The following is a 55,575-nucleotide window of genomic DNA, read 5'->3' on the forward strand; positions in this document are numbered from 1 at the left end:
GCGCTATTTCGAAGCTGGCGACCCGGACTGCGTTTATTGGGAGCCGGATCGGCGCCGATGGTGCGCGCCATCCTGGAAGGTCGGAAGACGGTAACTCGCCGTGCGATAACGCCGAGTATGCGCAGTGCCGATCACCAGTTCGAGCTGCGCCAGCAGGAAGATGGTTCGTGGCAGCCGATGCACACCTTCGACGAAAGCTTCATGAACGGGCAAGGTAATGAGTATCCGATAGCCCGCCCCTGCGGCAAGCTTGGCGACCAGCTGTAGGTGCGCGAGACCTGGGCTGCGGACGCACATGTTGATGCGATCGCACCCCGAGATCTTAGCCAGGGCGAGCCCGTCCAGTACCAAGCAGACGGGGCTGTTAGGCAAACAGGTATCTCGATGATCACCCTCCTGAAAGGCCGCCCGTCTATCCACATGCCTCGCTGGGGCAGCCCTATCTGGAGATCACCGACGTGCGCGTCGAGCGGTTGCAGGACATCACCGAGGATCAGGCCAAGGCCGAGGGCGTGCGGCTTTACACTGGTCATGCTGAGTTTGGTGATTGGTAGCACGTCGCGGGGATCGAGACCTACAGCGCTGATCCTCGAAAATCGTTTGAGCTGCTCTGGAAATCCGTCGGCGGCAACTGGGATGCAAACCTGTGGGACTGGGTCATTGAGTTCCGGCGGCGGTAGCGCAAGCTAAGTAAGATCAGCGCTTGGCTCGTTGGGCGAGCCCGACAGCCATGAAGGCGATGCCGGGTATCCAAAAGCCAGGGTTAGATGTCCCCAAGCCGACTGCAAGTAGTGACACACCGACAGCAAACATATGCGCTCCTCCCTGAAAAACTATCCATTTCATATCCGCTCATTTAAGCATAAACCGGCCATCAAAACGGCCAAGTACGAAGTCATGCCTGAAGAAATCAACAAAGCCTGGCCGGACCACTTCAGCTACATCGACACCATTGGCCCGGAAGGCATGAAGGTGCACTGCATCATCTATCAGGTAATCGGCGAGACCGCGCAGTTGGCGCCTGGGCGTTCGGCTCTCAGGGCAACAATCGCCCTCCTGCCGGTCATTGGGGTCAGCACTTCTGAGACATCGGCCGAGGTGAGGCCGAGTCGCAGGAAGAGCTGATTGCGGAGCTTAAACCGCGAGAACCTGCGTGCCTGCCAGGCAACCATCCACCTATGCGTTGGTTTTGATCCTGCCCATGGCAGCAGCAGAACAACTGAACGATGGCATCACCGGCGATAAAGTGCCGGAGGCGCAAATGGCCGCGCTACTCGGCACCCCATCGCTGCGCTGCGCTCCAAACGAGCCCGAAACCAAGTACCCCTCGGAGTTTGCAACAAGCAAAGCAGCCGGATCATCTACAGCATCAGGAGATACTACGAATGCCTCGAAAGCCATCTCAAAGCTGTCGACCATCCTGAACTCGGCGATGTCCGAAGAGCTAATCACGAAGAACCCCGCGGCAATCCTAGAGCTACCCAAGCGCAGCAAAAATGAAATTGACCCGTTTACCCTGGAGGAGGCAAACCTGAGCATAGCCAAGATGCACAAACACGATCACTGGCCCAGCACGATCTATGCGGCGTTTTTTGAGTTTGTGTTTTTTACAGGAATGCGTCTGTCCGAGGGGCTGGCAATGCGCTGGGATGCGGTAGACGAAGAGAAAAGGACGACCCACGTCTGTCTTGGGGTCGCCTTGGGGGAAGTGGTAGAGCGTACAAAAACGGGTGGAGACCGCTTTGTTTTGCTGAATGAGCGCGCCATGCATGCGCTGAAATTCGCGAGGGAATACGCAGAGCGGCGGAAAAAAGGCAACGGGAAGGTGCTGGAAACGCCATTTATTTTCCCGCCGTCACAGAACTCAGAGTACGTGAAACAGACATCCGACTTGCACAAGCAGTGGATTCCGACATTGAAGGCTCTGAATATCCGTCGTCGGCCGCCATACAACTGTCGTCACACCTATGCGACAATATGCATTATGTCTGGCATGAACCCCGCCTTCATCTCCCAGCAGCTCGGCCATAGTGTGCAGATGCTGCTCTCGACTTATGCGCGTTGGATCAACTCAAGCTCGGACTGGAGCGAAATGCAAAAGCTCCAGATTGGTCCCAAATTGGTCCCAGTTCAAATAAGCGCACCCTAAGCTATTGATAGGTAAAGTAATTGATCTCCACAGCTAACATCACCATGCAGTTCGGCGCCAAGCCGCTCTTCGAGAACGTCTCGGTCAAGTTCGGCGCCGGTAACCGTTATGGTTTGATCGGTGCCAACGGTTGCGGCAAGTCGACCTTCATGAAAATCCTCGGCGGCGACCTCGACCCGTCCGGCGGCCAGGTCATGCTGGAGCCGAATGTGCGCCTGGGTAAACTGCGCCAGGACCAGTTCGCCTACGAAGAATTCACCGTGCTCGACACCGTGATCATGGGCCACGAGGAGCTGTGGAAGGTCAAGGCCGAGCGCGACCGTATCTACTCGCTGCCGGAAATGAGCGAAGACGACGGCATGGCCGTGGCCGAGCTGGAAACCGAGTTCGCCGAGATGGACGGCTACACCGCCGAATCGCGTGCCGGTGAACTGCTGTTGGGCCTGGGTATTCCGCTGGAACAACATTTCGGCCCGATGAGCGAAGTGTCGCCCGGCTGGAAACTGCGTGTATTGCTGGCGCAGGCGTTGTTCTCCGACCCGGAAGTGCTGTTGCTCGACGAACCGACCAACCACTTGGACATCAACACCATTCGCTGGCTGGAAAACATTCTGACCCAGCGCTCCAGCCTGATGATCATCATCTCTCACGACCGTCACTTCCTGAACAGCGTGTGCACCCACATGGCTGACCTGGACTACGGCGAGCTGCGCCTGTTCCCGGGCAACTACGACGAGTACATGACCGTGGCGACACAGTCCCGCGAGCAACTGCTGTCGGACAACGCCAAGAAGAAAGCGCAAATCTCCGAGCTGCAATCGTTTGTCAGCCGCTTCTCGGCCAACGCCTCGAAAGCCAAGCAGGCCACTTCGCGTGCCAAGGCAATCGACAAGATTCAACTGGCCGAGGTCAAGCCTTCGAGCCGCGTGAGCCCGTTCATCCGTTTCGAGCAAACCAAAAAGCTGCACCGTCAGGCGGTCATCGTCGACCGTATGGCCAAAGGCTTCGACGGCAAGCCGCTGTTCAAGGACTTCAGCTTCCAGGTTGAAGCTGGCGAGCGCGTGGCGATCATCGGCCCGAACGGTATCGGCAAAACCACCCTGCTGCGCACGCTGGTCAACGAACTGACGCCGGACGCCGGCAGCATCAAGTGGACCGACGCCGCAGAGCTGGGCTACTACGCCCAGGACCACGCCTCCGACTTCGAAGACGACATGAGCCTGTTCGACTGGATGGGCCAGTGGACCCAAGGCGAGCAAGTGATTCGCGGCACGTTGGGGCGGATGCTGTTCTCCAACGACGAGATTCTCAAGTCGGTCAAAGTGATTTCCGGTGGTGAGCAAGGCCGTATGTTGTTCGGCAAGCTGATCCTGCAAAAGCCGAACGTGCTGATCATGGACGAACCGACCAACCACTTGGACATGGAATCCATCGAAGCGCTGAACCTGGCGCTGGAAAACTACCCGGGCACACTGATCTTCGTCAGCCACGACCGTGAGTTCGTATCGTCCCTGGCCACACGCATTATCGAGCTGAGCGCCAACGGCGTGATCGACTTCAGCGGCACCTATGACGACTACTTGCGCAGCCAAGGCGTAGTGTTCTAAATAGCGCCAGCTTTGTGGCGAGCCCGTTAGTATAGCGAGCGGGCTTATGTAGCGAGCGGGCCTGTGTGGGAGCGGGCTTGCTCGCGATGGGCTGCGCAGCGGCCCTAAAACCGCACACCGCGTTTTGCCTGGCAGAACGCGGTGTTTTTTTTGGGGCCGCTGCGCAGCCCAGCGCGAGCAAGCCCGCTCGCCACAGGAAGCCCGCCCACCACGCCCACTACATAGGCCCACTAGCCACATAAGGCCGGCACACCCCAACAAGCCTCCTTTCCAACAACAATCCCGAGTTCCCCACTCGCTAAAGTAGTTAGCCTGCTTCCTTTTCCCCCAAGCCCTTGCCATCATGCGTTCACCGCCCGCCCGCGAATAAGTGACCATGCCCGCCACCGCCCCCAGTTCACTGTCGATCACCCTGCAGATCGTCTCCATCGTTTTTTATACCTTCATCGCTTTCATCTGCATCGGCCTGCCGATTGCGGTAATCCCTGGCTATGTGCATGAACAACTCGGGTTCAGCGCGGTGGTAGCCGGTGTCACCATCGGCTCGCAATACCTGGCCACCCTGCTCAGCCGCCCCATGGCCGGGCGCATGTCGGACAATGTCGGCACCAAACGCGCGATTGTGCTGGGCCTGGCCGGTATTCTCGTCAGTGGCGTGCTCACGCTGCTTGCAACGCTGGTTGAAAGCTTGCCCGCGTTGAGCCTGGGCATTCTGATCGTCGGCAGGCTGCTGCTTGGCGTGGCGCAAGGGCTGATCGGCGTGGGCACCATCAGTTGGTGCATGGGCGCGGTGGGTGCCGAACACACCGCACGCTCAATTTCATGGAATGGCATCGCTTCCTACGGCGCCATCGCGATTGGCGCGCCCTTGGGCGTGGTGATGGTGGCCGAGTTTGGCTACACCAGTCTCGGCATTGCGCTGTCGGTATTGGCGGCGCTGGGATTGTTGCTGATTCGGCATAAACCGTCGGTGCCGGTGGTGCGCGGCGAGCGGCTGCCGTTCTGGGCGGTGTTCGGGCGTATCGCACCGTTTGGCGCGAGCCTGTGCCTGGCGTCGATCGGCTACGGCACACTAACCACCTTTATCACGCTGTACTACCTGGATCGCGGTTGGGCGGGCGCTGCTTACTGCCTCACGGTATTTGGCGTGTGCTTTATTGTGTCGCGCCTGATGTTTATTTCCGCCATCAGCCGCTTTGGTGGGTTCAGCGCGGCGATTGCCTGCATGATCATAGAAACCCTTGGCCTGACGTTACTGTGGCTGGCACCGTCCACCGGCGTCGCGTTGATGGGCGCGGGGCTGGCCGGCTTCGGCTTGTCACTGGTGTACCCGGCACTGGGCGTCGAAGCCATCAAGCAAGTGCCCAATAGCAGCCGTGGCGCCGGGCTAAGTGCTTACGCGGTGTTTTTTGACTTGGCCCTGGCGATTGCCGGGCCGTTGATGGGCGCCGTGGCACTGAACCTCGGCTATGGCTGGATCTTCTTTTGCGCAAGCCTGCTGTCGGTCGCGGCGCTGGGCCTGACGGTGCTGCTCAAACGCCGCGCTTACTGATCAGCGGTCTGCAACCCCGCGCGGGTCGACTTGCCAAGGGTGTGCACGAAGAAACGCCCCGCCTCGGAAATCAGGTCGCGGTGGATGCCTTCGCGGTCGACACCGTCGGCATCCGTGCAAATCGCCGGCATTGCCATCAATTGATCATCGTCACACGGCGCCATGAACACGAAGTGCCCTGCCCCGGCCAGCAGTTTGAAATCCGGCGGCTCCGGCAGTTTGCGCGCCAGCGCAGCGGCGTTCTTGTCGACGGCCACCAGTTTGTCGCCATCGCCGCTGTAAAGCAGCACCGGCACATGCACGTCGGCCAACGTGTGGCGACCAAACATCAAACTCAGTGGCGCCATCAGCATCAACGCGTGGATGCGCGGGTCGGCCTGCGGCTGCAGGTCGTCGCGGTCGACCACCAGCTCGCCTTTGGTGGTGCAGGCATCGTGGTCTTCCGGGCGCTCCTGGCAATAGCGGCGCAGGCGGTCGAAATCCGGCTTGGCGCCCGCCAGGATCAGCGCGGTTTCGCCGCCGGCGGAATAACCGATAACCCCCACCTGGTCGACGTTGACGAACGGCGACAGCATCGGGTCGCCCAAGGTGGCGGTGATCGCTTCGGAAATCTGGATTGGCCGGCCATACAGGTTGCTCACGGTGCCGAGGCGGCTGTGATCCTTGTAGTTATCGCCGGGGTGCAACACCGCAACGACCACAAACCCCTTGCGGGCCAGCGAGGTGGCCAAGTCGTGCAGGGCCAGCGGCGTGCCAGTATTGCCATGTGACAGCAGCAACATCGGGAATCGGCCGATGGCGACCTTGGAGTCTTCGGCGGCGGCAACGTGGTACGCGCCTATTTGCGTGGCTTGCTCAGCGTCGGTCGAGGGATAAAACGCGATGGCTTTCATCGGCTGCGAATCCAGCGGGTCGAGAAACGTCATGCGATGAAAGCCGACACTCCAATGTGGGTGCGGCGCAGAGGCGGCCTGCACTGAAATCAGGCCAGCGAACAGGGAAAGAACCAAAACGGCACAAAGACGCATCATGGGGATGTCCACCTTTGCTGCGCAATCACGTCAACACCCGCGGCATGTCTGTTTGAAAAGTCCATAGTTCAAGGCGCTCAAGCCGGGTGATAAACCCATACGTGCATAACCTGGGCCAAAGTAGTGACAGCGGGTAAACGAAAAAACTCCATACTCCGGTCGTTTTCAGGCGACCAGAATACAGAGTTTAGGCGCCCGGCTTCAGATTGAAACCGGTCAAAGGCGAAATTTACACAAGCCTTACGCGGCGGCGAACAATTGTTCGTTGATAGCTGTGTTGGCGTCGCTCAAGGCTTTGCTGCGTACTTCTTCACCGTAAGCCAGGCCTTGGGCGCGGACGAATTCGATGTCAGTGATGCCGAGGAAGCCGAATACCAGCTTCAAATAGTCTTCGTGGCCAACGTTGCTCGGCTGGCCGGCGTGCAGGCCACCGGCGGTCGAGACGATGATCAGCTTTTTGCCACCGCACAGGCCTTCAGGGCCGGCTTCGGTGTAACGGAACGTCTGGCCAGCCACCGCGATGCGGTCGATCCAGGCCTTGAGCTGAGAAGGCACCGAAAAGTTGTACATCGGTGCGCCAATCACTACGGCGTCGGCAGCGATAAATTCAGCCAGCGACGACGCGCTCAGCTCAGCTTCGTGCTGTTGTACCGCGTCACGCAGTTCGGCAGCAGTGCCCAGTGCGCCGAGGGTCAGGCCGGAAAAGTGGCTGATGCCTTCGCTCGCCAGGTCACGGTAAATCGCTTCCACGCCAGGTTGGGCTGTTTGCCATGCCTTGACCACCGCAGCGCTGAGCTGACGCGAAGCCGAATTGTCGCCGAGGATGCTGGAATCGATATGCAACAGTTTCATGCGGGATCTCCAAGTGAGGATCGCGACAAGGCGATCGAATGAAGTTAATCCTACAGGTGAAGCGAATGATCGATTAGACGGCGTAATTGCGACTGTTCGTCCTATCAGCAGGACGATGCATGACCCGCGCGGGGCACCCCGGCGCACTGACTGCCCGCTGCTAATAATTCCCACCAATTTTGTCGGAAAAACCTGTTCCAAATGGAACTCTCAAAGATTCTATTTTCAAAGTTTGATAACGTATAGCCGACTTTTTGGAGCGAATGAAATTGGCGACCTAAAGCTAAGCAGGCCTTCGCCAACCGCTTCTGACGCCTTAAAGAGGAAAGGATTTTGAGCCCCACCGACACCGCACAAGCGCTTCTGGCCGCTATCGATAACTGTGCCCGCGAACCCATCAGAACGCCAGGCAGCATCCAGCCTCAAGGGTTTCTGTTGGTGATTGAAGAAGCCACGATGAGCATCATCCAGGCCAGCGCCAACGTTGCCGAGTGGGTCGGCATTGAAGTGGCCGAACTGCTCGGCACCGCATTCGACGAGCTGGTGAGCCATGGCTCTGCGTTTGTCGACCAACTCAGTGAACTTGACGAAGACCAGTTGCAAGCGTTCCACGTAGGTGACGCACGGATTCTCAAGGGCGATAAGCAGGGCATGCTGGTCGCGATGATGCTGCACCGAAACGACGGCGTGCTGATTGCAGAATTTGAGCCCGCCAGCGATGTGGCGGTTGGGCACGGCCGTTTGTATCCGCTGATCCGCTCGTTCATCAGCCAAATGCGTGAAGATGAAGGCATTGATGAGCTGTGCCTGCGCGCCGTCGGGTTTATCAAACGCATCACCGGCTACGGGCGTGTCAACGCGTACCGCTTCGATGCAGCGGGCAATGGCGTGGTCAACGCAGAATTGGCGGATGAGGGCTTTGACCGGTATTACGGCCTGTGCTTCCCGGCCTCCGATATTCCGCAGCAAGCGCGTGATCTTTATTGCGCCAACCGCATCAGGATCATCGCGGACGTCGACTACACGCCCTCGCCGATCGTGCCCGCTGAAAACCCGAAAACCGGCCAGCCACTGGACCTGAGTTACGCCACGCTGCGCAGTGTTTCGCCGGTGCACCTGCACTACATGCGCAACATGGGCACCGGTGCGTCCATGTCTGTCTCAATCGTGATGGACGGCAAATTGTGGGGGTTGATTTCCTGCCACAACACCCTGCCACGCGCCGTCAGTTTTCAATCACGCACGGCCTGCGAGTTATTGGGCCGCGTGCTGTCCCTGCAACTGGAGACCAAAGTTGCGCATTTGCGCGCCCACAAGTTGCTCAGCCTGCGCAAGCAAATCGTGCAAATGCTGGCCGCGATGGCCGACCACGACAGCGTGTTGAAGGGCATTCGAGCCGTGCCTGAAGTCTTTTTGGGCTTTGTCGGCGCCTCGGGCGCGGCGGTGGTTTCCGACACCGAATGTGACCTGTATGGCATCACCCCGACTGAAAGTCAGGTGATGGCGCTGACCACTTGGCTGGATGAACGCGGCGGCTCCCCCCTGTTCTCCAGCGACAATGTGGGGCGCGACATTCCTCACCTGCCGGGCATTGCCAAGTCGGTGGGCGGGCTGCTGTCGGTGTCGATCTCGGAGGTCCATTCCAGCTACATCATTTGGTTTAAACCGGAACAAGTCCAGATCGTGAATTGGGCGGGCAAACCACAAAAGCGGGTTGAGGATAACGGTCAACTGTCACCCCGCCAGAGCTTTGCCATGTGGCAGGAGACGGTCGAGGGTTTCTCGACGCCATGGGACGACAGCGAACTTGAAGGCGTCTCCGAGCTGCGCCTGGCCGTGCTTGGCATCGTCTTGCGCAAGGCTGAAGAACTCGCACAGCTGGCGAATGAGTTGAAACGCTCGAACAAAGAGCTGGAAGCGTTCTCGTACAGTGTTTCGCACGACTTGCGCGCGCCGCTGCGCCACATTGCAGGCTATGCGGAGCTGCTTGGCGACATGGAACAGGACAACCTGACGGAGCGCGGGCAGCGCTTTCTCGGCACGATTGGCGAGTCGGCAAAGTTTGCCGGCACGCTGGTCGACAACCTGTTGAGCTTTTCCCAGATGGGCCGTTCGGCCATGCGGCTAAGCGAGGTCAACCTTGCCGCGATGATCGAATCGATTCAACGCGAGATGAAACCGGAATACGAGGACCGCACAATTGACTGGCAGGTGCGCGATTTGCCGGTGATCGTCGCTGACCCGGCTTTTCTGCATTTAGCCCTGCGCAATCTGGTGTCCAACGCCATCAAGTACACGCGCAACGAGCCCGTGGCGGTGATTCAGATCGAAGCCGTCAACGCGCCGGAGCATGTGATGGTGAGCATTAAAGACAACGGGGTCGGGTTCGATATGAAATATGCCGACAAGCTGTTCGGCGTGTTTCAGCGCCTGCACCGCATGGACGAATTTGAAGGAACCGGCATCGGCCTGGCTAACGTAAGGCGCATCGTCGAACGTCATGGCGGTACGGTCAAAGCAGAAGGCTGCCTGAATCAAGGCGCCACGTTTTCTTTTTCATTGCCAAAAAAACACCTCAGCCCGTTGGGCTGAAGAGACTGAGATAAAGCCATGCTTAAACCGATATTACTGGTAGAAGACGACCCCAACGACTTGGAACTGACGCTGGTTGCGTTGGAGCGCAGCCAGCTTGCCAACGACGTAATCGTGGTGCGTGACGGCGCGCAGGCGCTCGACTACCTGTTCAAGCGCGACACATTTGCCGACCGGGCCGACGGCAACCCTGCGGTTCTTCTGCTCGACCTTAAACTGCCGAAAATCGATGGTTTGCAGGTGCTCGAAGCGATTCGCGCCACCGAAGAACTGCGCAGTATCCCCGTGGTGATGCTGACCTCCTCCCGGGAAGAGCCCGACCTCTCGCGCGCCTATCAACTGGGGGTTAACGCCTACGTGGTCAAACCCGTGGAATTCAAGGAGTTTGTCGGGGCCATATCTGACCTGGGTATCTTCTGGGCTGTCTTGAACGAACCCCCACCGGGATCTGTCAGAGCGGTACGCCGCCCAAATTCCTGATAGCGCTACAGTTAAGAACAGCTCATTTCCATGTCCGTGAACACGATCAAAATACTCCTGGTAGAAGACAGCCCTCACGACGCGGAGCTGACCATTCTGGCACTCGAAGCCAGTGGCTTCGTAGTCGATTCCTCGCTGGTGCACAACCATGCGCAGGCGGAGCAATCGCTTCGGTCGGGTGTATTTGATGTCGTGCTGTGTGATTACCTGCTGCCGGGGTCATCCGGTGCAGAAGTGCTGCGCATCGCCCAACAGCTCGCGCCAAAAACGCCGTTCATTTTTTTATCGGGCATGTTTGGCGAGCAGCAAGCTGTAGAAATGATTCGCCTGGGCGCCGTCGATTATGTGCTGAAACAGAACATGAAGATGCTGCCCAAAGCCGTCAGACGTGCCGTGCTTGAGGTTCGCGAGCGCGAGCAACGGCTCAAGGCCGAAGCGGCGCTGCAGGAAGTAGAGGTGCGCGCACGGCTGGCCATTGAAGCGGCAATGATGGGGGTTTGGGAGTTCGACCTGGTCTCGGGCCGCTTGCTCTGGGACGAGCGTTGCAAGGCGTTGTACGAACTGCCGCCGACCTTGTCGGTGGACCTGGACTACTTCTTTAGCCGCTGCCACCCTGATGACCGCGCCAACGTCGAGAAAAACGTTCAGGAAGCAATCACCTTTCAACAGAACTACCAGGTTGAATACCGCATACGCTTGCCCGGCAACCGCGAACGCTGGATTTTCGCCAACGGCAGGTCGGTGTTCGAACACGGCAAATGCGTGCGCTTCACCGGCATCATCCAGGACATCAGTGAACGCAAGCGTGCGACCAAAGAGCTGGTCGAGCGCAACGAAGAACTCGGCCAACGCGTTGAGGAACGAACGCGTGACCGAGACCGCACGTGGGAGTTGTCCCGAGAATTGCTGGCGGTGTTGCGCTTTGACATGACGCCCATCGCGATCAACCCCGCCTGGCGGGCTGCACTCGGTTGGTCTGACACGCAGATCACCGACATGCGCCTGTGGGAGCTGATCCATCCCGAAGACCTTGAAGCCACGGTAAAAGAGACCGAGAACATTGCTCGCGGGCATATCTCCACGCGCTTTGTGAACCGAATGCGCCACCTCTCGGGCAGCTATCGCTGGTTGTCGTGGACGATAGTGCCTGAAAACGGCCTGATGTATGCGGCGGTGCGTGACATCACCGATGAGCGCGCCGTGGTCGAAGAACTCGCCGCTGCCAACCAGCGGCTGCGCGACCAGATCAAAGAGCGAGAGCGCGTTGAAGCGGCGCTACAGCAGCTGCAACGGCTCGAAGTGGTTGGCCAGCTTACCGCTGGTGTTGCGCATGACTTCAACAACCTCTTGACGGTCATTCTGACCAGTACCACGTTTGCTATTCGCGACATTGAAAAAGGCACCTTGGCCAAAACCATCAACCGTTTGAACCACGTAAAAGAAGCCGGCGAGCGCGGCGCCAAGCTCACCGCGCAGTTGCTGTCGTTCTCGCGGCGCCAACGCCTGGTGCCGGTGGTGATCAATTTAAATGACGTGATCCGGGGCATGGGCAGCCTGATCGCCAGGGCGTTGGGTGCAAAAAACTCTATCCGCTATGAGTTGGCGCCGGACCTGCGTAATGCCATGGGCGACCCTACGCAAACAGAAATGATCATTCTCAACCTGGCGATCAATGCGCGAGATGCCATGCCTGCGGGCGGCACCATTACCTTTTCGACCGCGAACCTCACCGTCGACCGCCCGCCGCTACACCCTGAAGACCCTGAACCCGGGGTGTACGCCGTGCTGACCATCAGCGACACCGGCAGCGGCATGCACGCGGATACCTTACGCAAGGCGTTTGAGCCGTTCTTCACCACCAAAGAAGTCGGCAAAGGCTCAGGCCTGGGACTTGCTCAGGTGTTCGGGTTTGCCAAGCAGTCTGGAGGCGGCGTCAATATTGAGTCGGCGATCGGCGTGGGTACCTCGGTCAGGGTCTACTTGCCCAGCGTAGAGGAATCCCAACACGCGCCAGAACCGCTGGTGCCGAGCCCCTCGCCTAAGGTTATTGCCGGCAGTAAAACCGTTTTGCTGGTGGATGATGACTCAGCCGTCAGGGCGGTCACCTCTCAAATGCTTGAGTCACTGGGTTACAACGTAGTCGAAGCCTGCGACGGCGTGCAGGCACTGGAAAAGATTGATTCTGTGATTGATGCGGTGGTCACTGACTTTGCGATGCCTGGCATGACCGGCGGCGAGTTGGCCTCGACCATTCGCCAGACGCGCCCGACGATGCCGATTGTTTTCGTCACCGGCTACGCAGACGTCGATGTGCTGGGGCTGCAAACGGCCACGGTGATTCAAAAGCCGTTTGATGAAAAAATGCTGCAGGACCGACTGGTCATGGCGCTTACCAACACCTGAGTCCGCGCCGGGCTGACCACGCGAGCACAGCCGCCGATTAACGCGCATTAACGGCGCCCAGTGGATGACTGACGTGAGGTGAACAATGCAAGGTAAAGCGTTTAAAGTGATGGGCCTGCTTTTAGTCTTATCCGCTGCACCGATGGCGCATGCCGAGGCCACACGTTTTGTGCATCCGGGAATGCTCAGTACCGAGGATGATTTTTCCCGCGCAAAAAGAATGATTAACGCCAACGTATCGCCTGCCGTCGACAGTTGGAAATTGCTGAGAAACAGTCGCTATACCGTGGCCAACTACACACCCCGCCCCGTCGATAAGGTGGTGCGCGGTAACCCGTCGTGGGGCAAAGACAATTACGCCCTGCTCTACCAGGACGCCGCCGCTGCTTACCAACTGGCTGTGCGTTGGAAAATCTCTGGAAATGTCGAATACGCGACGGCGGCCACTGCGGTGCTTGATGCGTGGTCAGGCACGCTGACCGATGTGATCGGCACCAGCGATAAATACCTGGCGTCCGGCCTGTATGGGTATCAACTGGCCAACGCCGCAGAGATCATGCGAACTTACCCCGGCTGGACAAAATTCCCGGCTTTTAAACAGATGATGCTCAAGGTTTTTTACCCGATGAACCACGACTTCATAACGCTGCATAATGGTTATGGCGAGGCCGGACTGCATTATTGGGCCAATTGGGATTTGGCCAATCTTGCCTCGATGATGGCCATCGGCATCCTGACCGACCGACACGACATTTATCAAGAATCGCTTGACTATGTACGCCACGGAACAGGCAACGGCGCCTTCAACCAAGCCATGTGGGCCGTGTATCCCGGCACAGGAACCGACGTCGGCCTGGCTCAGGTTCAGGAAAGCGGCCGTGACCAAGGCCACTCCACGTTAGACATTGCGTTGATCGGGGTGATTTGCCAAATGGCCTGGAACCAAGGCGATGATCTATTCGGCGCTAACGACAATCGGGTATTAAAAGCCAGTGAATACGTTGCGAAGTACAATCTTTTCCATGATGTTCCGTGGACCCATTACACCACCGCAGACGGTTCGGTACAGACTCAAATCTCGCCGGCAAGTCGCGGCAGTACCCGCCCGATATGGACGTTGATTTACAACCATTATGCGGGTATCAGCCACCTGCAAGCCCCTTACACCAAGCAGATGATGGACAATTTCGGCCCTGAAGCCGGTGCCTACGGAACCACCAGCGGGGGTTTTGATCAGCTCGGTTACGGTTCGCTGCTGTTCAGCAACTACCTGGCGTCCACCCCTCTAAAACATTAACGTTCACGCGCGGCGGGTAATTGATCGTCGAGCATCATTGGGTTCTGTTTGATGAAAACGCCGCGCCGACTCTGCCTTGTTTTGGGCGACCAATTGTCGTTTGACCTCGCCTCCTTGCAAGGCCTGGACGCCGAACGCGACACGGTGCTGCTGGTCGAGGTCATGGAGGAAGCCAGCCACGTTCCTCATCACCCGCAAAAAATCGTCCTGATCTTCAGCGCCATGCGCCACTTCGCCGAGGCTTTGCGCCAACGCGGGGTCAACGTGCACTACGTCGCCCTCGACGATCCACACAATAGCGGCTCGGTGCCGGGCGAACTGCAGCGCTGGCAGGCACTGTTGGGGCCAGTTGAAATACATGCGACGGAATGCGGCGACTGGCGCCTGGAACATTCACTCAAGCATTCTGGCGTGGCGATCAAGTGGCACAGCGACACCCGCTTTCTGTGCACACGCGACGAATTCTCCAACTGGGCGCAAGGCAAAAAGCAGCTGCGCATGGAGTTTTTCTACCGCGAGATGCGCCGCAAGAGCGGGTTATTGCTCAATGGCGACGGCACCCCGGTCGGCGGCGCGTGGAACTTTGATGCGGAAAACCGCAAGGCATTGCCCAAAGGCGTGAGACCGCCCTCACCCGCGCGTTTTAGCCCGGACGCAATCACCCGGGATGTACTCGCGTTAGTCGCCAAATACTTCAGCGGCCACTACGGCGCACTCGACACCTTCGACTACCCGGTCACCCACGCCGACGCTCAGGCGTTGTGGGCGTATTTCCTGGACTGGGGCCTGGCCGCCTTCGGCGACTACCAGGACGCCATGGCCAGCGACGAGCCGTTTCTGTTTCACGCCAGAATCAGCGCTGCGCTGAACATTGGCCTGCTTGACCTGCGCACGCTGTGCAGCGATGTGGAGGCGGCCTATTGGTCGGGCAATGTGGCACTGAATGCCGCCGAAGGCTTCATTCGCCAACTGATCGGCTGGCGCGAGTATGTGCGTGGCGTCTACTGGCTGAAAATGCCCGACTACGCTGACGGCAATGTGTTCGGCAATACGCGCGCGCTTCCCGAGTTTTACTGGACCGGCAAAACCCGGATGAACTGCATGCGCCAGGCGATCAACCAAAGCCTGGAGCACGCCTATGCTCACCATATTCAACGGCTGATGGTCACCGGTAACTTCGCCCTGCTTGCCGGCATCGCGCCGAGTCAAATCTGCGAGTGGTACCTGGCGATTTACATGGACGCTTTCGACTGGGTTGAGCTGCCCAATACCTTGGGCATGGTCATGCACGCGGACGGCGGTTATCTTGGCTCCAAGCCCTACTGCGCGAGCGGCCAGTACATCAAGCGGATGTCGGACTATTGCGGCGGGTGCGCCTACAAAGTGACTGAAAGTACCACCGACAACGCCTGCCCTTTCAACGCGCTTTACTGGCATTTTCTGATGCGTCACCGTGACCTGCTGCGCGGCAACCACCGGATGAGCATGCTGTACAAAAACCTCGACCGCATGGCTGAACCCAAACAGCAGGCGCTGTGGCAACGTGGCCAGGCATTGCTGGCCAAACTGGATGCGGGTGAGTCACTTTGAAAAAGGCCGAACTGCCGGTCAAAACCTGGTGACCTGTGGGTTGCCCTTTGCCTGGCGAAAAAAATGGGCGCGCAGCTGGGACCAGGTACGCTATTGCTCAGAACGCTGCCGACGCAACAAGTCGGCTGCAGTAGACCCGGCATGAATCCGAAAAATAGGCTGATACGTTGAATATTCAGGTTTTGTTATGACCTTGTCAGATGGCACTGCGCGGAATCTGTCTGACCTCTATTATTTCGCCAAAGTCGTCGAAGCCGGTGGTTTCGCGGCGGCTGGCCGGCTACTCGGCATTCCCAAATCGCGGCTGTCGCGGCGCATTGCCGAACTCGAAGAACGCCTGGGCGCACGCCTGTTGCAGCGCACCACCCGGCAACTGACCCTCACCGCCGTCGGCGAGCGCTACCTGCGCCACTGCCAGGCGATGTTGCTTGAAGCCGAAATGGCCGACGAGGCCGTGGCCAGCATGTCCAGCGAACCGCGCGGGCGGCTGCGGGTCAGTTGCCCGGTGGGCATGGGCCAGCACATGCTGCAGGAAATGGTCGCGGGGTTTCTCGCCGCCCACCCGCTGGTGCAGCTGGAAATGATTTTGGTCAACCGCCGTGTCGACCTGGTGGCCGAAGGCATCGACGTGGCCCTGCGCGTGCGCGAGCTGGGCGATGAAGACCCGCTGCTGGTGACCAAGCGCCTGCGTCAGGCGCAGACCCTGCTGGTGGCCAGCCCTGAATTCCTGCAGGGCCGCCAGGTCACTACGCTGGCAGACCTCAAGCAACTGCCGATACTCGGCGCGCTCGAAGCCGACCGCCTGGTGCACCTGCGCCTGATCGACCCGCAAGGCCACAGCGAAGTCTTGATGATGGAAGCACGCTTGGGCATCGACGATTTCATCGTCCGCAAGGCCTGCGCCCTCAAAGGCCTGGGCTTTACGCTACTGCCGATGATGTATTGCGAAGCAGAATTGGCCAGCGGCGAGTTGGTGCAACTGCTGCCGCAATGGTCGTCGCCGGGCGGTTGGTTGCAGGCGGTCTACCCGCACCGGCGTGGCGTGCTGCCGGCGATTCGGGCGTGGATCGACTATCTGGAAGAAGCCTTTAAAGGCTGCGGGGACCGTTTGTTATGAAGATGACCGAGCAACAGGTGGCGGCCTTCTGCCTGAGCCTGCCCGGCGCGCGGGAAGACTACAAATGGGGCGGCGTGCGGGTGTTCTCGATCGCCGGCAACAAGATGTTTGCCCTGCAAAACCTGCGCGGCGAGTCGCTCGCGTTCAAGGTCGACAAAGAGTTGTTTCTGGGCCACGTAGACCGCCCGGGCATCCACCCGGCGCCTTACCTGGCACGGGCGCAGTGGGTGATCATGAACACGCCCTACCCGCTCGGCGCCGAAGAGCTGCGCGGCCTGTTGCAGCGCTCTCACCAACTGGTAGTGAGCAAACTGCCCAAACGCACGCAGATCGGCTTGCGCTTGGAGGCATAGAACTATTGTGGCAAGCGGGCTGTTGTGGCGAGCGGGCTTGCTCGCGCTGGGTTGCGCAGCGGCCCCAAAACCATACGCTGAGGAGTGCCTGAAACAATGCATTGCTCATTACAGGGGCCGCTGCGCAGCCCAACGCGAGCAAGCCCGCTCGCCACAGGGGATTTTTGTCTGCCTTTGAAAGGCGTGTAGATGCGGATGGCTTACAGAACGGACAACAAGGTGCCGCCGAGGAACAACTGGTCAAGCCAGAACACTTGGTGCAGCAACACAATCACCCAGAACAGCACCTGGTAAGACACCTTGCGCGTCTTGTGCCGCAGCACCTGCTGAGCAATCAAAGCCCCCGGCCATCCGCCCGCCAACTCTACCGCGTGCAGGATGTTTTCCGGGGTGCGCCGGCCTTCGGTTTGCGCCTTGCGCTTGTCGTTCCAGTACAGCAAAAACGCCAGCACACTGACCACCGCATAAGCGGCGAGCGGCAAAACCGTCTCGCCGCGCTGCCACACCAACACCGAACCGGTCAGCGGTGCCGCGCACACCAGCGCAAAGATCAGCGCCTTCAGGCGTGGCCGCTGAAGGGTCATGGTTTTACCGCAGTCCAGTCGATCCAGCCGAACTGCCAGGTCGCCAGGATCACCAGACCAAACGCAATCCGGTACCAGGCAAATGCCGCGTAGCTGTGGCTGGCAATAAACTTGAGCAAGGCCTTGACCGCAATCATCGCGAAGATGAACGAGGTGACAAAACCGATAGCGAAAACCGGCAGGTCATCGGGCTGGAACAGGTGACGGTATTTGTAACCCGAATACACCGCCGCGCCAACCATGGTCGGCATCGCGAGAAAGAACGAAAACTCGGTTGCGGTCTTGCGCGACAGGCCAAACAGCAAGCCGCCAATAATGGTGGCGCCGGAACGCGAGGTGCCCGGAATCATCGCCAGGCATTGGGCCAGGCCGACCTTGAGCGCGTCTTTCCAGGTAATGTCGTCCACGCTGTGCGCATGCACCGCATGTTCGCGGCGCTCGGCCCACAACATGATCACGCCACCGATTACCAACGCTGTGGCCACGGTGATCGGGTTGAACAGGTAGTGCTTGATCAGGTCGGCGAAAATCACCCCCAGCACCACGGCCGGCAACACCGCGATGATCAGGTTGACGGTGAAGCGCTGGGCATTGCGCTGGGTTGGCAGGCCAATCACCACGTCGAAAATCTTGCGCCGAAACTCCCAGACGACGGCGAGGATCGCACCCAACTGGATAATGATGTTGAACGCTTCGAAGCGTTCGCCGCCGAAGCCGATCAAGTCGGCGACGATGATCTGGTGGCCGGTACTGGAGATCGGCAGGAACTCTGTCAGCCCCTCCACCACGCCAAGAATCAATGCCTGTATGGCGGTCCAAAAATCCATGCTTTCTCCAAAGGTCATGCCCATCGGCGTGCCTTGTTAGTCTTTTTTAAGGGTTCACTGACGACGAGCGCACTCAAGGCCCGGGGTTGATTCTCAACACCGGACTGCAAAATTTCCGTGAAAAATCAGCGAGTACTCAGGTTTTTCAATTTCAGGCCGAAAGCCTATCAGACACGCGGGAAATGTCGATGCAGCGCCCACAATTATAAAAAGCACGGAGTGACAGGACGATGAACAGTTTGCGCAGCATGTCGATCAGCCGCCGCCTCTGGCTGATCCTGGTAGTTGCCGTGTTGATGCTGCTGACCCTGGGACTGCTGATGCTCAAACAGATCCATGGCGACCTCTACCAGGCCAAACGCCAGCAAACCCAGCACGTGGTGCAAACCGCCAGCGGCGTACTCACCTATTACCAAAACCTTGAGAAAACCGGCGTACTGACCCGCGAAGCGGCGCAGCAACAAGCCCTGAGCACGGTGCGTGGCCTGCGCTACGACCATGACGACTATTTTTGGATCAACGACCTGACGCCCGTGATGATCATGCACGCGGCCAACCCCAAGCTCGACGGCCAGAACCTCTCGGCGATTCGTGACCCTGACGGTTTTGCGGTGTTCAACGAGTTTGTGATCCTGGCCAAGGCCAAGGGCGCCGGTATCGTTAACTATCGCTGGCCCAAACCTGGCGCCGAAGCGCCGGTGGAGAAAACCTCGTATATCCAGCTGTTCGAGCCGTGGGGCTGGATTCTCGGCTCCGGCGTGTACGTGGACGACGTACAGGCCGAGTTCAAAGGCCAAGTGTGGAAAGCCTCGCTGATCGGCCTGGCTATTGCGCTGGTGATGGCCGCCCTGGTCATGTTGATCGCGCGCAGCATCGTCAGCCCGTTGCAGGCGGCGGTGAACGCCATGGCCAACATCGCCAGCGGCGAAAGCGACCTGACCCGCAGCCTCGACACCCACGGGCGCGACGAAGTCAGCCAACTGTCCGTGCACTTCAATAGCTTTACCGCCAAGCTGCATCACGTGGTCAGCCAATTGCAGACCTGCGCCAGCGCGCTTGGCCAGTCATCGACCGAGCTGGGCAACAGCGCCAGCCAGGCGCACGACCGCAGCCAGCAACAGTCGCAACAGATGGAACTGGTGGCGACCGCGGTCAACCAGGTCACCTACGGCGTGCAGGACGTGGCGAAAAACGCCGAACATGCCGCCAGCGAAATGCGCAATGCTCAGGCCCAGGCGCAACAGGGCCAAATCAATATCGACGGCAGCTTGCAGCAGATCGACCAGCTCTCCAGCACCATCAGCCAGGCCGTGGAAGTGATCCGCACACTCTCCAGCGAAAGCACGCAGATTGGTGGCGTGCTGGAAGTGATTCGCTCCATCGCCGACCAGACCAACCTTTTGGCGCTCAACGCCGCTATCGAAGCCGCACGCGCGGGCGAGCAAGGCCGTGGTTTTGCCGTGGTGGCCGATGAAGTGCGCTTGCTGGCCCAGCGTACGCAAAAATCCACCGCCGAAATTCAGGTGATGATCGAGCGCCTGCAAGGCCACTCGGAAGCGGCGGTCAAGGTGATCAGCGACAGCCACAGCGCCTCGCAGCTGACCATCGAACAAGCCGGCCAAGCCGGTGCCAGCCTCACTGCCATCGGCCAGGCGCTGCTCAACCTCAGCGGGCTGAACGCCTCGATCGCCAGCGCCACGCTGCAACAGGCGCACGTGGTGGAGGACATTAACCAGAACGTCACACAGGCCGCCGGGCTGTCCCACAGCACCGCGCTGGCCGCCGAACAGTCCAGCGTCGCGAGTGAGCATTTGCGTCGGTTGAGTGAACAGCTTGATGGGTTGTTGCGGCTGTTCAAGGTTTAGGTCGCACTCGATCAAACTGTGGGAGCGGGCTTGCTCGCGATTACGGTGTGTCAGATCAGTATTTTTCAACTGACACATCGTAATCGCGAGCAAGCCCGCTCCCACATAAACCACTGAGAATCCGAACCCAACGTCTCACAGTTTGAAGATTCCCCACCGCTGGTTACAATCCCCGCCCTCTCCCACTCTCCCAAGGATTCAGCATGTCCGGGCTTGAACTGTTCGCCGCCGCCCTGGGGGTGATCGCTGTCTGGCTCACGGTCAAACAAAACCCGTGGTGCTGGCCCATCGGTCTGGTGATGGTGGTGCTCTACACTTGGGTATTCTGGGAAGCGAAACTCTATTCCTACATGCTGCTGCAAGTGGTCTACGCCGCGCTGCAACTCTACGGCTGGTGGCAATGGACGCGCACCAGCAGCGTCAAACAAGGCCGCGAGGTGACCTGCCTCGGCACCTCGGCGATCATCACCCACCTCGCCGTCGGCGCCGTCTTCGGCCTGCTGCTCGGTGCGGCCATGGCCCACTGGACCGAAGCCGCCCAGCCCTGGCTCGACGCCGCGCTCACTGGCTTCAGCCTGGTGGCGCAACTGTGGATGGCGCAAAAACGCGTGCAATGCTGGCCGTTGTGGATCGCCGTGGACGTGATCTCCACCGGGCTGTTCCTCTATCAGGGCCTGTACCTCACCGCCGCACTCTACGCGCTGTTCACCGTCATCGCCGTGCAAGGCTGGCGTGAATGGCGCGCCGACCCGGCGTTACGCGCATGAAGGTGGTCGTACTCGCCGGCCCCGAATCCAGCGGTAAAAGCTGGCTGGCGGCGCAACTGCACGCGCAGTTCGGCGGGCTGATGGTTGGGGAATACGTACGGTACTTCATCGACCATCACCAGCGTGACACCACCTTGGCGGACATCCCGGCGATCGCTCAGGGTCAACTGGCCCGGGAAGATGCTGCACGCGCCGAACAGCCGCACTTGTTGATCCTCGACACCCACTTGCTGACCAACAAGCTGTGGAGCCAGACGCTGTTCGGTGACTACCCGGCGTGGCTCGACAGCGAATTGTTGGCGCGGCATTACGACCTGCACGTGCTGCTGTCCCCTGAGGATGTGGAATGGACCGCCGACGGCCAGCGTTGCCAGCCGCAACTGGCGGATCGCCGGGCGTTTTTTGAAGCTAGCCTGGACTGGATGCAACAGCATCAGCAGCCCATGCTGGTGATCAGAGGCGATTGGGACGCGCGCCGGCGTGTGGCGTTTGCGGCGGTCGAACGGCTGCTCACGCAGGTGGAGTAGCGGTGAAAAAGCCCGCCTTGAAATCCCCATAGCTGAAAAACCTAATACCGCTAGAATCAGCGCCATTCTCCAGCGCCCCACCACACGAGCCCCCCATGAGCTTTGATTTCGACACGATCCATTCCCGCCTCGGCACCGGCAGCACCAAGTGGAACCGCTACCCGCACGATGTCTTGCCCATGTGGATCGCCGACATGGACATCGCCGCGCCACCCGCCGTATTGCAAGCCTTGCACGACCGCCTCGACCAGCAAATTCTCGGCTACAGCGTTGCCGGGCCGGACGTACGCGACGCGATCGTCGCCGACCTGTGGGCCAAATACGCCTGGCGCGTCGAACCCGATGACCTGCTGTTTTTGCCAGGCGTAGAGCCCGGTTTCAACATGGCCCTGCACGCGTTCGTAAAACCCGGCCAGCCCGTCGTGCTGCAAACCCCCAACTACCGCCCGATTCGCCTGGCCCCCGGCAACTGGAACCTGCCGCGCATCGAGGTACCGTTCGTGCAGGTTAACGGTGAATACCTCACACCGTTGCCCGCCCTGCGCCAGGCGCTCAGCGGCGCCGGTGCACTGCTGTTGAGCAACCCGCACAACCCCATCGGCAAAGTCTTCCCACGCGAAGAGCTGCTGGCCGTGGCCAACGCCTGCCTGGACAACGGCGCGCTGATCATCAGCGACGAAATCCATGCCGAACTCTGCTTCGACGGCCGCCGCCACATCCCCACCGCCAGCCTCAGCCCGGAGATCGCGCAGCGCACCATCACGCTGATGTCGGCGAGCAAGGCGTATAACGTGGCCGGCCTGAAAACCTGCTTTGCCGTGGTGCAAAACGCCGAGGTTCGCGAGCGTTTTACTAATGCACGCTGCGGCATGGTCGACAGCGTCAGCCCGCTGGGCCTGGAAGCCACTCGCGCGGCCTACAGCCAGTGCGGTGACTGGCTCGACGCGCTGCTGCAGTACCTGCAAGCCAACCGCGATTACCTGCTCAACGCGGTGCAAACGCGCTTGCCCGGCGTCGTCATGCACGCCCCTCAAGGCACCTACCTGGCTTGGCTGGATTGCAGCGCGCTTGGGCTGGATGACCCACAGCAGTTTTTCCTCGAACAGGCCAAAGTTGGTTTGAGCGCCGGGATCGAATTCGGCGATGACAGCCAGCAGTGTGTGCGACTGAACTTCGGCTGCCCACGGGCGATGCTGGAAGAAGGTTTGCTGCGCATGGAGCGCAGCTTGCTGGATCGTTGAAACGGGTGGGCACGTCCGCGTGCCAACGAGCTTTTGCCTGCGTCAGGCCTGGGGCCTGCGAGCCTCAACCTTGACGCTGTTCAACTGCACAACTCGCTCGGATGAGCCAGCCGTGCGCGGCGCGCTGACCGTGATCATCACGCCGTCATTGGTGATGAACGTCGGCCGCGCCTTATCATCTTGCGCGTCATTGGCAAGCGCATTATTGATAACCATAATCCGCGTTTGCGCAGGCGTATCACCGGTGAGGGTTACGATCAAATTGCCCGAGGGCAGCAACGTCCAGCCCGACACTTGCTCCGCGCTGTAGTCCAGCCTGACAAGGCTGTCGGCGGGGTCATCGATCTCTACGGTGCTGTTGGCCTGGGCGCCCTTGTTAACCAGGTAGGTGTTGAACCCGCCCTCACCGACGACGGCGGCGCCACCGTTGATGACAATAACGTTCGCGCCCTTTCCGGTAAAAACTCTGTCCATTAGCCCATTAAGCGTCATCAAATTGTTCTGGTCATTGCCTTGCAGAATGCTTTGCCCATTCGCAACCGTCGTCACATCAGAAAATGACTGGATAGACGCGAGCGTTTTTAAACCGGCCATCAGGTCGCGATTTTTGAGTGAGACCGGGGTTCTGATTGAGACGGTATTGGTTTTTAAATCTACGTAATGGCCCAAGTATCTGACACGCCTGTCCTGGCCATTCTCTTTGTAAGTTGACACTAAAGGCCCGGAAAAAATCAGCGTATTACGCCCACGTCCGCCATCCAGTACGCTGCGGTGTGGATTGCCCTCCAGGGCGATTGTTTCCTCCACCTGCCTGGCTTGCTCCAATGACTGGCGTGCATCGGCGCCGAAGACGACCTTATCGTCCGCATCGCCGCCGGTAATCCCTTTTTTGCCGCCGCCCATGACGAAATAGTTGGGCTTTTTCTCAACGCCCACCACCCAGTCCCGACCCTCGCCCAAGTCCCAGAATGTGGCTTTGCTTTCCCCTTGCTCACCCTCCACGGTGTTGACCGGTTTGGTATTCCAAGAGGTGAGTTTGCTTGAAATATGATCATCGCCGCCGGTGGCGACAACCTCCGTCACCAGACCCGGCGCCGGAATAAGGTTCAGCAACCACGTGATCGGCGAATACCACAGTGAGGGCGTCAGCCCAACACTCCCGGGAACCCGGGTGGCCTCAACGTCGGTGGAGCCGTATACAACCCGCTCAAAGTATTGTTTACCCGGGCCTTGCAGAAAGCTCTCGTAGCGCGCCCTGTTGGTCTCTTCATTCGCCTTGGAATACTTTGCCTCAAGGTAAGGCTTCATGACATCGAACCCCGGTTCGATCCCCAGGAATGACCTCAGCCCGACACTGACTTTCTGCTGATCTGTCAGCGACGTGTGGCTTTCAATCGCCTCGACGTTACGCACCGCCTTATAAATCGCTTGCGCACTCATCAAGGTGCCCGCCACGGTCAGTGCCACTCGGCTTGAAGCACCGTTACGCGCCATAAAGGCAGCGCTCAAGGCAATTGAGGTGACCGCACTGGTGACGGCGAAAGCACCATCAACATAGTGGTCCTGAGCCTCTTTGCCCGTGGTACGGCCGGCTTTGGCGAATAAATCTATCGCGGCGTACACGTCAAAAGGCACACTGAAAACCGCCCCGGCACCCGCGCTGGCCTTGCTAATCATCTTGCCGACGCTGCTGGTCTTGAAGCCGACAATGGAGGCCGCTTTACTGCTGATGATCTCTTGCGCCGCGCGGTTCAAGGCATACTCGGCGCCCTCGCCCACGAAGTCCGCAGCGACAGCGCCCAAACCAATGGCCGCTGCCGTAGTGTCCCCTTGCTCCAGGCTCTCGATGCCGCTGCGCAGCCCCTGATAAGTGCTGAAGGCTCGAAACCCCAGCCCTGCGGCGTTAGTCGCGCCAGCCTTGGCAGATGACTCTGCGCTGAAAAAATCGGCGGGCAACGGGTTGCCGCTGCCCTCAAGCGCTTGCAGCGCAGCAGTCTGTTGACCCATTTCAACCAGGCGCTGTTGCAACGCGTCCGGCACCCGCCCACCGTCAGCACGGGAGATCAGGGGTGCAGCGGCTATATTGCGATTGGCCGCGATCTCGGCAACGATATTAGCCATGCGCTCAACAACGTCAGTCGGCGCTGATTTGCGATAAGCCGCAAATCGGGCGTAGTCGATCTGCACTGCGTTGGCCAGCTTGCGACCGTCCGCGTCATCGGCCGACGCGCCCTCAATCGGCTTGCCATCGATGTGCGCGCCCATTTTATACAGCTCGACACGACTGACTTCCACTTCACCGATGCGCACGCCAGGCCCGGCGGCGTCGAGTAGTTGCAAGCGCGTCACTTGCGCCGGGTCGATGGGCGCCACACCGGTAATCGGTGGCGTTACCGGCGCCAGGCTGACGGCAGGTAATGGCAGAACATTTCTTATTGAGGTTTCGACGCGACTGTGGAGTGTTCCATCGTAGAGGCGCGCGGTGAAGGCTTCGGCGACAAAATCACGTAACGTTCTTGAAGCGCGCGAGCTGAGGTGACTACCGTCGCCGCGAAAGGGCTGGTTGTTGTTGGCCATCGTCAGGAACGCTGTGGAATTGGCCTTGTAATAACTCACCATACCCAGCTTGCCAGCGATTAGCGCCGCTTGTTTGTGCGCAGAGTGATTATCAACACTTACTGGACCCTGAAGGCCAATGCGATCGGCGACGGTGGCGTCACTCGCCGCGAGGGGCGCAAAAAAGTCGTCGCCCATGATAAGCGTAGGCGCAGCGCCTAAACGCAGCTGTGTTTGCGCTTGCTCGCCAGGGTTGGCCAGCACCACCTTGATCTTCTCACCCAACGCCGCGAAGGCGGCCGGATCACTCTGGGAAAGCTTTTGCAGCGCTGCGTCGACAGCAACCGAAACGCCTTTAATCATCTCGGGAGTGGCGTTGCCACTGCTTTTTATATCAACGCGCTTACCCTGAATAACCTCGGTCGCAGACTGCTTGGGTAAACCCAGTTTGTCCTCTGCCAACTTGACGCGGTCTTGCTCCATACGCTCAAAGATATAAGGATAATCAACCGGCGCGGCAGCCTCATTGATCGCATTGGTTAGTTGTTGGGAAAGTGCCTTCATGGCTGAAATAACCACGGAGTCCGGATGTTTGACAATAAAGTCTTTGACGTCGCTCAAGACGGCCGTTGCCTGGTGAAACTGCGCCATGCCTTTTTTTTCCTGCAACGCGTCCAGCCCTTGCGCTACCCAGTTGTAGTCAACCAAGGCGTCATTAACAGGCGAAGCGGACTGAAGACGAAACGCCTCCGACGTCGGCAGCCTTGATGCCGTAATGACGTTGACGGTGTCGAGGCCGCCCAACGGAGCGTTATACAGAAACTTGATGTCGTTGGTGTCGCCGGACATGCTCGGAATATGGTGCCGGTTAAACACACTGATAAGATATTTTGGTTCAACTGCGGCGTTCGTTGAAGGCGTCGACGACCCGTTTGAGTCGCCGCCTAACGCCGCAATCGATTCGGCCGTTAGTGGTTGAATCAAATACGCCAGCCTGGGATCAGTGAACACCTTCTTTACACCCTCTGCCAAAAGCTCGGCAGAAGAAAACCAGGTAGGGCCGACATTCGGGTCACTGTAGTAATACGTTCGTTTATTATCCGGCCCAACGATCACACCCGCTGTAAGGCGATGACCTGTACTGCTGATGAGCAATGTTTTAGTGGCAGGCGAATCGTTAAGTTGCGGGATGATGGCAGTGTAGGGCGCGACCTTCACCGTGGCAGGATCATGCGCAAGATCACGGTATTTCAACGCGCCCTGAACCTCGGCAAGTTTGCGGAAAAACGCTTGGGATTCGGGCGCATCCGGGTCGGCGGTGGCCTGAAAGATGTTCCCCAGAAACACATGATGTTTACCCTCGGCTACCGCCAGCGAGAGGGCGTGTGAGAACCCCGCGCATTCACCTCCCGACAACTGGTTGATCATGGAGAGGTAGTAACTTTGCGGATTAGGGGTCGTCGTCACACCGGCCTTGGTCATGACCGAGGTGTACAAGCTCACATTCTTTTGTGCGCCTTCTATCACATGCTGTTCACTGATGCGCTGCAAGGCGCCCATTTGCTCGGGACTGAGCTGATTATCCAGTGCAAGTTTCATCAGCGCCGTACCCTTGAGGGCGGCGCTATAGCCAGGCAGCGTTATGGACGCGGGTTGGTCATAACCACGCACGTAATCGCTGCTGGCGGCGCCGTACTTGGCCTTTATAACGTGCGAATGAAAACGCGCAGGAACTTCCTCATCTGGAATAATCTCTTTTGGCGCATCCCGATCGTAATCTGTTACAAGCGCTGTGTCCCGGCGTGGACTGCTAAGCACTGGAGCCGATGGTTGTTCAGCAATAGAAATTTTAGTTGCACTAACCGGTAGTTCGGTAGAAAAAGACACACTTGCTGCGGAGGGCGAAACACGCATGAGTATTACCGTAGTATTAAGTTCACCAACACCAATTCCTTATATGATTAATCCCTCAAACGAGCCTAACAAGGCAATGAAACAGGCAACCATCAGACTAATCCGCCGACACTGTTGATCATTTTACAAAGTGTTCCAGATCAGTAATTAAGCGACGTACACGCGTTAAACAATTTTCAAACATATTGATTGAAAGTAGGCCAGCGCACTCAATTCAAAACTTTTCGCAACCAGTGTCCGCCACTCGCAGGCGTGCTCAAACCGAATAAACGCAGACAGCCACCCTGTGAGGGTGGCTGCAGGCTAAACGGTGTGTGCATGGAACAACGTGTGCGATCGGGCTTGCTCGCGCTCACCTTTGAAAGTGAGTTACAGCTTGGCAATCGACACTTCGGTCGACTTCACAAAAGCAATCACCTCGCTGCCCACTTTTAATTCCAGGTCACGCACCGAGCGAGTGGTGATCACCGAGGTGACGATGCCGGACGCGGTTTGCACGTCGATTTCGGACACCACTTCACCCAGCAGAATTTCCTTGATCACGCCCTTGAACTGGTTGCGCACATTGATCGCTTTAATAGTCATGCAGGCTTTCCTTTTGGCTGTTGGTCAATCCGCACAAATGCGCAGGCACTCAAAATGCGCTATCTGATCCCGCATTAAAAAGAATATATAACTCTTTATTTATACGAAATGGATATATAAGAACTGTTCACCCACCCACAGCAGATCAACAATCTGCCCGCTCCCGCCACAGCTCTGCCTGCCCGGCCCTTAGCAATTACGCCTGCGCGCAAGCTGGCACAGAGACTGCATATTCCTATAAAGCATGATTGAACATGCCAATTCAATTTTCTGAATATAAGAAAAGCCTTCTCTCAACGCCTTGTCCGGAGCTGTTCCATGAAACCCTTCACCCAACGTTTACTGGGCGCCTGCGCCCTGGCCTTGTGCTTGCAACCACAGGCCTTCGCCGCCGACCCCGCGCAGGTCAATCTGGATTACGCCTACTACTCACCCGTCAGCTTGGTGCTCAAGCATTTCGGCTGGCTGGAACAAGCGTTGCCGCACACCAAAGTCGGCTGGGTACTCAGCCAGGGCAGCAACCGTTCGCTGGAATACCTCAACGCCGGCGGCGTCGATTTCGCCTCCTCTGCCAGTTTGTCCGCCGTGCTGAGCCGGGCGAATGGCAGCCCGATCAAATCGGTGTACGTTTACAGCCGCGCCGAGTGGACAGCCTTGGTGGTGCGTAAAGACTCGCCGATCAACAGTGTCAACGACCTCAAGGGTAAAAAGATCGCGGCCACCAAAGGCACCGATCCGTACCTGTTCACCCTGCGCAGCCTGCAAAAAGCCGGTTTGAAAAAAGACGACGTCGAACTGGTGCATTTACAACACCCGGACGGCCGTACCGCACTGGAAAAAGGTGACGTCGACGCCTGGGCCGGCCTGGACCCGCACATGGCCGCCAGCCAACTGCAGGCCGGTTCGCGCTTGCTGTACCGCAACAAAGACTTCAACAGCTTCGGCGTGGTCAGCGTGACCGAGCAGTACGCCAAAGAGCATCCACAGACCATCACCACAGTGCTTGGGGCTTATGAGAAAGCCCGCGACTGGGCGGTGAAGCACCCGGATGAGTTCGCCAAACTGCTCGCCGATGAGTCCGGCCTGCCGTTGGAAGTGGCCAAGCTGCAACTCTCGCGCACCGACCTGAGCCGCCCGTTGCTGAGCGCCAAGGATGTACTCGCGTCCAAGGCCGCCGCGCCGATCCTGGTGTCTGAAGCGTTGGTACGCCGTGGTGTGAACGTGGACCAGGTGATCGACCAACTGATCGACACCTCGTTCGGCCAGACCCTGCCAACACCGTAAGGGGCGCCTGATGACCAGCAAAAGCCAAGCCTTGCCCGCCGACCTCGCGGCGCCGACGGCCACCCCTCGCAGCGCCTGGCCTCGTCGGCTCAAAGGGTTGGTGTTGCCGGTGCTGATCCTGCTGGTGCTGGAGGTCGTGGTACGGATCGGCTGGCTGCCGTCGTACCAGATGCCGGCGCCCAGCGAAATTGCCGTGACCCTTGGCGACCTCGCCGAAGGCGCACTCTGGAAACACATCAGCGCCAGCCTGTTGCGGGTGCTGGCAGGCTTTGCGATTGGCGCAAGCCTGGCGCTGGTGTTTGCCGCCTGGGTTGGCCTCAGCCGCGAAGCCGAGGCTTACCTGGAGCCGACCTTCGCCGGGCTGCGCTCGATCCCGAGCCTGGCGTGGGTGCCGCTGTTGCTGCTGTGGCTGGGCATTGATGAAACCTCCAAGGTCGTGCTGATCGCGATTGGCGCGTTCTTTCCGGTATACCTCAACGGCGTCGCAGCGATTCGCGACATCGACCGCAAACTGGTGGAAGTCGGGCAAATGTACGGCTTCAGCCGGCGCCGGCTGGTGCGGCGCATTCTGCTGCCCGCCGCCCTGCCCGGCCTGTTTACCGGCTTGCGCAGCGGCTTGAGCCTGGCCTGGATGTTTTTAGTGGCGGCCGAGCTGATCGCGGCCACCAAGGGCTTGGGCTACTTGCTCAGCGACGGGCGGGAAACCTCACGGCCAGACATCGTGCTGGCGGCAATCATCGTGTTGGCGCTGCTGGGTAAAGTCAGCGACGGCGTGCTCGCAGCACTTGAGCAACGCTGCCTGGTCTGGCGCGACACGTTCAATGGCCAAGGCGCGGAGCAATGAGCATGCAGCCTTTATTAGAGATTCGGGTGGAGCGCAAAAGCTTCGCCGACACCCCGGTGTTGACCCACCTGCATTTGGCCTTGCAGCCGCGCGAAGCCGTGAGCCTGCTGGGGCCAAGCGGCTGCGGCAAAAGCACCTTGCTGCGCATTGTTGCCGGCCTTGAAACCGATTTTGAGGGTGAACTGCGCAGCCCCGAGGGCGAGGTCGCGTTCGTGTTCCAGGAGCCACGGCTGATGCCCTGGCTGACGGTTGCGCAGAACATCGGGTTCAGCGATGACGACCACTATGACCAAGCCTGGGTCAGCCAGTTGATCGAGGAGGTCGGCCTCACGGGGTTCGACCAAGCGCTGCCCAAGGCGTTGTCCGGCGGCATGGCGCAACGCGTGGCCATCGCGCGCGGCCTGTATTCACGCCCGCAGGTGTTGCTGCTGGATGAGCCGTTCAGCGCCGTGGACGCGTTCACCCGCATGAAGCTGCAAGACTTGCTGCTGCAACTGGCCGAACACCATGCCATTGCGTTGCTGCTGGTGACGCATGACGTGGACGAAGCGCTGTACCTGAGTGATCGAGTGCTGGTGATGGACAACCGCCCGAGCAGCATTCGCCAGGCACTGGTGGTGGACCTGCCCCACCCCCGCGACCGGCGTGACCCGTTGCTGGCGCAGCTCAAGGCGCTGTCGTTGACCGAGCTGCAACGGGCGCATGTGATTTAGACGTGCAGTTGCCGGGGACTATGTGGACAGGCGTTTCATGTGGCGAGCAGGCTTGCCATAGTCACGGTAAGTGTCAAACCAACGTACGGCTTAACGTTACCCAATACCGCGTGCGTGCGCGCACCTCAAGCCCCAGGGTTTGCGCCAGCAAGGCGAGAATGCGGTCGGTGTCATCCAGGCGAAAGCTGCCCGTGACGCGCAACGTTTCAAGACTTGGGTCCCAGCGCAGCACGCCGGGGCGATAACGTTCCAGCTCGCGCAGAAAATCCCCCAGCGCCTGGTTCTGTGCGGTCAGTACGCCGTCACGCCAGCCCAATTGCAGCACATCAAACGGCGCCCAGGCAGCCAACCCGCGTGGCTGCAACGTTGCTTGTTGACCGCTGCTCAATGTCGTCACGTTTCCACGCACATCACGCACCTGCACCGCGCCCTCAAGCACCGACACCAGGCACCCGGCGGCGAGCTGGCGCACACACACCTCGGCCTGGCTGACGTCTACCTCGCCGTACCGGGTGTGCACGCTCAACGCCGCAGCCCCCGGAACCCTCAGCGCCAGTTCGCCGTCGACCAAGCTGATGCGCCGTTGTGCCAGGTCGACATCGACCGCCGTGGCGGTATTGAGTTGCAGGCTGCTGCCATCCGCCAACGGCAGCCGTTTGCGCTCCCCCGTGGCGGTATGCAGGTCGGCGCGCCAGGCGTCGATGGGCAACTGGCGGCTGAGCAACCAGGCAGCCGGCACCAACGCTACAACCCCCAAACCGCGCTTGAGCAGCGCCCGCCGCCCCGGCTGCGGGCGGTCCAGGCTGGCCATCGCCAATGACTGCGGCACGTCGCTGAAGCGCTGGCGCAGCGATTGCGCTTTCTGCCACGTCTGTTCGTGCTGGGGATGGCTGTCGCGCCATTGCTGCAAGTTCGCGTGGTCACGCTCGGTGGCCGCGCCAGACTCCAGTAACGCCAGCCACTGGGCGGCGGCCCGCGCAACGTCGCGACTCACACCTCCACCAGCAAGCAGTGTTCGTAGGCCTGCGCCATGTAGCGCTTCACCGTGCGCTCCGACACGTCAAGCCGCTCGGCTATCTCGCGGTAACCTAAACCCTCCAGTTGGCTCCAGAGAAATGCGCGGCGCACCAGCACCGGCAAACCGTCGAGCAATTCATCCAGCGCCTGCAGGGTCTCCAGCAGCAACCAGCGCTGTTCGGGCGACGGCACGCACGCCTCGGGCAGCGTCGCCAAGGCATTCAAATACGCCTGCTCAAGGCTGCGCCGCTGATGAAAGTTGACCAGCAGACGCTTGCCGACGGTCACCAAATAAGCGCGCGGTTCCTGCATCTGCGCAATCGGCTGGGCACTCGCGAGCACGCGCAGAAAGGTATCCTGGCTCAAGTCCGCCGCATCCCAGGTATTGCCCAGGCGCCGACGCAGCCAGCTTTCGAGCCAACTGCGGTGGTCACGGTACACACTCGACAACGTCAGTTCGGGGACGTGGGTTGGCACAACAGCATCATTCATGGCAAGCAACCTGCGCGGCGCGAGTGAGTCTCAAATGAGATTCATTCTATTTAATATCGCGCCGCTGCACCATGCCCTTTTCCGCGGGCGCCGGGCAAGTGCTGCTGACTGCCTCCCCTGGCCTGCGACCTTCGCGCCTGTTTCTGCGCGTTGACCAACCTTGTTACACACCATATAGTGTGCCCACAAACAGAACAGACCACTACATAGTGTGCAGTATCGGTATTTACCGACCACATTATGCGCAGTATTTCAATGCCTAGTAGCCTGCAAATTGCGTATTTTTAGACGGCTTCCTACGCCGTCAGAACAGATCAGGAAGGAATATTTCGATGCTGAGTTGGGATGAAGTCGACAACGAGGACACCGGTGCAGCGGTGATCAAAGGCGCTAACGCCGGCCACGCGAGCGAAGCCAACATGGACCGCCTCGACGGTGCCGGCGCTGCCGCCGCCGTCGAAGCGCGCGCCGTCACCGCCAGTGACTCCGCCGCCATCGTGCGCGCCAAGGCTGCACTCGACAAACTCGACGTCGCCGAAGGCCTCGCCGAACTCGAAGGACGCGCCGTCACCGCCAGTGACTCCGCCGCCATCGTGCGCGCCAAGGCTGCACTCGACAAACTCGACGTCGCCGAAGGCCTCGCCGAACTCGAAGGCGCCTCCGCCCGCGTCGCCGTTGACGAAAAACGCATGATCAACTGCCGCGCCGACCTCAACCAACTCGTGCCCTTCAAGTACGACTGGGCCTGGCAAAAGTACCTCGACGGCTGCGCCAACCACTGGATGCCGCAAGAGGTCAACATGACCGCCGACATCGCCGTATGGAAAGACCCCGAAGGCCTGACCGACGACGAACGCCGCATCGTCATGCGCAACCTCGGCTTCTTCTCCACCGCCGACTCGCTGGTCGCCAACAACCTGGTGCTGGCCGTGTACCGCCTGATCACCAACCCGGAGTGCCGCCAGTACATCCTGCGCCAACCGCCGACTCGCTGGTCGCCAACAACCTGGTGCTGGCCGTGTACCGCCTGATCACCAACCCGGAGTGCCGCCAGTACATCCTGCGCCAGGCCTTCGAAGAAGCGATCCACACCCACGCCTACCAGTACTGCATCGAATCGCTGGCCATGGATGAAGGCGAGATCTTCAACATGTACCACGAGATCCCCTCGGTCGCCAAAAAGGCCGCGTGGGGCTTGAAATACACCCGCTCGATCTCTGATCCGAAGTTCGAAACCGGCACCGTCGAGACGGACAAAGAGCTGCTGCGCAACCTCGTCGCCTACTACTGCGTCCTGGAAGGCATCTTCTTCTACTGCGGCTTCACCCAGATTCTGTCGATGGGCCGCCGCAACAAAATGACCGGCGTGGCCGAGCAGTTCCAGTACATCCTGCGCGATGAGTCGATGCACCTGAACTTCGGTATCGACGTGATCAACCAGATCAAAATCGAAAACCCGCACTTGTGGGATGCCGAGATGAAAGAAGAAGCGACCCAGATGATTCTGCAGGGTACGCAGCTGGAGATTGAATACGCGCGCGATACCATGCCGCGTGGCGTGTTGGGGATGAACGCGGCGATGATGGAGGACTACCTCAAGTTTATTGCTAACCGTCGTTTGTCGCAGATTGGCTTGAAAGAAGAGTACCCAGGCACGACGAATCCGTTCCCGTGGATGAGCGAGATCATGGACTTGAAGAAAGAGAAGAATTTCTTTGAGACTCGGGTTATTGAGTATCAGACGGGTGGGGCGTTGAGCTGGGATTGATTCCTAAGCCCCGTAAAAATAAGAAGCCCTGATTCGTTCAGGGCTTTTTTATGCTGAGTGATCTGAACAGGACACTTCTTACGCAAAGATCATCCATCGCGTGATTGAAGTGAATTCTGATAATGAGTAGTTTCGTCCACCGGTGCCTAAGAAACGCCCAACGTAGAAGCCAGCCTCACTCACACAGCTAAAATCCGCCCGACATAAATTCAGGCGGAATGACTGCTGCATTGAGGCAAAGCAAGTTGGAGTTTCTTAAATCCGCTCTCTACGTTGGGCTCCTGCCCTTCCGAAAATCACGTAGAGATCATAGGAAATGCCTAGCCAGTATCTGCTCGACCTGCCGCCCGCCAGAAAAGCAATCACGCCTGAACCTTCTATTGCAGTCGTCTTCACCCGTCACGACCTTCAGCTACACGCCCTGCTTATAGAAAACCAACCGTGGTTCTGCGCGCGGGACCTTGGGCGATTGATGGGCTACTACCTGGATGAACGAACGACCCGTAAGCTCGACAATGATCAACGGCAATGCCTGAGGCTACTGTTTCACGGCCAACCAGAGGAAATGCTGATGATCAGCGAGTCTGGCGTCTACGCACTGTTGGTCTATCACTACGCTCCGGAAAATCGGCTGTTACGCAGCTGGCTCACTCACGAAGTCGTTCCGACGTTGCGTGACCAGCGCCAGCCCCGGACAGTTGAGCGGCCGCTGTTGAGCATGTTGGATTGGCCTGAAATGTCATTGAACCTGCTGCATTGGCAGGATGAAGGGTGGATACGCCTTCGAGACATGCCGTATTTGCTGGTTAATCGAACCTATCGAAGTACATCAAAACGAACTCCATGGTGGCGAAAGCTCGCTCAAGCTTTCCGAATGAAGCAGCGAATTTACTGAGACTGACGACCGCAAAATCCCACCGAGCCGTAGGAAATTTCATAGACGCAATAATGGCTAATCAGTATCGTCCGAGGTTTTTTCACCCTCGGCGGCTGTATGGATATTACAAAAGACAAAACGGACTGGAGCGACGCGGAGCTAGCAGCGGCGGTCGAGGCGTACTTGAAGATGTTTGCGTGGGAAAAGAACGGCCAGCCTTTTAATAAAGCGCTCGAAAACCGTCTTTTGCGCGAAGGACCGGTGGCGGGCCGTGCGAAGGGCTCTATAGAATTTCGCATGCAAAATATCTCTACCGTACTCGTCCGTATGGGCTGGGACCGTATCGAGGGCTATAAACCTGCGAAGAACGTAGGCTCAGGCGTAGAGTTGCGCATTCGACAAGCGCTCGCCGCGCAGGGCGTGTTCGAATCCGAGGACGCCGCCCAAACCGCAGATGAGCGAACGCTTATCCGCCGCGCGTCCAAACTGCAGCAACAACCTTTTCGTACATTACCGGATGGCATTGCCCAGCCGCAGAAAGTGTCGACGGTCAGTACCTCCTTTATTCGCGACCCGAGGGTACGCGCTTGGGTGCTGAAAGAAGCCAAAGGCATTTGCGAAGGCTGCGGCGCTAACGCGCCTTTCGAGGTGGATGGTTTGCCATTCCTTGAAGTACATCACGTCAAGCACCTCGCCCAGAAGGGTTCGGATCGCATCACCAATGCTGTAGCCTTGTGCCCCAATTGCCATCAGCGTTGCCACCGGTCGAGTGATCGGGATGCTTTTACCGAAGGGCTTTATGCAAAAGTCCAAAGATTGGCACGGGAGTAAACTCCTGCGGTCACACCTGATGCACGCTCAAAAAATACTAGATAGGACCGAGGCCACCTGTGAACCCAGACATGCTCGAAACCGGCCCCGCTGACGCCAAAGTACTTTCCGTCTTTGACTTCGACGGCACCCTGACCCACCACGACAGTTTCGTGCCCTTCCTCAAATTCGCCTTTGGCACCGGCGAGTTCTATGGCCGGATGGTCAAGCTGGCGGTGCCGGGGCTGCGTTTTTTGTTGCGGCGCATGAGCCGGGATGAATTGAAGGCGCAGTTGATCCGCACCTTTATGACCGGGGTGGAGAAGGCGTGGGTACAGCAGAAGGCCGAGGAGTATTGCCAGAAGAATTGGGCGCGGTTGATGCGCCCGACGGGCGTGCTGTCGGTGGAGCAGGAGTTGGGCTCCGGGGCGGAGGTGACGTTGTGTTCGGCGTCGCCGGCGTTGGTGTTGCAGCCGTTTGCGAATCGGCTGGGCATCAAGTTGATTGGCACTGAGCTTGAGGTGGTCGACGGCGTGTTGACCGGCAAGCTCACCGGGAATAATTGCCGGTGCGAGAACAAGGTGCTGCGGCTTGAGGCGGTGTATGGCGACCTCGGGGACTATCGGCTTCGGGCCTGGGGCGATACGCGCGGTGACCGCGAGTTATTGGCGGCGGCGCAGGATGCGCACTTTCGGCACTTCCATGCGAAGAAGCGGCGTAAGCAGATTCGCAGGCACTGAGGGTTGGCAAGGTTTAACGGCCTGAGACGATTCGTTCAGATTGATACCTGAACGAATCGTTTAAAACCCAGCTTACTGATTGCCCTTACCCAGCTTTCTGTCTGTGGGTAAGGCGAACGCATGAAGTATTATTCCAGCCAGGGCGAACCAGTTTAATATTGGGTATTGCATCAACAGATCCGGCCTACGCCACACGTACACAAAATCACCATGTTCAATCAGCCGCATATAGCTGATGAAGAAAAAGCCATTCACGATCAGGCAAAAGTACAGTTGTAAATTACTCAAGCGCGGCCCCGAAAACCTGTACATAAAGTAGTAGCCCAGCGCGGCACCTCCTAACACATACAAAAAAGCACCGACGACGATCATTCAGGGATTCGCTTATACATTTGCGCGGCTGTTTTAGCATCGATAGAAGCCTCTATGTGCAACGACGATCCCCTCATTGTTCGATAGGCGCGTACGTTGTCCGAGGGCATGTATCTGAATAATCGCCACGCATCCGGCTTGATCACAAGCCGGCTCAAACTATAAATAGACATGGCAATATCGACACCGCCGTAGAATGTGAAGAAGCGACGTAAGCAGATTCGCAGGCACTGAAGGTTGACAAGGTTGAACGGTCTGAGATGATTCGTTCGGGGAGATACCTGAACGAATCGTTTAAAGCCAGGTTTACGGACTGTCTTCACCCTGCTTTCCGCCAATGGGTAAGGCGAACCCCTGAACTATGATTCCAGCTATGGCGAGCCAGCCTAATATTGGGTATTGCATCAACAGGTCCGGCCTATGCCACCTGTACACAAAAACACCACGTTCAATCAGCTGAACATAGCTGATGATAAAAAAACCATTCACGATCAGGCAAAAACACAACTTGAAGTTATTCAAGCGTGGCCCCGAAAGCCTGTATTTAAAGTAGTAGCCCAGTGCGGCACCCCCTAATACATATAAAAAAGCACCGACGACAATCATTTGGGCATTCGCTTATACATTTTTGCGGCTGTTTCAGCATCGATAGAAGCCTCTATACCCAACGACGATCCCCTCATTGTTCGATAGGCGCGTACGTTGTCCGAGGGCATGTATCTGAATAATCGCTACGCATCCGGCTTGATCACAAGCCGGCTCAAACTATAAATAGACATGGCAATATCGACACCGCCGTAGAATGTGAAGAAGCGACGTAAGCAGATTCGCAGGCACTGAAGGTTGGCAAGGTTGAACGGCCTGAGATGATTCGTTCGGGTCGATACCTGAACGAATCATTTAACGCCCAGCCTACTGATTGCCCTTACCCAGCTTTCTGTCTATGGGTAAGGCGAACGCATGAAGTATTATTCCAGCCAGGGCGAGCCAGACTAATATTGGGTATTGCACCAATAGGTCCGGCCTATGCCACCTGTACAAAAAATCACCACGTTCAATTACCCGAATATAGCTGATGACAAAAAAACCATTCACGATCAGGCAAAAGTACAACGTGTAATTACGCAAGCGCGGCTTCGAAAACCTGTATTTAAAGTAATAGCACAGCGCGGCACCTCCTAACACATACAAAAAAGCACCGACGACAATCATTCGGGCATTCGCTCATGCATTTGCGTGGCTGTGTCAGCGTTCATAAAAGCCTCTATACCTAACGACGACCCGCTCATTGTTCGATAGGCGCGTACTTTGTCCGAGGGCAGGTATCTAAATAATCGCCATGCATCCGGCTTGATCACAAGCCGGCTCAGACTATAAATAGACATGGCAATATCGACACCGCCGTAGAGAATGTCTGCTTCATCCTCGCCATACCCCAACGCCTTAACGGCCAAGTGATAGCCTTGCCGTACGGGGCCTGTGGTATTGCTACGTGCTTGAATTAAATTTCGTCCGTTTTCATACATATTGTTGGCACCGTGCGCCATGATCGGTACACCCACAAACGCGCACAGCGTACCGACGGATGCATAACAAACCCCTGCTCCCGTTGCCAGTTGGAGCCCACCGGCAACCAGCCCTATGCCTTTCCTGGCAATTTGCCAAGACTGTTGCCCAAGGTGTGACTGCTCGTCTTTGATATCCTGCAACCCTTGCTCAACCGTTTTACGCCCTTCCTCTACGTCGTTAACAATGCCACGGGCGTAATAGGCGACTTCCCGATTGAATTGCAGCCTGACAATGCCGTCACTGATATGCCTGGCACTGATCAAACAGGCTTGATTAGTTAAATAGGCGGCGGCTTGGCTTACCGTCCAGGTGTCATGAGACGTCGGGCCTTGAGGTGCGGTGTTGCGCGTCACTGCGCGACATCCCAGGCGGCATAACCGCTCGTGCCTGCCGGGTGATGTGTCCAGAGAATTTCACGGTAACGCAGCGCGACATGCTCCTGAGCGTCCATGTCGTTTTGCAGTAAGGCATAGGGCACGTCAAGGATGAGGTCGGCGACGATGCACCCGCGAATGTCGACCGTGTAGTACTTTTCTTGCTGGCCGAAACTGGAGGTTCGGTAGAAATGAATCAGGCAGTCCAGTTCTTCCCTATTCGCCAGCGCGACGGCCAGCAAGGGGGATGATTTGTCGATATTTTTAGTGATGACTACCGGGCCGTGAGCCGGCCCTCTTAAATTGCCTCTATTGGCCATATTGTGTTGGAACGACAACACCATAATCTCATCACGATGCCCGTCCTGGCATTTGTTGCCGATGGAGGCCGTGGTCGAGCAACCTGCCGAAATCAAACCTTGTACCGCGCCGCTGATGCTCATGTAGCCGTGGTTAGCCATTAGATAAACGCCTTGTTTATTTCAGGGGCTCACCATACGAAAACGGGCGCTGCACAAATATCAGACGGTTCGCTTTATGGCGTACGACGGGTATGTAGGACGTTTAACTTTCGTGCATCAATGAGCGGGGCGGAGCAGGCGTAGGTGCATGCAGTGTTAGCCAAGTCGCGTCCGACAACGGAACTTCACCCGTTAGATTCAGCAAGCCACGCGGGGTAAGCGTCAGACGTTCGCATCACACTTTGCCGCGCGCTTATACCCAGTCCTCTACTCGCAAACCTGACACGCGGTCGAACTCGCGACGATTATTAGTCACCAGAATCAAACCCTGCGAACGGGCATGTCCAGCTATCATCTGGTCATATGGACCTATCGGAGTCCCCGCTCTCGCCAACTCTGCGCGAAGCTGCCCTGTCTGTATCGCGGCATTCTGGTCGTATTTCAAAACCTCCAGGCGCGCAGCGAAGCCTTCGACATCGGCCAGGTTTCTCTCTGAGTTAGATGATTTTTCGGCACCGTAAATCAACTCCATCAGGGTCACTGTACTGATACTCAATTGGCCATGATGCCTTTTGAATATTTCGCGCACTTGTTGTGGTTTGTTTTTGATGGTGAAGATGCAAATGTTGGTATCGAGCATGAACTTGAGCATTAAAAAGACTCTCGCTCTTGCTCAGTGGGTTGCCCGCGGTCCGGCATGAAGTCAGGCGTGACGCCATCGCCATCGAACCAGCTGTCCCATGACTCACCGGCCGGGGTGATGATTCTGGCCCTACCGATTGACACGACATCTACACGCTTTACGTCATCCGGCAGGGCAGCTGCTTTTGGCAAACGAACAGCTTGGCTGCGGTTGCTTTGAAATACAGAACCTTGGTCCATGATGGCCTACCTCTAATGAGCACCTGATTACGCAACGCTACACCAAGGGCTGGATATGTCAACGGGATATACGTCTAATTTCGGCAAGACTGAAGAGCGCTCAAGGTTTCCCTGAAACAGGCCGATTCGCCTGCAGTCGCTAAAATATTGTTGTCGCTTTCAGGTCTACACCCAAGGCCGTCGCGAAGGCTTTTACCAGTGGGCTGCGCGGCGCGTTGTGGCGCAGGATCAAGTTAAACGCGGTACTCAAGTGAACGCGTTCCGGGCACAGTGCGCGCAGGCGGCCTTCGACCAAACCGCGTTCAACTTCGTCCAACTGGGAGGCGTGTAAGCGCAGTCTGATTTTTGGCGATTGGCTGTGTAATTTCCCCAGTGCAGCCACGAGCGGCGAATTAACGTCGGAGACGGTGTTATCAATAACGCCCACACTCAGGTCGCCGATGAGTTCGTTTTGTGCCGAACTAAGCTTGTCGCGAAAACTGTCTACCGAGGTAAATAACTCGATGGACGCTTGATACACCCACTTGCCTTCTTCGGTCAGCGCAAAGCCTTCCCTGCCCCGCGTACACAGGCGCATGCCGATGCGAATTTCGAGGTCGGAGATCTGTTTGCTGATGGCGGCCAGGCCCACATTCAGCTCGTTTTGCGCGGCGCTGAAACCGCCCGCTTCGACCACGGCCATAAATACCCGCACCTCACGGCAGTGGGCGGCACCTTGTGCTTTCTCAGTGGCCGCCGAGTGTCTGGAATAACGCCTATCTAATGTGGGAGGGGGCTTGCTCCCGATGAGGGCGTGTCAATCAGCCCATTTGCCGGCTGAACCACCGCTATCGGGAGCAAGCCCCCTCCCACATTTTTTGATCTCCATACCTGCGGATATTTGCGTAATATCCAGCTACATATCTCACGGACCCGAGCCTTATGAAATTCGACACGGCGTACAGCCTGAGTCTCGACGAAAAGCTGTCGATCTACGACGTACGAGAGTTGAATTTCGACGAAACCAACCCGTTCAATTCCGACAAGGACAGCTTTCTGTGCCCCAACGATGCCTGCCGTGCGGCGTTCGGTACGGGCAATGTGCTGAGCACGTTCAACGCGAAAAACGTTAACTACCTGCGCACGCCCCACTTCAAGAACAAGACCAGCACCCGGCATATCGACGGCTGCCGCTATGCCAGCACGCACAAGGCCGCGAGCGCTGAAAATGACAACGAGCGCGAGGACAATTTCCCCTCGGAACTTGTGCTCACACGGCGTGAGTACCCACGTAAACAGCCACTGGCGGGCACCGAGGGCAACGTCTCACCAGCCCCACCGCAAACGCCTTCGAAGCGTGCCGCCACGGCCCACAGCAGCAGCGACGCCACGCCGGACAAAACCAGTGTGTTCGCCCACCCGGTGGAATGTTATGTGTCGAATATTGACGACAAGGACACACTCAAACGCATGCCGCTGAAGATCGGCGACCACAGCGCAACCTACTGGACGTTTTTCAAGAAAATCGAATACCTGCAAGACCACAAGGGCCTGATCTACTGGGGCAAAATCAAAGCGATCAAGGACTACACCAGCAGCTTTCGCATCGACTTTGAAAAAAAGGTATGGCTCGACAAAAAGCCCTATTCGATCAACGTTTACCTGAGCAAAAAGCTCATCGAGAACTATCGCAAGCGCAGCGCCTTCCTGGAGCAGATCAAGGCCGCAGCGGGCAGTGAGCGGGCGTTGTACTGCTTCTTTTACGGCGTAACGCCGGAGCTGAAACAAGTGCCGAGCAAAAAGAACCCCGAGCAGACGTTCGGGGTGTTCAGCGCGAATATCGAGAACCTCGACCACCTGATTATTCGGGAGGCCCCAAGGTTGCAGGGGGATTAGGTAAGCGAGTGTGACCTGTGGCTTTGCCGGTATTTTTCACGTGCATCCTGAGCCATCGCCCCCTCTACGCCAGCCACCGTCGTTAACCAGTGGATCAGCATTTCTTCCTCAGGAAAGCCATAACCCTTAAGCCCCGTGATGGTTCTGGGCGTCTGATTGATGGTCGCGTCATAGCGGCGCGGGCTCCAGGGTTGCGTCACAAAGTCGAAATCTTCAGCATCCCATTTAAACAGCCGCAAAATTTCGTTGATTTGCCCTTGGCTGCTGCGGTCACTACGCTGGAGCATGCGACAGGATTGCACCGAGTCGCTTAAAAGTCGCTCGTAGGCTTGCGGGTCGATCATATCCAGCAGGCCCCGCTTTAATGCCAGATCCATCAGACCCTCTGTCCAGCGACGGCTAAACGTGTGCAAAAAGCCCACGTCATCGGCTTTTTTCATGTCAAAAAACAACATGCTGTAACGCGTCTTCAAGTGTATCGCCACCAGCACATGCTTGCGTTTAACCGTGGCTGCGTGGACCAACCACTGGTTAGGGTCTGCGTGCAGCTCCTCATCCTCGGCCCCTGGATTCGGCGGCTGTTCAACTGAGGTGTTTTTTTTGCCCTTGCGAACACGGCTGAAAAATTCGCAAGCGGCCTTGGAGCAATTGAATGTCAGCATGCGTACTCCTGCGCAAATAAATCACCAACGCAAGTTTCCCGGCGAATCACCAACATCGCAACCTCCCTGGCAGATCATGGGTAACGCAGGCAGGTGCGCGGACAAAAAAAACATCCAGTGGATGAGCGGTCAAAACAACTGTACAAAAACACAGTATAGTTTGCCCTCCCCCGTCGAACCTGGAGAACACCCATGCACTCTCTGGCAATGAGCTCTTTCGTAGAACAACAAATCGTCCTGCATCAATTTACCGCCACGCACAGTGTGCAGGCCCGCGCGATGCTGGGCTGGAGCCGTGAAAACCTGGCCAGCCAGGCTGGCGTGGCGGTAGAAGCGCTGCAACGCTTCGAAAGCCAGGGCGATGTGGATGATGACACCCGGCTGGCGTTGGCGTTTCGGTTGGAGGCTGAAGGGCTGGTGTTTTTCCCGGGGTTTGCGCCGGGTTGGGGCATGCGTGCGCGCAGGTTCGACGCAGCGCCTGCAGAACCGGCCGCACAAGGCATCATCTCGCGGCTGATGAACTCAACAACCGCATCACTTGAGTCACCAACGCCTCAGCCGAATGGTGCGTAGCGTCCAGCCGGATCACGGGGCAGGTCAGCGGCTTCAACCAGCTTTCATGCCGACGCAAGCTGCGCAGGCTGCGGTTGCCGCCATCGTAGCGCGCCGCCCATGCGAGGAAGGCCACGCTGTTTTCATGGCGGCTGCCGCCTTGCAGAATCTGGTCGCCGTAGCGTTGCACTTCCCGCTGGCGCAGGCGGTGCAGGCGCACGTGCGGCTCTACACGCAAAAACACCACTTGGGTGAATTGCTCGATCATGGCATCGCCCCAGCCGCACAGTGAGCCGGACAACACCCAGCCTTCAAGGCCGGCAGTTTGTTCCAGCAACAGGCGGGTGCGTTCATCGCGCAGCCGAGCCATGGTGAACGGCTGCTCGGTTTGCTGCCAGTAAAAGTCGTCCGAGTCGAAATAAGCGACATTCAGGTGTTCGGCCAAGGCCTTGCCCAAAGTCGTGGTGCCGGCACCTGCCGCGCCGAGGATGTGGATTTTACAGGCCATGGCGGTCCCTCCATGGCAGTGAGTGTAAACCGTGCGTGCGCAGCTTCTACACGTTGCTCAGTTAATTGGGCGCACACGCGCTGATCCGTCGATACACATCCAATAAGGTGGGCAACGTATCACGTGACCAGGATGGGCCATAAAACCAGAGCTGCGTGCCATCCTCCAACGTGTCGCAAAGAGAGGCATGACCGCTTCGGCAAGCACCATGAAACGCGGCGCTCTTGCCGTCAGACATCAAGGCGTCCAGAAGATGCTCGGCCACTAGCTCATCGATTTCATTACGACTGTTCGGCGTGAATTGAACGCTGCCATGCGCGCGTTGAGCGTTGACCGGCACTAATCGCGCACCAGCCTGGCGCAGGATGTCGAAGGCTCGGCGCATAGCAGCGCTGTGGTAAGCAGGGCTGCCCTGACCGCTGCATACATAGCGGTCAGCGAAACCGATTCGCCACCCCGAGAACAATTGGGTCGCGGTGAAGGTGGTGTTATTCAGCACCAAGGGCACTTCCACCATCACCGGGCCTGTGGGGTCGATACCGCTCAAGGCGTTGAGTAACAAGGACGGGGCACGTGCGGACCTCATCAAGGGAGGCAACGCGTTGTAGCCGGGAATTGGAACGACGCCTCCATGGTGCTCGCCAGCAAAGACGATACCGCCCTGGCGCGCTTTATCGGCTTGGGACGGCGCTGCCTCCGACCCCGTCAATGGCAATGAAGCCCCTTGGTGACAGGGCATACCTGATTGCCAATACTTCCTACACTCTTTTTCCACCTGAACTGCACCCCGAGAATAACTTTCACGGGATCATCGCACTCTCATCCGAGGTTTGTCGTAGGCCTGAAACACGCTGAAAACTCCTTTTTTCCCAGCGTGCCCAAGACTAGCCTGCGGCGTGTTCCGTTGCGCTCTCGGTTTCTACGTCCAACCACCATGCATGCCCACGTTCAGGCAGGCTCAAACTGAACGCCTGCCCCATCGCGGGCGTGGTGATCGACACGTTACGCTCCCACGCCAGGGCCATGATGCGGTCGAACGGCTCGTGCCACGCATGGAACGCCAGGTCGAAAGTGCCGTTGTGAATCGGCAGCAGCCAACGGCCTTTGAGGTCGATATGCGCTTGCAGGGTTTGCTCCGGCTGCATGTGCACATGCGGCCAGTCGACGTTGTAAGCACCTGTTTCCATGAGCGTCAGGTCAAACGGGCCGTACTGTTCGCCGATACGTTTGAAGCCATCGAAATAACCCGTGTCGCCGCTGAAAAAAATCCGCCGCGCGCCGTCGAGCATCACCCACGAACACCAAAGGGTCTGGTTGCCGTCAAACAGGCCACGCCCGGAAAAATGCTGGGCCGGCGTGGCGATAAAACGAATGCCATCGACCTCAGTCCCTTCCCACCAATCCAGTTGGCGTACTTTGCTGGCGTCCACGCCCCATTTGACCAACGTGTCGCCCACGCCCAGCGGGGCCAGAAAATAACGGGTTTTATCGGCCAGTTGGAGCACGGCCTTGCGGTCAAGATGGTCATAGTGATTGTGCGAAAGAATCACGGCTTCCAATGGCGGCAGGTCTTCGAGGCTGATGGGCGGCGCGTGAAAACGCTTGGGGCCAGCCCAACTGAACGGTGAAGCGCGCTCGGCAAACACCGGGTCGGTTACCCAGAATTTACCGCGCATTTTCAGCAGTACGGTGGAATGCCCCAGGCGGAATACGCTGTGATCGGGCGCGGCCAACAGTTGCTCACGCGTCAGTGGTTGCACCGGGATTTTGCCCACCGGCCGCGTGCTGCGTGGCTTGTTGAACAGCATGTTCCAGAAAATACGCAACGTCTTGCCAAGACCACCGTGCTGCACCGGGGCATCGTTGGTGAAGTGCCCTTGCTCGCGCTCAGCGGCTTTGCGCGCGGTGGGCTTGCGGGCGAGACGGGTTGAAATCGTGGCCATTGCGGGTGACTCCTGCGGTCCGCTCATAAATTACACTGCGCGTATAAATTACACTGCACAGTGTAGTTTCTAGATTGCAACAAAACCCGGAGCAAGTAAACTACCGAGTGTAATTTGCCTCTAGAGCCGAACGTTATCCATGACTGCCCCACTACGCCTCACCGACCGCAAACGCGAAGCCATCGTGGCAGCGGCTATCGCCGAGTTTCGGGTTAACGGTTTCGAGGTCACCAGCATGGACAAAATCGCCGCTACCGCCGGCGTTTCCAAACGTACGGTGTACAACCACTTTCCCAGTAAGGAAGAGCTGTTTGCCGAAATCCTCCACCAGTTGTGGGCCAGCAGTGTCGCGCAACTGGACGTGAGCTACGCCAGCGACCGCCCGCTGCGCGAGCAATTGCGCGGCTTGCTGCAGGCGAAGATGCAGATGATGTCAGACGCCAACTTCCTCGACCTGGCCCGTGTCGCGATTGCGGCCACTATCCATTCGCCGGAACGCGCGCAAAACATGGTCAACCGCCTGAGTAAACGCGAAGAGGGTTTCACCCAGTGGGTACGCGCCGCCCACGAGGATGGCCGCCTGTGCTGCACCGATCCGGCTTTCGCGGCGCACCAGATACAAAGCCTGCTCAAAGCGTTCGCCTTCTGGCCCCAGATCACGTTGGGCCAACCTGTGCTCGACGCCGCCAGCCAGGCCAACGTTGTCGAGTCGGCCATCGACCTGTTCCTGGCCGGCTACGAAGTCAGCACTCCCCGCCCGCACTGACGCGCTGTCGTATCCACGACATTCCCGGTCGTTTTTAGCCTATTCGCAGGTTGTGCTGTGCAAATGGCCCGGAAGGACACTGATTATTCCTACGCGAATAACTGACAATATTGACCATTAAAGGCCGATCCGCGGTTTTGCCCGCTGATGAACGCTGTTGTATCTGCGAAAAAGAGCTGACCCAGAACACTATGGAAAACAGACAAGGCAAAGGGCTTTCATTTGCCAGGCGCATCTACACGCCAAGGATCATCGGCCTGGGTATCGGCTGTATCAGTGTCATGGGCGCGCTTTACCCCTTGGCGATGCCCGGTTGGGTCTGGGCGCTGCTGATATTCAATGGCTATGCGTGGGCTCATGTGGCCTTCCAGCTGTCCATACGCTCGCCATTTCCCTACAAGGCAGAACAGCGCAACCTGCTCTACGATTCGTTATGCTGCGGCTTTTGGGCGGCGGCCACACAGTTCGCGCCCCTGACGGCGGTAACCCTGCTGTCGATGACGGCCATGAACAACGTCGCGGCCGGCGGCAAACGCTTGTTCCTGCGCGGGCTGCTGGCGCAGGCCGCCGGTATCGGCATGGCGTGGGCGCTGTTCGGAATCACCTTCAACCCCAACGTCAGCCTTGCTCAGGTCTACACGTGCCTGCCAGTGCTGACGCTTTATCCGATGGCCATCGGTATGGTCTGTTATCAGTTGGCGATCAAACTGTCGGAACACAAACGCGCGCTCAGCGCCCTGAGCCGCGTCGACAGCCTTACTGGCCTGCTCAACAATGGCTCGTGGAAAGACCTGCTGAACCTCAAGTTCCACAAGTGCCGGCAGCAACTCAGCCACGCCACGATCGCCCTGATCGATATTGACCACTTCAAGCAGATCAACGACACCTATGGCCATATCGTCGGTGACGCGGTACTGCGCCAATTGAGCCTGGAACTGCGTCAACACCTGCGGGAAAACGACTTGGCCGGGCGCTACGGAGGCGACGAGTTCTGTGTGATTCTTCCGCAAATGCCCTTGCCTGCCGCCGCGCAGGTGATGGAGCGTCTGCGCGAAAATTTCAGCCACTATCGCGACCCGCAGGTTCCAGATCTGCGCGTCAGCTTGAGCATTGGCCTGGCGGACTTTCACCCCGTTTTCAAGAATGCCGCCATGTGGCTGAACGCCGCGGATCGCGCGCTGTACGTGGCCAAGGACACCGGCCGCAACCGGGTGAATGTCAGCGATAACCTGGTCGCGCATTCCGCGTGAGCGCGACACCCGCTGACCCGATCTTCATGTGCCTGGCCGCAGGGCTCGGTCTATAGTGCGGGTTGTCTTTATGCCCCGCATTCGAGCCCGCCATGACCCCAGACAAACCAGAAGCCGCACCCGTCGACCCCCTGCGTTTTCATCGACGCCACGCCCACCTGGCGCCGACCTTCGGCAGCGACACCTTTGCGCTCAAAGCCGAAGCTTTCGCCCGGTTCTTTGGTACGCCGACCTTTCTCGGTGCGCAAACCGCCATCGTGGTGCTGTGGGTGGTGTTGAACGTCACCGGCGTCACCCACTTTGACGTGTACCCGTTTATTCTGCTCAACCTGGCCTTCAGCCTGCAATCGGCGTACGCCGCGCCGCTGATCCTGCTGGCCCAGACGCGTCAAGCCGCGCGCGACAAGGCGCAGTCCGACGCCGATGCGCAGCACCGCGAGGCGCTGGCCGTCGCCAACACCGAACGCCAGGCCCAAGCCGAACAGACCACCCAGCAACTGTTGGAATTACTCGAGCAAAACACCCGCCTGACGGAAATGACCAAGCAGCTTACCGAGCGTATCGAGAGGCTGACCTGCGAAATGCACGAGCAATTCATGCGCAAACCTTGAGTGACCGCGCCAGCCGCAAAAAGCAGTGAAGCGTTTGTTGCAGTGAGCAGGCTTTTTGTGGCCAGAAGGCTTGTGATGGCAATAAGGCTTGATGTGGCGAGCGGGCTTTTTGTGGCGAGCGGGCTTGCTCGCGTTGGGGCGCGCAGCGGCCCCCTGGTAAAACCAGCGCATTTTGTCAGATACAACGCGGCGCCCGGTTTTAGGGCTGCTTCGCACCCCAACGCGAGCAAGCCCGCTCGCCACAAAAAGCCTGCCCACCACACAAAGCCGACGGGCCACAAAAAGCCGTATAGCCACAATGGCTGTGTTCAGGGTAATCGCAGGTGCTGGCCCAGCTCGTCAAACAGTGTCACCACCGACCGCAGCGCACGGCAATCCGGGCGCGTCAGCAACCACAGCGCCGTGTCGTGCCCGTACAGTGCGGGGCTCAGCGGCTGCAAGCCGTCCGCCAATAGAAAATCCGGCAGCGCCGCAACGCCCAGCCCCGCCCGCACCAATTCGGCGACCGACAACATGCTGTTGCAGCGATAACTGGGGCGCACACCCGGCAGGTGCTCGCGGCGCCAGGCCACGGTGGGGTGATCGGGCAGGAAGTCATCCGGCGCGATCCAGGCCAGCTCGGCCAACTCGCGGCCTGCATTGCGCCGCGCAAAATCTGCACTGGCAAACACCTGATACGCCACCGTGCCCAGGCAACGGCCTACAAGATGCTCCGGCGGTGTTTTGGTCAGGCGCAGGGCGATGTCCGCATCGCGACGGCTGAGGTTGGCGAAATCATTCGAGGTGCTCAGTTCCAGGGTCAGCGCCGGGTACTCGGGCATGAACTGCGTCAGGGCCGGCAGCAACAGGCCTTGCAACACCGAGTCGGTGCAGGTCAGGCGCACGGTGCCGCTGATCACTTCACCGCCCTGCTCCACACCAATACGCGCAGCCTCCAGGGCTTGTTCCGCGTGTTCGGCCTGCTGCGCCAGGTTGCTCGCCAAGCTGGTGGGCAGGTAGCCGGCACGGCTTTTTTCAAAGAGTGTCTGGCCAAGCGCCGCCTCCAGGCGCCGCACCGCACGAAACACCGTCGACACGTCCACCCGCAACAGCGCCGCCGCGCGCGCCAGGTTGCCGCCGCGCACCAGTGCGAGAATCAGCGACAGGTCTGCATAGTCGATTTGATAGTGCGTTGCTGCATTGAGCATGTGGGTAAACGCCAATATTGATTGCGTGAACGCCAATCTATAGTGCGCACCAGCACACCACAAGCCATGGAACGTACTCGATGAAAACCCCCGCTGTACAGCTCGCCCTGATTGGCGATTACAACCCCGACGTTATTGCGCACCAAGCGATTCCGGTGGCGCTGCAGCAGGCGGCAGAAGCACTCGGCCTGAGCGTTCAGGTGCAGTGGTTGGACACCGATTCGCTCACGCCCACCACCCCACTGCACGCGTTCGATGGCTTCTGGTGCGTGCCCGCCAGCCCGTACCGCGACACCGATGGCGCACTGCGGGCGATTCGTTTTGCCCGCGAGCAGCGACGCCCGTTCCTCGGCACATGCGGCGGCTTTCAACACGCGGTACTGGAATATGCCCGCAACGTGCTGGGCTGGGCGGATGCCGAACACGGCGAGCTGGCCCCCGAGGCTAAACGCGCGGTGATCGCGCCGCTCAGTTGCGCCTTGGTAGAGGCGACCGATACCGTGCGCTTGGCGCCGTACACACGCATCGCCGACGCTTACGGCAGCCTGGATATTCAAGAAGGCTATCGCTGCCGTTACGGCATAAACCGTGAGTTTGCAGGCAAATTGCTCGAAGCCGAGCTGATTGCCTGCGGTCATGACTCGGCCGGCGATCTGCGTGCAGTCGAACTGCTCGACCATCCGTTTTTCGTCGCCACGCTGTTCCAACCCGAACGCGCTGCGCTCAACGGTATAACGCCGCCGTTGGCCATTGCACTGTTAAACGCCTGCCAGGAAGTGTCTCGATGATCGCCAACACACCCGCCCCACCTTACTACGCGGTAATTTTCAGCTCAGTGCGCACTCAAGGTGATCAAGGCTACGCTGAGGCCGCCGCGCGCATGTTGGAACTTGCGCGCGAACAACCGGGGTTTCTCGGGGTGGAGTCGGCACGCGAAGACGGCTTGGGGATTACCGTGTCGTACTGGAGCAGCGAGGCGGCGATTCTGGCGTGGAGGCAGGACGCCGAACATCAAGCGGTGCGCGAGCAAGGGCGTGCGCTGTGGTATTCGGCGTTTCAAACGCGGGTGTGCAAGGTGGAGCGGGCCTACGCATTCGCCAGCCAGTGATCGCTCTGGCGGGCAGCAGTGTTGCTGTGGAACCGGGCTTACTGTGGAAACCGGGCTGCAACAGGAAGCTCGGTTCCAACCGTGCCCCGACTCTTCACAAAAAAGCTCACTCCACAAAACACACCGGCTCGCCGTATAAGTCAGCTGACCAAACTACGCACCGCACTGATCTGCGCAATCTCCACCCGGCGCATGTACACCCGTAACGGCTCGGTGATGTTGATGCGATCGTCGATATTTTGGTCCAGCAGCAACTGCAGGCGCTCGCGCGAAAGAATCATGGTATTGCCGGTGGCAGGTAGCCAGACAAATTCAGCCGTGGGGATGATGCCGTCATCGGCGACGTCCATGCCGAAAGCGTCTTCGCTGAAACGCACGATGTAGTGGCCGCTCTTGCGGTTCAGGCCGACAAAGCCGTGGAGTTGGTCGGCGGCCTGGCAGATAAGTTCGGACGTGATACGCATGGTCAACCTCACTGAAAAGTCCCACAGGGACTGGAAAGATGGTTTACACGCGCGGCACAAATGACGGCCCTCTGACGGGGCTGCTTCGGCCGAGAATACGGCAATGCTGCACAAAAGAGCCACAAATATGCCCCGTGCGCACGTTAATGTCGGTTTGGTGATAGCGCCTTTCGCAATCAATTGTTAAAAAGGATGCCTTCTCAAAGACACCTCCACGAAAGGACTTCGCATATGCCTGCCACGTTTACCAAGAGCGCCTTGCTGCTCGCCCTGATGCTTGGCTTCGGCCAGGCCCAGGCTGAAGGCCCGATCAGCCCGGCTGAATTGGCGACAAACGAAGGCATTCCGTACCCTGCCGTCATCGCTCACCGTGGCGCTTCCTTTGATGCCCCCGAATCCACCGCCGCCGCCTACAAGCTCGCACGCGACTTGGGTGCCGACTACCTGGAAATGGACTTGCAGCGCAGCAAGGACGGCGTGCTGTTCGCCCTCCATGACAACAACCTGCAACGCACCACCGACGTCGCCACCAAGTTCCCCGAGCGCAAAGACGCGCCGGCCACCGAGTTTACCTGGGCCGAATTGCGCACCCTGGACGCCGGCAGCTGGTTCAACGCCGCCTACCCGGATCGCGCCCGCCCTGGGTTCGTGGGCCTGAAAATTCAAAGCCTGGATGAAATCATCAAGATCGCCGAAGGCAACCCGCAGCACAAACCCGGCCTGTACATCGAGACCAAGGAACCCAAGCAATTCCCGGGCATCGAAGCCGACCTGAAAAACAAGCTGCTGGATAAAGGCTGGTTGAGCTCCGCCGGCTCCAAGCTGGGCAAGAGCAACACCGGTGTCGGCCAGGGCAAAGGCCGCGTGGTGCTGCAGACGTTCGAAAAAGACAGCTTGAAAGAACTGCAGAAAGAAATGCCCAACACCCCGAAAATCCTGCTGCTGTGGGTAGGGCCGGGCAGTATCGAGCCTAAATCCACGCAAACCTTCGCTGAATCCGGCGAAACCAGCAAAGCCGCTTACTACGCCAAGCAAGAGCCGAAAGATGCCGCCGAATTCGAAAAATGGGTCGACGAAGCCAAGAGCCTCGGCGCCATCGGTACTGGCCCATCGGCCGAGCTGACCAACCATGGCGACCAAAGCTACACCGACCTGGTCAAGCCTGAGATGAACAAGCTGACCCACGACAAAGGCTTGCTGGTGCACGTGTATACCGTGGATGAGCCAGTGGACTTTGAAAAGGTGATGAAGGCCGGTGTCGATGGCATCTTCACCAACCGCGCCGCCGAGCTGCTGAAGTTCTACAAGCGCTGGCCGTCGTCGAGTGTGCAGGACCTGCTGAAAGACAATGGTTACTGAGTGAGTTGGCCATTGGTGTCAGTGCGCCATTAAGGATGAGTTAAGTTGCGCCGGTTAATCTGGCGCCACTTAAACAGCTCACCCAGAAGGACACACACCATGAAAACCCTGACCGCACTGTTCGCCGCTACCGCTCTGACCCTGACCGCCGGCCTTGCCCAGGCTGATGTTCGTCCGGACCAGATCGAAGGCCTGCTCAAATCCGGCGCCGTAAAGCCATTCGACCAGCTCAACGCCGCCGCCCTGGCCAAACACGCCGGCGCCAGCATTAACGATACCGAGCTGGAGCACGAAAACGGCGTGCTGGTTTACGGCGTCGACCTCACTGACACCGCCGGTAAAAAGTTTGAAGTGAAGCTCGACGCCAAAACTGGCGCAGTGCTGGAAGACAAACTGGACAACTGAGTCGATTAAAAAAGCCGCGCCCTCTATTAGAGTGGCGCGGTTTTTTTATGGGCGCTCGTCGGCTATCTGTAGTAAATGCCTGCATACGGAGAATGAAATTACACGCGGCGCGCGCAAGATCGTTAAAATCCCCCGCATTGGCCTGGGCACAACGCTCACCCCCTGCGTACCGAGATTGACTGCATGGAGCAAAAAGCCGCCGACATCGCCACCATTGGCCGCATCAGTGCCGTACCCGCGATGCTCAAGGTGATCAGTGACATGACCGGCCTGCGCTTTGCCGCTGTGGCGCGGGTGACGGACAAACACTGGACGGCGTGCGCAGTGCTCGACAACCTGGACTTCGGCTTGGGCATTGGCGGTGAGCTGGACCTGACCACCACTATTTGCCACGAAATTCGCAGCTCGCACGTGGCCGTGGTGATCGACAAGGCCAGTGAAGACCCGATTTACCGCGACCACCACACCCCACGGGTGTACAAATTCGAAAGCTACATTTCGGTGCCGGTGTTCCGCACCGACGGGCGTTTTTTCGGCACCATTTGTGCACTCGACCCTAACCCTGCGCAACTGCGCAACAGCACGATCCTGTCGACCATGGAATCGTTTGCGCGAATGCTCTCGCTGCAGATTGAAGCCGAAGAAGCCTCGCAGCACACCGAAGCGCAATTGCACGAAGAACGCGGCACCGCCGAGCTGCGTGAGCAATTTATTGCCGTGCTTGGGCATGACTTGCGCAACCCGCTGTTCGCCATCAACTTCGGCGCCGAGCGCTTGCTGCGCAAACACCCAACCCCGGAAACGGAAGCGCTGGTGCGCCATATCCTCGCCAGTAGCCGGCGCGCCTCGCAGTTGGTCGAAGACGTGCTGGACTTCGCCCGCGGGCGCATGGGCAACGGTATTCCGCTGAATATGGGCGATTGCCACGGCCTCCAAGATGCGTTGCTGCACGTGGTATCCGAGGTGCAAAGCGTGCACCCGCAGCGCGTGATTCATGCGCAAATCGGCAATCTTCAAGGGGTAAAAGGTGACCGCGAACGGCTTGCGCAGTTGCTTTCCAACCTGGTCGCCAATGCCATCCACCACGGCAGCCAGGACGGCCCCGTCGATGTTACCGCGCAGGTCGAGCGCGACCACTTCACACTGACGGTCAAAAACGCCGGGCAAATCAGTCAACAAGCCTTGCCGCGGTTATTCGAGCCCTACGCGCGTACCGTCTCGGGTACCCCCCAAGCCGGTTTGGGCTTGGGGTTGTACATCGTCAAGCAGATCGCCAACGCCCACGGCGGTGAATTGAGCGTGTCCACCCACGAGCGGCACGGCACGGTATTCAGCTTCACGCTGGCAACGGCCTGATCAGGCGCCCAAACGCGCCATCACCTCGTTCAACTCACCCGACAACCCGCGCAGGTTGACGCTGGCCGCTTCCGTGCGTTGCGCCAGGCTGCGCACCTCATCGGCCACCACGGCGAACCCTCGGCCTGCTTCGCCTGCCCGAGCCGCTTCAATGGCGGCGTTAAGCGCGAGCAGGTTAGTCTGTTCGGCAATCGCGCGAATGACTTCAAGCACCTTGCCGATGCGCACGCTGTCGGTTTCGAGGCGGCGAATGATTGGTCGGTGCGGTTGAATTGCTCCTGGGTGCCGCTCGCCATCTGCCCGGCAATCGAACTCAACTCAGCGCTGGCGCTGACCAAGTCGGTAGTGCTGCGCTGCAAGCGGCTGAAGGTCTCGCTGAGGAAGTCACGCAGGGCGGTTCTTAATGCCTTGAATCGACCGCGCCAGAGGCTTCTTGACCGCCCGGTGACGAACGGTCAATAAATTGTCACCAAACAGAAATAAATTGAAAACTGTCATAAAATTGTCAAATTACCTTGCAATCATGCGCAGACGCGAACCTGTGAAACGTCCTACAGGCGCTTTCTCTGCGAGCCTCCATGAACCACAGCATCGACCTCGGCCATCAGGATTCCGATCTGTTTGGCCTGCTTTACGGTTTTCGTTTTCGGCCCGGTGAAAAAGCTGAGCAGATTGACTCTGCCACTGCGCTGGCGGCCTTGCAGGGGCCGCAAGACCCGGAAGAGTTCCTGTGGCTGCACCTGAACCTGGCCCACGCCGCCTGCGAGCGCTGGATGAAAGCCCACCTGTCATTGCCCGAAGAGTTCTTCGAAGCGTTGCACGAAGGCTCACGCTCCACGCGTATTGAACACGTTGATGCGGCCTTGCTGGCGGTGGTCAACGACGTGGTGTTCAACTTCAGCAGCATGGTCTCGTCGGATATTTCCACGCTGTGGGTGTGCGCCCGCAGCCGCTTGCTGGTGAGTGCGCGCCTGCAACCGTTGCACTCGGTGGATAAGTTGCGCTCGTCGGTGAAAGCCGGTGAACGCTTTCGCTCGCCGCTGGAATTGCTCGTGCATTTGTTGCGCGATCAGGGTGAGGTACTGACGCAGATCGTGCGCAAGACCAGCATCAGCGTCGACCAAATCGAAGACCAATTGCTGTCCTCGCGCCTGTCCACCAACCGCGCCGAACTCGGTGCCGCGCGCCGGGTGCTGGTGCGCCTGCAACGCTTGCTGGCGCTGGAGCCGGGCTCGTTGCTGCGCTTGCTTAACCGCCCACCGCAGTGGCTGCAAAAGGAAGACGTGAAGGAGTTGCGCAAATCCACCGAGGAGTTTGCGCTGATCATCAACGACCTGATGGCCCTCGGTGAGCGGATCAAACTGTTGCAGGAAGAGATCGCCGCCAACCTCAACGAGCAAAGCAACCGCACGCTGTTTACGCTTACGGTGGTGACGG

The 55,575-nt window shown here is 58.6% G+C and carries 53 protein-coding genes and 6 pseudogenes (2 of these 59 running past the window's edge); 36 read left to right on the forward strand and 23 right to left on the reverse strand.

The window, feature by feature from the left end; all coding sequences use genetic code 11:
* From AO240_RS13005 to AO240_RS13035, 6 genes and pseudogenes are all read left to right on the forward strand, one after another.
* Window positions 1–52: pseudogene (locus AO240_RS13005) on the forward strand (hypothetical protein) (its annotated part extends 188 nt beyond the left edge of the window); the annotation flags it as partial.
* Window positions 53–57: 5 nt separating this feature from the next.
* A pseudogene (locus AO240_RS13010) lies at window positions 58–680 on the forward strand (hypothetical protein).
* 324 nt (window positions 681–1,004) lie between these two features.
* Window positions 1,005–1,245, forward strand: a pseudogene (locus AO240_RS28975) (hypothetical protein); the annotation flags it as partial.
* Entirely contained in the window at window positions 1,202–2,149 is a 948-nt protein-coding gene (locus tag AO240_RS13025) for a site-specific integrase (protein WP_256585940.1), read from the forward strand. The pseudogene AO240_RS28975 and the gene AO240_RS13025, both read left to right, overlap by 44 nt.
* A 20-nt stretch (window positions 2,150–2,169) precedes the next feature.
* Window positions 2,170–3,756: an ABC-F family ATPase gene (locus tag AO240_RS13030; protein WP_082649047.1), complete on the forward strand. Its 1,587-nt coding sequence runs from the start codon at window positions 2,170–2,172 to the stop codon at window positions 3,754–3,756.
* Window positions 3,757–4,132: 376 nt separating this feature from the next.
* Window positions 4,133–5,308, forward strand: a complete 1,176-nt coding sequence (locus AO240_RS13035; protein WP_099236825.1) for an MFS transporter — start codon at window positions 4,133–4,135, stop codon at window positions 5,306–5,308.
* Here the strand turns inward: AO240_RS13035 and AO240_RS13040 are convergent.
* Together AO240_RS13040 and AO240_RS13045 are read right to left on the reverse strand one after the other, a co-directional pair.
* Window positions 5,302–6,339, reverse strand: coding sequence for a dienelactone hydrolase (locus AO240_RS13040; RefSeq protein ID WP_099236826.1), 1,038 nt, complete (start codon window positions 6,337–6,339; stop codon window positions 5,302–5,304). The genes AO240_RS13035 and AO240_RS13040 overlap by 7 nt on opposite strands.
* A gap of 240 nt (window positions 6,340–6,579) precedes the next feature.
* Window positions 6,580–7,191, reverse strand: a complete 612-nt coding sequence (locus AO240_RS13045; protein ID WP_099236827.1) for an FMN-dependent NADH-azoreductase — start codon at window positions 7,189–7,191, stop codon at window positions 6,580–6,582.
* A gap of 333 nt (window positions 7,192–7,524) precedes the next feature.
* Between AO240_RS13045 and AO240_RS13050 the strand changes: the two genes are divergently transcribed.
* From AO240_RS13050 to AO240_RS13085, 8 genes and pseudogenes are all read left to right on the forward strand, one after another.
* Window positions 7,525–9,783, forward strand: coding sequence for an ATP-binding protein (locus tag AO240_RS13050; protein ID WP_099236828.1), 2,259 nt, complete (start codon window positions 7,525–7,527; stop codon window positions 9,781–9,783).
* A gap of 18 nt (window positions 9,784–9,801) precedes the next feature.
* Window positions 9,802–10,263, forward strand: coding sequence for a response regulator (locus AO240_RS13055; protein ID WP_099236829.1), 462 nt, complete (start codon window positions 9,802–9,804; stop codon window positions 10,261–10,263).
* 30 nt (window positions 10,264–10,293) lie between these two features.
* Window positions 10,294–12,666, forward strand: a complete 2,373-nt coding sequence (locus AO240_RS13060; protein ID WP_099236830.1) for a hybrid sensor histidine kinase/response regulator — start codon at window positions 10,294–10,296, stop codon at window positions 12,664–12,666.
* Between the two features lie 85 nt (window positions 12,667–12,751).
* The gene (locus AO240_RS13065) at window positions 12,752–13,963 is read left to right on the forward strand and encodes an alginate lyase family protein (RefSeq protein WP_371918625.1); all 1,212 of its coding nucleotides are present in this window, start codon (window positions 12,752–12,754) and stop codon (window positions 13,961–13,963) included.
* Window positions 13,964–14,014: 51 nt separating this feature from the next.
* Entirely contained in the window at window positions 14,015–15,553 is a 1,539-nt protein-coding gene (locus AO240_RS13070) for a cryptochrome/photolyase family protein (protein ID WP_099236831.1), read from the forward strand.
* Window positions 15,550–15,698: pseudogene (locus AO240_RS13075) on the forward strand (DUF2256 domain-containing protein). Before AO240_RS13070 ends, AO240_RS13075 begins: the two are co-directional and overlap by 4 nt.
* 42 nt (window positions 15,699–15,740) lie before the next feature.
* Window positions 15,741–16,670, forward strand: coding sequence for a LysR substrate-binding domain-containing protein (locus tag AO240_RS13080; RefSeq protein ID WP_058413505.1), 930 nt, complete (start codon window positions 15,741–15,743; stop codon window positions 16,668–16,670).
* Window positions 16,667–17,023, forward strand: coding sequence for an MmcQ/YjbR family DNA-binding protein (locus AO240_RS13085; protein ID WP_099236832.1), 357 nt, complete (start codon window positions 16,667–16,669; stop codon window positions 17,021–17,023). The genes AO240_RS13080 and AO240_RS13085 overlap by 4 nt, the downstream gene beginning before the upstream one ends.
* Before the next feature lie 200 nt (window positions 17,024–17,223).
* On the opposite strand, the gene AO240_RS13090 is transcribed toward AO240_RS13085, so the two are convergent.
* Together AO240_RS13090 and AO240_RS13095 are read right to left on the reverse strand one after the other, a co-directional pair.
* Window positions 17,224–17,607: a DUF1294 domain-containing protein gene (locus tag AO240_RS13090; protein ID WP_099236833.1), complete on the reverse strand. Its 384-nt coding sequence runs from the start codon at window positions 17,605–17,607 to the stop codon at window positions 17,224–17,226.
* Window positions 17,604–18,434: an undecaprenyl-diphosphate phosphatase gene (locus AO240_RS13095; protein ID WP_058413508.1), complete on the reverse strand. Its 831-nt coding sequence runs from the start codon at window positions 18,432–18,434 to the stop codon at window positions 17,604–17,606. The genes AO240_RS13090 and AO240_RS13095 overlap by 4 nt, the downstream gene beginning before the upstream one ends.
* A gap of 230 nt (window positions 18,435–18,664) precedes the next feature.
* Here AO240_RS13095 and AO240_RS13100 point away from each other — a divergent pair, with 230 nt between their 5' ends.
* The 4 genes from AO240_RS13100 to AO240_RS13115 all read left to right on the forward strand — a co-directional run bounded on the left by AO240_RS13100 (window position 18,665) and on the right by AO240_RS13115 (window position 22,834).
* Window positions 18,665–20,299 carry a methyl-accepting chemotaxis protein gene (locus AO240_RS13100; protein ID WP_099236834.1) on the forward strand — a complete coding sequence of 545 codons (1,635 nt, stop codon included), beginning with the start codon at window positions 18,665–18,667 and terminating at the stop codon, window positions 20,297–20,299.
* A 203-nt stretch (window positions 20,300–20,502) separates the two neighbouring features.
* A complete protein-coding gene (gene pnuC, locus AO240_RS13105; protein WP_099236835.1) occupies window positions 20,503–21,066 on the forward strand; it encodes a nicotinamide riboside transporter PnuC in 564 nt (187 codons plus the stop codon).
* Window positions 21,063–21,593, forward strand: a complete 531-nt coding sequence (locus AO240_RS13110) for an AAA family ATPase (RefSeq protein ID WP_099236836.1) — start codon at window positions 21,063–21,065, stop codon at window positions 21,591–21,593. The genes pnuC and AO240_RS13110 overlap by 4 nt, the downstream gene beginning before the upstream one ends.
* Window positions 21,594–21,688: 95 nt before the next feature.
* The gene (locus AO240_RS13115) at window positions 21,689–22,834 is read left to right on the forward strand and encodes a MalY/PatB family protein (protein ID WP_099236837.1); all 1,146 of its coding nucleotides are present in this window, start codon (window positions 21,689–21,691) and stop codon (window positions 22,832–22,834) included.
* A 42-nt stretch (window positions 22,835–22,876) separates the two neighbouring features.
* Here AO240_RS13115 and AO240_RS13120 read toward each other — a convergent pair whose 3' ends face one another.
* Complete coding sequence (locus tag AO240_RS13120; protein WP_256585941.1) at window positions 22,877–27,304, reverse strand: hypothetical protein; 4,428 nt, start codon at window positions 27,302–27,304, stop codon at window positions 22,877–22,879.
* A gap of 369 nt (window positions 27,305–27,673) precedes the next feature.
* Window positions 27,674–27,889, reverse strand: a complete 216-nt coding sequence (locus AO240_RS13125; RefSeq protein WP_003173733.1) for a molybdopterin-binding protein — start codon at window positions 27,887–27,889, stop codon at window positions 27,674–27,676.
* A gap of 318 nt (window positions 27,890–28,207) precedes the next feature.
* Between AO240_RS13125 and AO240_RS13130 the strand changes: the two genes are divergently transcribed.
* From AO240_RS13130 to AO240_RS13140, 3 genes are read left to right on the forward strand one after another with little or no spacing between them, the layout of a single operon-like run.
* On the forward strand, window positions 28,208–29,173 hold the full coding sequence (locus AO240_RS13130; protein WP_099236838.1) for an aliphatic sulfonate ABC transporter substrate-binding protein: 966 nt from the start codon (window positions 28,208–28,210) through the stop codon (window positions 29,171–29,173).
* Between the two features lie 10 nt (window positions 29,174–29,183).
* Complete coding sequence (locus AO240_RS13135; protein WP_099236839.1) at window positions 29,184–30,017, forward strand: ABC transporter permease; 834 nt, start codon at window positions 29,184–29,186, stop codon at window positions 30,015–30,017.
* A complete protein-coding gene (locus AO240_RS13140; RefSeq protein WP_099236840.1) occupies window positions 30,014–30,730 on the forward strand; it encodes an ABC transporter ATP-binding protein in 717 nt (238 codons plus the stop codon). Before AO240_RS13135 ends, AO240_RS13140 begins: the two co-directional genes overlap by 4 nt.
* A gap of 73 nt (window positions 30,731–30,803) precedes the next feature.
* Here the strand turns inward: AO240_RS13140 and AO240_RS13145 are convergent, their stop codons facing one another.
* Together AO240_RS13145 and AO240_RS13150 are read right to left on the reverse strand one after the other, a co-directional pair.
* Window positions 30,804–31,724: a FecR domain-containing protein gene (locus AO240_RS13145; protein ID WP_099236841.1), complete on the reverse strand. Its 921-nt coding sequence runs from the start codon at window positions 31,722–31,724 to the stop codon at window positions 30,804–30,806.
* Complete coding sequence (locus AO240_RS13150) at window positions 31,721–32,239, reverse strand: sigma-70 family RNA polymerase sigma factor (RefSeq protein ID WP_099236842.1); 519 nt, start codon at window positions 32,237–32,239, stop codon at window positions 31,721–31,723. The genes AO240_RS13145 and AO240_RS13150 overlap by 4 nt, the downstream gene beginning before the upstream one ends.
* Before the next feature lie 332 nt (window positions 32,240–32,571).
* Here AO240_RS13150 and AO240_RS13155 point away from each other — a divergent pair.
* From AO240_RS13155 to AO240_RS13170, 4 genes and pseudogenes are all read left to right on the forward strand, one after another.
* Window positions 32,572–34,007, forward strand: a pseudogene (locus tag AO240_RS13155) (ribonucleotide-diphosphate reductase subunit beta).
* 316 nt (window positions 34,008–34,323) lie between these two features.
* Window positions 34,324–34,902 (forward strand): Bro-N domain-containing protein, encoded by a 579-nt coding sequence (locus AO240_RS13160; protein ID WP_099236843.1) that lies wholly within the window; start codon window positions 34,324–34,326, stop codon window positions 34,900–34,902.
* Between the two features lie 99 nt (window positions 34,903–35,001).
* Window positions 35,002–35,715: an HNH endonuclease gene (locus AO240_RS13165; RefSeq protein WP_099236844.1), complete on the forward strand. Its 714-nt coding sequence runs from the start codon at window positions 35,002–35,004 to the stop codon at window positions 35,713–35,715.
* 71 nt (window positions 35,716–35,786) lie between these two features.
* Window positions 35,787–36,434, forward strand: a complete 648-nt coding sequence (locus tag AO240_RS13170; RefSeq protein ID WP_099236845.1) for an HAD-IB family hydrolase — start codon at window positions 35,787–35,789, stop codon at window positions 36,432–36,434.
* 72 nt (window positions 36,435–36,506) lie between these two features.
* Here the strand turns inward: AO240_RS13170 and AO240_RS13175 are convergent, their stop codons facing one another.
* The 8 genes from AO240_RS13175 to AO240_RS13215 form a co-directional block, all read right to left on the reverse strand.
* The gene (locus AO240_RS13175) at window positions 36,507–36,806 is read right to left on the reverse strand and encodes a hypothetical protein (RefSeq protein WP_099236846.1); all 300 of its coding nucleotides are present in this window, start codon (window positions 36,804–36,806) and stop codon (window positions 36,507–36,509) included.
* The gene (locus AO240_RS28980) at window positions 36,803–37,129 is read right to left on the reverse strand and encodes a DUF4225 domain-containing protein (RefSeq protein WP_256585942.1); all 327 of its coding nucleotides are present in this window, start codon (window positions 37,127–37,129) and stop codon (window positions 36,803–36,805) included. Before AO240_RS28980 ends, AO240_RS13175 begins: the two co-directional genes overlap by 4 nt.
* Complete coding sequence (locus AO240_RS13185) at window positions 37,113–37,412, reverse strand: hypothetical protein (protein ID WP_099236848.1); 300 nt, start codon at window positions 37,410–37,412, stop codon at window positions 37,113–37,115. Before AO240_RS13185 ends, AO240_RS28980 begins: the two co-directional genes overlap by 17 nt.
* A 602-nt stretch (window positions 37,413–38,014) precedes the next feature.
* Window positions 38,015–38,728 (reverse strand): DUF4225 domain-containing protein, encoded by a 714-nt coding sequence (locus tag AO240_RS13195; RefSeq protein ID WP_099236850.1) that lies wholly within the window; start codon window positions 38,726–38,728, stop codon window positions 38,015–38,017.
* Window positions 38,725–39,210, reverse strand: a complete 486-nt coding sequence (locus AO240_RS13200) for an Hcp family type VI secretion system effector (protein WP_099236851.1) — start codon at window positions 39,208–39,210, stop codon at window positions 38,725–38,727. The genes AO240_RS13195 and AO240_RS13200 overlap by 4 nt, the downstream gene beginning before the upstream one ends.
* Window positions 39,211–39,463: 253 nt before the next feature.
* On the reverse strand, window positions 39,464–39,862 hold the full coding sequence (gene vapC, locus AO240_RS13205) for a tRNA(fMet)-specific endonuclease VapC (protein WP_099236852.1): 399 nt from the start codon (window positions 39,860–39,862) through the stop codon (window positions 39,464–39,466).
* On the reverse strand, window positions 39,862–40,092 hold the full coding sequence (gene vapB / locus AO240_RS13210) for a type II toxin-antitoxin system VapB family antitoxin (protein WP_099236853.1): 231 nt from the start codon (window positions 40,090–40,092) through the stop codon (window positions 39,862–39,864). Before vapB ends, vapC begins: the two co-directional genes overlap by 1 nt.
* Window positions 40,093–40,231: 139 nt before the next feature.
* On the reverse strand, window positions 40,232–40,786 hold the full coding sequence (locus tag AO240_RS13215) for a LysR family transcriptional regulator (protein WP_256585945.1): 555 nt from the start codon (window positions 40,784–40,786) through the stop codon (window positions 40,232–40,234).
* Between the two features lie 227 nt (window positions 40,787–41,013).
* Between AO240_RS13215 and AO240_RS13220 the strand changes: the two genes are divergently transcribed.
* Entirely contained in the window at window positions 41,014–41,967 is a 954-nt protein-coding gene (locus AO240_RS13220) for a hypothetical protein (RefSeq protein WP_099236855.1), read from the forward strand.
* On the opposite strand, the gene AO240_RS13225 is transcribed toward AO240_RS13220, so the two are convergent.
* Entirely contained in the window at window positions 41,964–42,629 is a 666-nt protein-coding gene (locus AO240_RS13225) for a hypothetical protein (protein WP_099236856.1), read from the reverse strand. The two genes, AO240_RS13220 and AO240_RS13225, sit on opposite strands and share 4 nt — an antisense overlap.
* A 192-nt stretch (window positions 42,630–42,821) precedes the next feature.
* Between AO240_RS13225 and AO240_RS13230 the strand changes: the two genes are divergently transcribed.
* On the forward strand, window positions 42,822–43,202 hold the full coding sequence (locus AO240_RS13230) for a helix-turn-helix transcriptional regulator (RefSeq protein WP_099236857.1): 381 nt from the start codon (window positions 42,822–42,824) through the stop codon (window positions 43,200–43,202).
* Here AO240_RS13230 and AO240_RS13235 read toward each other — a convergent pair.
* The 3 genes from AO240_RS13235 to AO240_RS13245 all read right to left on the reverse strand — a co-directional run bounded on the left by AO240_RS13235 (window position 43,132) and on the right by AO240_RS13245 (window position 45,632).
* Entirely contained in the window at window positions 43,132–43,689 is a 558-nt protein-coding gene (locus tag AO240_RS13235; RefSeq protein ID WP_099236858.1) for an AAA family ATPase, read from the reverse strand. The genes AO240_RS13230 and AO240_RS13235 overlap by 71 nt on opposite strands.
* 61 nt (window positions 43,690–43,750) lie before the next feature.
* A complete protein-coding gene (locus tag AO240_RS13240) occupies window positions 43,751–44,275 on the reverse strand; it encodes a hypothetical protein (RefSeq protein WP_256585946.1) in 525 nt (174 codons plus the stop codon).
* A gap of 298 nt (window positions 44,276–44,573) precedes the next feature.
* Entirely contained in the window at window positions 44,574–45,632 is a 1,059-nt protein-coding gene (locus tag AO240_RS13245; protein WP_099236860.1) for an MBL fold metallo-hydrolase, read from the reverse strand.
* Between the two features lie 139 nt (window positions 45,633–45,771).
* On the opposite strand from AO240_RS13245, the gene AO240_RS13250 reads away from it, so the two are divergent.
* The 3 genes from AO240_RS13250 (at window position 45,772) to AO240_RS13260 (ending at window position 48,259) form a co-directional block, all read left to right on the forward strand.
* Window positions 45,772–46,398, forward strand: coding sequence for a TetR/AcrR family transcriptional regulator (locus AO240_RS13250; protein ID WP_099236861.1), 627 nt, complete (start codon window positions 45,772–45,774; stop codon window positions 46,396–46,398).
* Between the two features lie 191 nt (window positions 46,399–46,589).
* Window positions 46,590–47,648 (forward strand): diguanylate cyclase, encoded by a 1,059-nt coding sequence (locus AO240_RS13255; RefSeq protein WP_099236862.1) that lies wholly within the window; start codon window positions 46,590–46,592, stop codon window positions 47,646–47,648.
* Between the two features lie 92 nt (window positions 47,649–47,740).
* On the forward strand, window positions 47,741–48,259 hold the full coding sequence (locus AO240_RS13260) for a DUF1003 domain-containing protein (RefSeq protein ID WP_099236863.1): 519 nt from the start codon (window positions 47,741–47,743) through the stop codon (window positions 48,257–48,259).
* A 308-nt stretch (window positions 48,260–48,567) separates the two neighbouring features.
* Here the strand turns inward: AO240_RS13260 and AO240_RS13265 are convergent, their stop codons facing one another.
* A complete protein-coding gene (locus tag AO240_RS13265; protein WP_099236864.1) occupies window positions 48,568–49,446 on the reverse strand; it encodes a LysR family transcriptional regulator in 879 nt (292 codons plus the stop codon).
* Between the two features lie 80 nt (window positions 49,447–49,526).
* Here AO240_RS13265 and AO240_RS13270 point away from each other — a divergent pair, with 80 nt between their 5' ends.
* On the forward strand, window positions 49,527–50,234 hold the full coding sequence (locus AO240_RS13270; RefSeq protein WP_099236865.1) for a CTP synthase: 708 nt from the start codon (window positions 49,527–49,529) through the stop codon (window positions 50,232–50,234).
* The gene (locus tag AO240_RS13275) at window positions 50,231–50,554 is read left to right on the forward strand and encodes an antibiotic biosynthesis monooxygenase (protein ID WP_099236866.1); all 324 of its coding nucleotides are present in this window, start codon (window positions 50,231–50,233) and stop codon (window positions 50,552–50,554) included. The genes AO240_RS13270 and AO240_RS13275 overlap by 4 nt, the downstream gene beginning before the upstream one ends.
* A gap of 140 nt (window positions 50,555–50,694) precedes the next feature.
* Here the strand turns inward: AO240_RS13275 and AO240_RS13280 are convergent, their stop codons facing one another.
* Window positions 50,695–51,018 (reverse strand): DUF2025 family protein, encoded by a 324-nt coding sequence (locus tag AO240_RS13280; protein ID WP_099236867.1) that lies wholly within the window; start codon window positions 51,016–51,018, stop codon window positions 50,695–50,697.
* Between the two features lie 231 nt (window positions 51,019–51,249).
* On the opposite strand from AO240_RS13280, the gene AO240_RS13285 reads away from it, so the two are divergent.
* The 3 genes from AO240_RS13285 to AO240_RS13295 all read left to right on the forward strand — a co-directional run bounded on the left by AO240_RS13285 (window position 51,250) and on the right by AO240_RS13295 (window position 54,138).
* Window positions 51,250–52,377 carry a glycerophosphodiester phosphodiesterase gene (locus tag AO240_RS13285; protein WP_099236868.1) on the forward strand — a complete coding sequence of 376 codons (1,128 nt, stop codon included), beginning with the start codon at window positions 51,250–51,252 and terminating at the stop codon, window positions 52,375–52,377.
* 99 nt (window positions 52,378–52,476) lie between these two features.
* On the forward strand, window positions 52,477–52,782 hold the full coding sequence (locus AO240_RS13290; RefSeq protein WP_099236869.1) for a PepSY domain-containing protein: 306 nt from the start codon (window positions 52,477–52,479) through the stop codon (window positions 52,780–52,782).
* A gap of 183 nt (window positions 52,783–52,965) precedes the next feature.
* A complete protein-coding gene (locus AO240_RS13295) occupies window positions 52,966–54,138 on the forward strand; it encodes an ATP-binding protein (RefSeq protein ID WP_099236870.1) in 1,173 nt (390 codons plus the stop codon).
* 48 nt (window positions 54,139–54,186) lie between these two features.
* Here AO240_RS13295 and AO240_RS28545 read toward each other — a convergent pair.
* Window positions 54,187–54,360, reverse strand: a pseudogene (locus tag AO240_RS28545) (methyl-accepting chemotaxis protein); the annotation flags it as partial.
* A 356-nt stretch (window positions 54,361–54,716) separates the two neighbouring features.
* Between AO240_RS28545 and AO240_RS13305 the strand changes: the two are divergent.
* Window positions 54,717–55,575, forward strand: partial view of a transporter gene (locus AO240_RS13305; protein ID WP_099236871.1) — the 5' portion only. Its footprint extends 164 nt past the window's final position; only the first 859 of its 1,023 coding nucleotides appear in the window; the start codon lies at window positions 54,717–54,719; the stop codon falls past the right edge of the window.

It is taken from the genome of Pseudomonas sp. ICMP 460, from assembly GCF_002723595.1.
GTDB classification, from domain to species: Bacteria; Pseudomonadota; Gammaproteobacteria; order Pseudomonadales; family Pseudomonadaceae; genus Aquipseudomonas; species Aquipseudomonas kitaguniensis.

What these genes read in the sequence shown, in the direction of transcription:
- AO240_RS13025 (WP_256585940.1), top strand. Translation starts at nt 1,202, where the DNA reads ATGGCAGCAGCAGAACAACTGAACGATGGCATCACCGGCGATAAAGTG.
- AO240_RS13035 (WP_099236825.1), top strand. Translation starts at nt 4,133, where the DNA reads ATGCCCGCCACCGCCCCCAGTTCACTGTCGATCACCCTGCAGATCGTC.
- AO240_RS13040 (WP_099236826.1), bottom strand. Translation starts at nt 6,339, where the DNA reads ATGATGCGTCTTTGTGCCGTTTTGGTTCTTTCCCTGTTCGCTGGCCTG.
- AO240_RS13045 (WP_099236827.1), bottom strand. Translation starts at nt 7,191, where the DNA reads ATGAAACTGTTGCATATCGATTCCAGCATCCTCGGCGACAATTCGGCT.
- AO240_RS13055 (WP_099236829.1), top strand. Translation starts at nt 9,802, where the DNA reads ATGCTTAAACCGATATTACTGGTAGAAGACGACCCCAACGACTTGGAA.
- AO240_RS13060 (WP_099236830.1), top strand. Translation starts at nt 10,294, where the DNA reads ATGTCCGTGAACACGATCAAAATACTCCTGGTAGAAGACAGCCCTCAC.
- AO240_RS13065 (WP_371918625.1), top strand. Translation starts at nt 12,752, where the DNA reads ATGCAAGGTAAAGCGTTTAAAGTGATGGGCCTGCTTTTAGTCTTATCC.
- AO240_RS13070 (WP_099236831.1), top strand. Translation starts at nt 14,015, where the DNA reads ATGAAAACGCCGCGCCGACTCTGCCTTGTTTTGGGCGACCAATTGTCG.
- AO240_RS13080 (WP_058413505.1), top strand. Translation starts at nt 15,741, where the DNA reads ATGACCTTGTCAGATGGCACTGCGCGGAATCTGTCTGACCTCTATTAT.
- AO240_RS13085 (WP_099236832.1), top strand. Translation starts at nt 16,667, where the DNA reads ATGAAGATGACCGAGCAACAGGTGGCGGCCTTCTGCCTGAGCCTGCCC.
- AO240_RS13090 (WP_099236833.1), bottom strand. Translation starts at nt 17,607, where the DNA reads ATGACCCTTCAGCGGCCACGCCTGAAGGCGCTGATCTTTGCGCTGGTG.
- AO240_RS13095 (WP_058413508.1), bottom strand. Translation starts at nt 18,434, where the DNA reads ATGGATTTTTGGACCGCCATACAGGCATTGATTCTTGGCGTGGTGGAG.
- AO240_RS13100 (WP_099236834.1), top strand. Translation starts at nt 18,665, where the DNA reads ATGAACAGTTTGCGCAGCATGTCGATCAGCCGCCGCCTCTGGCTGATC.
- pnuC (WP_099236835.1), top strand. Translation starts at nt 20,503, where the DNA reads ATGTCCGGGCTTGAACTGTTCGCCGCCGCCCTGGGGGTGATCGCTGTC.
- AO240_RS13110 (WP_099236836.1), top strand. Translation starts at nt 21,063, where the DNA reads ATGAAGGTGGTCGTACTCGCCGGCCCCGAATCCAGCGGTAAAAGCTGG.
- AO240_RS13115 (WP_099236837.1), top strand. Translation starts at nt 21,689, where the DNA reads ATGAGCTTTGATTTCGACACGATCCATTCCCGCCTCGGCACCGGCAGC.
- AO240_RS13120 (WP_256585941.1), bottom strand. Translation starts at nt 27,304, where the DNA reads ATGCGTGTTTCGCCCTCCGCAGCAAGTGTGTCTTTTTCTACCGAACTA.
- AO240_RS13125 (WP_003173733.1), bottom strand. Translation starts at nt 27,889, where the DNA reads ATGACTATTAAAGCGATCAATGTGCGCAACCAGTTCAAGGGCGTGATC.
- AO240_RS13130 (WP_099236838.1), top strand. Translation starts at nt 28,208, where the DNA reads ATGAAACCCTTCACCCAACGTTTACTGGGCGCCTGCGCCCTGGCCTTG.
- AO240_RS13135 (WP_099236839.1), top strand. Translation starts at nt 29,184, where the DNA reads ATGACCAGCAAAAGCCAAGCCTTGCCCGCCGACCTCGCGGCGCCGACG.
- AO240_RS13140 (WP_099236840.1), top strand. Translation starts at nt 30,014, where the DNA reads ATGAGCATGCAGCCTTTATTAGAGATTCGGGTGGAGCGCAAAAGCTTC.
- AO240_RS13150 (WP_099236842.1), bottom strand. Translation starts at nt 32,239, where the DNA reads ATGAATGATGCTGTTGTGCCAACCCACGTCCCCGAACTGACGTTGTCG.
- AO240_RS13160 (WP_099236843.1), top strand. Translation starts at nt 34,324, where the DNA reads ATGCCTAGCCAGTATCTGCTCGACCTGCCGCCCGCCAGAAAAGCAATC.
- AO240_RS13165 (WP_099236844.1), top strand. Translation starts at nt 35,002, where the DNA reads ATGGATATTACAAAAGACAAAACGGACTGGAGCGACGCGGAGCTAGCA.
- AO240_RS13170 (WP_099236845.1), top strand. Translation starts at nt 35,787, where the DNA reads ATGCTCGAAACCGGCCCCGCTGACGCCAAAGTACTTTCCGTCTTTGAC.
- AO240_RS13175 (WP_099236846.1), bottom strand. Translation starts at nt 36,806, where the DNA reads ATGATCGTCGTCGGTGCTTTTTTGTATGTGTTAGGAGGTGCCGCGCTG.
- AO240_RS13185 (WP_099236848.1), bottom strand. Translation starts at nt 37,412, where the DNA reads ATGATTGTCGTCGGTGCTTTTTTATATGTATTAGGGGGTGCCGCACTG.
- AO240_RS13200 (WP_099236851.1), bottom strand. Translation starts at nt 39,210, where the DNA reads ATGGCTAACCACGGCTACATGAGCATCAGCGGCGCGGTACAAGGTTTG.
- vapC (WP_099236852.1), bottom strand. Translation starts at nt 39,862, where the DNA reads ATGCTCAAGTTCATGCTCGATACCAACATTTGCATCTTCACCATCAAA.
- vapB (WP_099236853.1), bottom strand. Translation starts at nt 40,092, where the DNA reads ATGGACCAAGGTTCTGTATTTCAAAGCAACCGCAGCCAAGCTGTTCGT.
- AO240_RS13220 (WP_099236855.1), top strand. Translation starts at nt 41,014, where the DNA reads ATGAAATTCGACACGGCGTACAGCCTGAGTCTCGACGAAAAGCTGTCG.
- AO240_RS13225 (WP_099236856.1), bottom strand. Translation starts at nt 42,629, where the DNA reads ATGCTGACATTCAATTGCTCCAAGGCCGCTTGCGAATTTTTCAGCCGT.
- AO240_RS13230 (WP_099236857.1), top strand. Translation starts at nt 42,822, where the DNA reads ATGCACTCTCTGGCAATGAGCTCTTTCGTAGAACAACAAATCGTCCTG.
- AO240_RS13235 (WP_099236858.1), bottom strand. Translation starts at nt 43,689, where the DNA reads ATGGCCTGTAAAATCCACATCCTCGGCGCGGCAGGTGCCGGCACCACG.
- AO240_RS13240 (WP_256585946.1), bottom strand. Translation starts at nt 44,275, where the DNA reads ATGAGGTCCGCACGTGCCCCGTCCTTGTTACTCAACGCCTTGAGCGGT.
- AO240_RS13245 (WP_099236860.1), bottom strand. Translation starts at nt 45,632, where the DNA reads ATGGCCACGATTTCAACCCGTCTCGCCCGCAAGCCCACCGCGCGCAAA.
- AO240_RS13250 (WP_099236861.1), top strand. Translation starts at nt 45,772, where the DNA reads ATGACTGCCCCACTACGCCTCACCGACCGCAAACGCGAAGCCATCGTG.
- AO240_RS13255 (WP_099236862.1), top strand. Translation starts at nt 46,590, where the DNA reads ATGGAAAACAGACAAGGCAAAGGGCTTTCATTTGCCAGGCGCATCTAC.
- AO240_RS13260 (WP_099236863.1), top strand. Translation starts at nt 47,741, where the DNA reads ATGACCCCAGACAAACCAGAAGCCGCACCCGTCGACCCCCTGCGTTTT.
- AO240_RS13265 (WP_099236864.1), bottom strand. Translation starts at nt 49,446, where the DNA reads ATGCTCAATGCAGCAACGCACTATCAAATCGACTATGCAGACCTGTCG.
- AO240_RS13270 (WP_099236865.1), top strand. Translation starts at nt 49,527, where the DNA reads ATGAAAACCCCCGCTGTACAGCTCGCCCTGATTGGCGATTACAACCCC.
- AO240_RS13275 (WP_099236866.1), top strand. Translation starts at nt 50,231, where the DNA reads ATGATCGCCAACACACCCGCCCCACCTTACTACGCGGTAATTTTCAGC.
- AO240_RS13280 (WP_099236867.1), bottom strand. Translation starts at nt 51,018, where the DNA reads ATGCGTATCACGTCCGAACTTATCTGCCAGGCCGCCGACCAACTCCAC.
- AO240_RS13285 (WP_099236868.1), top strand. Translation starts at nt 51,250, where the DNA reads ATGCCTGCCACGTTTACCAAGAGCGCCTTGCTGCTCGCCCTGATGCTT.
- AO240_RS13290 (WP_099236869.1), top strand. Translation starts at nt 52,477, where the DNA reads ATGAAAACCCTGACCGCACTGTTCGCCGCTACCGCTCTGACCCTGACC.
- AO240_RS13295 (WP_099236870.1), top strand. Translation starts at nt 52,966, where the DNA reads ATGGAGCAAAAAGCCGCCGACATCGCCACCATTGGCCGCATCAGTGCC.